Origin of the sequence: Candidatus Propionivibrio aalborgensis (assembly GCF_900089945.1) — a bacterium.
Lineage (GTDB): Bacteria > Pseudomonadota > Gammaproteobacteria > Burkholderiales > Rhodocyclaceae > Propionivibrio > Propionivibrio aalborgensis.
Map to the genome: position 1 here is coordinate 1 of NZ_FLQY01000246.1, position 57,671 is coordinate 57,671.

The following is a 57,671-nucleotide window of genomic DNA, read 5'->3' on the forward strand; positions in this document are numbered from 1 at the left end:
TCTGAAAGAGAAAAATCTGATGCAGGCGGTGCCGATGCTGCTTGGCCAGGCGGATATCCGAGGTGGGCCGAACGCCGACAACCTCTCGATTGTCGTCGTGCGCTGGGAAGACAGTTATGTCGAAGAAGGAGCCAGCACCTCCAGTGTCGTTTCTACGCAAACGATGTCACGAGACACGGTGACGACCAAGCTTGACCAATTCGGACGCAATCCGAAGTACAAGACTGAATTGACCGAGGATGAAATCGAGCGCGCAATCGATGAGATCCGCTCAACCATCCAGAAGTACTCAAAATAGGAATTTCCATGCGCCCCAGCCAACGTCTGTCTTCGCAGCTTCGCACTGTCCGCATCACACGCAATTTCACCCGCTACGCCGAAGGCTCGGTGCTCATCGAAATGGGCCATACGCAGGTTCTATGCACCGCCAGTGTCGAGGAGTCGTTGCCGGGCTTCCTGCGGGGCAAGGGACAGGGCTGGGTTACTGCCGAATACGGCATGCTGCCGCGTTCGACGCACACGCGCACTGCGCGTGAAGCGGCCAAAGGCAAGCAGAGCGGTCGCACCCAGGAAATCCAGCGCCTGATTGGCCGTTCGCTGCGCGCTGTGACTGACCTCAAAGCGCTGGGCGAGCGCCAGATCACGCTCGATTGCGACGTTCTGCAAGCCGATGGTGGCACCCGCTGCGCCTCAATCACCGGTGCCTGGATAGCGCTCCGTGCCGCTTGTGCGCAGCTCGTGGCCCAGGGCAAGTTGCCTGAAAACCCGATTCGCGACCACGTAGCCGCAATTTCGGTGGGGATCTACAAAGGGGTGCCGGTACTCGACCTCGACTACCCTGAGGATTCCGATTGCGATACCGACATGAATGTCGTGATGACCGGCGATAAGGGAATCGTCGAGATTCAGGGGACAGCCGAGGGTGAGCCGTTCACCCGCACACAGATGGGACAGTTGATCGATCTTGCCGAAGCCGGCATTGATGAACTGGTTGCCCGACAGAAAGCGGCACTCGTCGCATGAAGCTTGTACTTGCGTCGAACAACACCAAGAAGCTCAAGGAACTCGGCGAGATCCTCACGCCGCTCGGCTGGGAGCTTATTCCGCAAGCGCAGCTCGGTGTACCGGAAACGGACGAACCGCACTGCACTTTCGTCGAAAATGCCTTGGAGAAAGCCCGCCATGCCTCACGGCTGACCGGCCTGCCGGCACTCGCTGACGATTCAGGTTTGTGCGTCGAAGCTTTCGGTGGTGCGCCGGGCGTGCAATCGGCCCGCTACGCGCAGACGACGGCCGACGACCCAAAATCGGATGCGCGTAACAACGCGAAGCTGTTGGCTGAGTTGGGCGAGCGCACGGATAGAAGGGCCCATTTTGTCGCGGTAATCGTCTTTGTGCGGCACGCTGATGATCCGCAGCCGATCATTGCCGAAGGTGAATGGCACGGTGAGATTCTCGCCGCAGAGCGCGGCATGGACGGCTTTGGCTACGATCCGCTGTTCTACATCCGCGAGCTCGACCAAACCTCCGCAGAACTCAGCGCCGAGGAGAAGAATCGCCGCTCGCACCGTGGGCAAGCCTTGGCGCGACTCGTCGAACGTCTGCAAACCCGACGTTGATGTCAGCCAGGAACGCTGCACGCGTCATCCCGATTGTTCCGCTGAGCAAGGCGCAGAGCCAGGCTGGAGGAAAACTCGAATTTCGCAGCCCGCCTCCGCTTTCGCTCTACGTTCATATTCCGTGGTGCGTCCGAAAGTGCCCTTACTGCGACTTTAATTCGCATGAAGTGCGCGGCCAGAAGGCAGGCGAGGTCATCCCCGAGGCAGCCTATATCGGCGCATTGATTGCCGATCTCGAATCCGCCTTGCCGCTGGTCTGGGGGCGCAAGGTGTCGAGCATCTTCTTCGGCGGTGGTACGCCCAGCCTGCTGTCCGGGCAGGCGCTCGATGAATTGCTCACGGCCATCCGCACGCTCCTGCCGGTAGTGCCCGATGCCGAAGTCACGCTGGAAGCCAACCCCGGCACGGTTGAGGCTGAAAAATTCGCTGCTTTCCGCGAGGCCGGCATCAACCGTTTGTCGTTGGGTATTCAGAGCTTCAACCCGAGCCATCTCAAGGCGCTCGGGCGAATCCACAGTGATAGCGATGCCCGGCGCGCCATCGAGATTGCGGCCAGCCACTTTGACAATTTCAATCTCGATCTGATGTACGGGTTGCCTGGCCAAACGCTCGAGCAGGCTTTGGCCGATGTGGACAATGCGCTCGCCTTTTCCCCGCCGCACCTTTCATGCTATCAACTGACGATTGAACCAAACACAGCCTTCGCTGCAGCGCCACCGATATTGCCCGATTCCGATCGTTGTGCCGACATGCAGGACGCCATCGAGGCAAAGCTGGCTGGAGCGGTGGGCTCGGCCGGCTTCACGCATTATGAAACTTCAGCCTTTGCGAGGCCGGGGCGGCAATGCCGACACAACCTCAACTACTGGCATTTTGGCGACTACCTGGGAATAGGTGCGGGAGCGCATGGCAAACTGACCTTGCACGACCGTGTGTTGCGGCAGATGCGTTGGAAACAACCGAAACAATACATGGCGAAAGTTGCAGAAGGCGCTCCCGTGCAGGAGGAATTCTCGGTCGAAACTACCGGTCTTACTTTCGAATTCATGATGAACGCGCTGCGTCTGAATCGAGGATTTGACGCGCGGCTTTTCGAATTGCGCACCTCGCTGCCACTGATTACCATCGAGAGCGAATTGCGCCGGGCTGTAGATGAAGGTTTGATCGAGCGCAAACCAGGGCATATCGCGCCAACGGATCGCGGACGACGCTATCTCAATCGTTTGCTGGAGATGTTCCTCGTCGAGCGCCCGACGTAGGCACTACTCGCTACTGCTTAAGCGATTCGACAGCTTCGTAAAGCCGGTTTTTGAGATCGTTTGCCGTCCCGCCCTGCGCCTCCTCCAGGCGTATCTGGCGCATCAGCTCGGCAATCTGGGCTTGCGTTGCGCGCTTGTTGACCGGGGTAATGGAGATCGAAGCAGCTCCGGTGGCTGGTTTTGGCGCGCCCAGCGTATTGACGGGCCGGCCATCGACCATTACTTGCGCCCGCTCAACGCCCGGCCGGCCACGTTTGCCGGTAATCACGAGCGTTCTACTGGGTTGATAGGACCTGGGCATCTGTTGGCGCGCTGCAGCCTTCCGTGCCATTGCATTGCGTCTGAAGGCATTGACCGCCTCCAGCAGTTGCTTGTGCAAGGCTTCGCTCGGCCGCCCTTCGGCCTCCGCCTCGCGGATTTGTGCCAGCAGCATCTCGATTTCGGTCGGCGCTGAGCCCGATCTGCTGGCCTCGCCAAAGCTCTCCTTCGGCGCCTTGACGGCAATCGAGAATTCTTCGGGCGTCGAAATCATTTTACCCAGTCGATAATGATCGTAACGCATGGCCATCGTCAGCGCGGTGTCACCCCAATCGTTCCTTGATCGTGGATCGGCACCTGATTCAAGCAAAGTTTTGGTCAGGTCTTCACGACCTTCACGCGCGGCCAGGATGAGCGGGGTCGATTTATTGGGCGAACGCGCGTTGACCTCTGCGCCCTGTTCGATCAAGTACCTGGCGAGTTCCTCGTGTCCATTGAACACGGCGTAATGGAGCGCTCCCCAGTGGTTTCCCTCGCGGTTAAGCACCGCGCCATGAGCGAGCAGCCATTTCACCGCTTCCAGATGTCCATTCCATGCGGCCAGTTGCAACGGCTGTTCACCATTCCGATTGGCGCGCCTGACATTGGCGCCACGCTCAAGAAACAGGGTCATCATCGGGATGTTTCCGTGCCAGGCGGCAATCATCAGCCCCGAACCGAGCTGATTGGTCTGGAATTCAGGATTCAGGCCTTCATCCAGCCAAGCGGTGACCTTGCCGATATCATTCCGCTCGATCGCCCAGCTAAAGGTAATGGGATCAGGCAGAGCTGCCCACGTCGCTCCGCCAAACAAAAACAGCACAACAAACAAAGTCCGACTGCCTCTGGTGATCAACTGCATCGAAAACATCCTCCATCATCTTGACGCCCCACAAAATGTTACGCCGGGTTTTGTTGCACAATAGCAAGTCGATGTCACTCCGTCTGATAACCGCTTTCGCGCTTTCGCTCGTCCTGCACGGCGGCCTGCTCCTTCCGGATATCCTGAAGCGCCTGTCTGTTGCCCCGCCCCGCCCGGCGCTTCAGGCCACTTTGCGGCTGCCACCAAAACGGGAAGAGCCGCCTGCCGAGCCATTGCTCAAAGATACAATCGCTACTAAAGACACGCCAGAAGTTGCCAAGACGCCTCCCCCAGCCCCTGCACCGCCAACAAAGAACGCTCTAGTCAAACGCGAGGTTCAGGAAGCGCAGAGAAAAATGTCGCAGTACGTATATTATCCACCCGAGGCCGTCACGCGTGGCATTGAAGGTGAAGTGCGACTAATCCTCAAACTTTCTGCCGATGGAAGCGTTGAAGACGTCGTCATCGCCGCAAGTAGCGGCCACCCCATTCTTGACAACGCCGCCATCAAAGCGGCCTACGCCATGGGCAAACTCACCGGCGTTACGTCGCGCGAACTCATCCTGCCAGTCAGCTTCCGGCTAGAGTAATTCATGCCTTCGACGGAATACAACATCCCAAACGTCATGACCCAGGCGCAAACCGCGCTGTTCGAACTTGGTGAGTGGGCGATGGTCGGGACGAGGCGCAAAATCCTTCGCCGTATTTTCCAGCACAGGTTCGGCTGACAGGACTTCAAGCATCTGGTGGGCGTAATCCTCCCAGTCGGTCGCGCAATGAATGTAAGCGCCGGGTGCGAGCCGGCTGGCGATCAGCGCAACCAGCGGTGGCTGGATCAGACGCCGCTTGTGATGGCGAGCCTTCGGCCATGGGTCGGGGAAGAAGATATGCACACCGGACAGGGTGCCGGGTTGAATCATGTCGCGCAGGACCTCTACGGCATCGTGCTGGATAATGCGCTGGTTGCTGAGTCCGGCTTCGGCGACCAGCTTGCACAGATTTCCCACGCCTGGCGTATGCACCTCAATTCCGAGATAGTCGTTTTGCGGATTGGCTGCCGCAATTGCTGCCGATGTTTCACCCATCCCGAATCCGATTTCGAAGATGCAGGGCGAAGCGCGTCCGAATATGGCTGTCAGATCGATCTGCACAGGTGCATACGGCACACCAATCCTGGCCATCAACTCCTTGTGGTAGCGATGCTGGGCATTGGAAACACGTCCCTGGCGAAGCACGTAGCTGCGAATGTGACGAGGCGCCTTGTCGGCCTCATTTGCCGCATGCAAGTTCTCACACAGCGCGTTCACGGTCAGGAGCCAATCAGTCCGACGGTCGGTGATGATGGGTCGGCCGAGTAGTATTTGCGCGCCATGCGCCCGGCGCAGAAAGCCTCTCGTCCGGCCTCAACGGCTTTCTTCATGGCGCTGCCCATCAGTACGGGATTCCTGGCGTGCGCGATGGCGGTATTCATCAGCACGCCGTCACAACCGAGCTCCATGGCAATGGTTGCATCCGATGCAGTCCCCACGCCAGCGTCGACAAGTACCGGCACCTTGGCATTGTCGATGATCAAGCGCAGGTTCCAGGGATTGACAATGCCCATGCCGGAGCCGATCAGCGATGCCAAAGGCATGACTGCGACACAGCCGATTTCCTCAAGCATCTTGGCCTGTATGGGGTCATCGGCGCAGTACACCATCACATCGAAACCATCCTTGACTAGCGTTTCCGCGGCCTTCAGTGTCTCCGGCATATTCGGGAAAAGGTTGGTCGGATCCCCCAGCACTTCCAGCTTGCAGAGCGAATGACCGTCGAGCAGTTCCCGTCCCAGGCGCAGCGTGCGCACGGCGTCCTCGGCCGTAAAACAGCCCGCCGTATTGGGCAGAATGGTAAATTCAGAAACAGGCAGCGCATCGAGCAGATTCGGCTCACTGGAATTCTGGCCGATGTTCACGCGTCGGATGGCAACCGTAATGATTTCGGCACCCGATGCGTCGATCGCCGCGCGCGTTTGGTCGAAATCCCTGTATTTTCCAGTCCCGACAAGAAGTCGCGAGCGGTACGTTTTTCCAGCGATCGTCAGGCTGTGCTCTGGGGTATTCATGGTTCTTTCGTCACTCATCAGCAAATAAACTAGCCGCCGCCAACAGCGACCACAATCTCAATGCAGTCACCGGAAACCAACTCAACGTCGGCATGGCGGCTACGCGGCACAATCTCTCCGTTACATTCAACAGCGATGCGCTTGCCGGTATAGCCTAGCGCCTCGACCAGTGCAGCCACCGTTAGGGGGGCGGGGAATTGGCGGGTCTCGCCATTGATTGTGATTTCCATGGGGGTAAGATTCTATCACCCTGCCTGATCGGTCGCCTCGTCGAGCCGTCTTCGACCCGGACTGCGAAGGAGCGAGGATTGCAATTGCTGAACGGTGCCAGGTGACTGGAGCGGGCGATGGGAATCGAACCCACGGCTCTAGCTTGGGAAGCTAGGGTATTACCATTATACGACGCCCGCAAAAGCAGTCGGGCATTCTACGATGCTTCGGCCTGCTTCCACAACTCCGAGCGCTGTGCGGGATTCGTTCGAGAGTGGACGATAATAGGCAAGGGCCATTAGAGTCCAGGCGGCGAACGACGCAAGCGGCGCCGTCTGACGAGCGGGATACAGCGGGATACAATGTCGATCCTAGTTATGGAGCAAGGTATTGCCTTCACTGCCCACTGAGCCCAGCACTGATCTTGGGATTCATCAGAACGCGCAGCCCCGTTCCTATGTGCGCCAACTGGCATTACAGGGCGCTGCTGCATTGGCCGTGCTTTCACTGGCGTGGCCTTACTTTGGCATCAGGGACGAAGTTCTGCCTTGGCCGGCAACCGCTGCAGCCATCGGCGGGGCCGCCCTGCTGATCGCAATACTCACGCACCAACCCTGGTGGTGGCGGTTGATCCACGCATCTTTCGCCCCGCTGGGATGGGGTGTAGCCACGCTGGCGATTGATCCGGGTTGGTTCTTGCTGGCTTTCATTCTGATGCTGCTTGTATATCGCGGTGCAGTCACTGGTCAGATACCCCTCTTCCTTTCGAACAACGAGACTGCATCCGCTCTTGCCGCACTGGTCCCAGAGCGTCCGGGCACGCGCTTCATCGATCTGGGTGCCGGCGTCGGTAGCGTACTGCGGCCGCTAGCCAGATTCCATCGGGATGCACAGTTCACCGGGATCGAGAATGCGCCGGCGACCTGGCTTGCCGGCTATTTGTTGACGGCCGGTCTGACAAACTGCGACTGGCGATGGGGTGATTTTTGGCGCGTAAATCTTGCTGAATACGATGTGGTTTACGCTTTTCTTTCTCCTGCCCCCATGCCTGCACTCTGGGAAAAGGTTTTGCGCGAGATGCATCCGGGGAGTCTTTTCATTAGCAACAGCTTTCCCGTGCCGGGAGTTGAAGCCAAGCACGTGATCGAGATTGACGATGCCAGGGGAACCCGGCTGTATTGCTACAGGCGCTGACTGCGCCAACTCTGGAGCACAACGCCCGTAGACTGGGTTCAGCCTAAATGAGGTTATGATAGCCACACGCCCCGCTATCGACTTGGGGCTTGGCAAGTCCGGTAGCGAAGTATTTCGCTTAGGAGTTCCTCATACAACGATTGGAGCGACAACATGACGACAAACAGTCCCCCGAACAATCCGCTGGAATTCGCTCAGAACCTGTGGGGGAAAATGGGTTTTTCCCTGCCAGGGATGGTCACTCCGACCTTCGACGTGAATGAGCTGGAAAAACGGCTGGTTGATCTGAAAGCGGTTGAAGGTTGGTTGAAGATGAATCTGTCGATGTTGCAGATGACCATCCAAACGCTGGAAATGCAGTGCACCACGCTCAATGCCGTCAAACAAATGAGCAACATCAAGCCTGATTTGGGATCTATGCCAACGCTCCCATTCACCAAGCCCACCGCTACCAAACCAACTGCCACCAAGCCCTCCGTTTCCGAGCCGCCGGCTAAACCCGGCGAAAAAGATGGCGTGGGAGATGCGCTTCAGGCGACCATGTGGCCATGGGCGTTGATGCAACAAATCCAAACGCAAATGCAGGAGGCGATGGAAAAGCAAGTCGCTTCAGCGACAGAACCAGAAAAGTCCTCCGACAAGCCGAGCAAGAATTCGTCCTGAAGGCGACTGCGCAATTCGCTGGTTCTCCTCAAGCTAATCACAGTGCACTACCCTGCGCCGCTGGTTCAGACGCGCAAGAATGCTTGATTCTCGGGGTTTCGTGCGCGTCACTGATATTGAATCCCGTGGGGATTACGTGTAGTGTGTTCAATTGTTGAACGCACTTGGGCAGACTTCGTGCTAAGCGATGACCTTCGTTACAGATTTCTGAAACTTCTTGCGGAAGAGCCGCAGATCAGCCAGCGCGATGTGGCGAGACACTTGGGCATCAGCGTCGGCAAAGCGAATTATTGTTTGAGCGCTCTGGTTGAAACAGGGCTGGTGAAGATAGACAATGTTCGCAAGGCTAGTAACAAGCTCGCCTATGCTTACTTGCTGACCCCCCGCGGAATCGAAGAAAAGACGCGGATCACCGTAGGCTTTCTCCAGCGCAAGATGCGTGAATATGGCGATTTGCAGCGAGAGATTGAAGTCTTGAGACGGGAAGTGATGGCTACGGGTAGCGGCGAGTGTTATGTAAATGTTGACGCCGCGCTGCAACAGATTGGTGCCGGAGACTGATTTCCGCCTACCAGCTCCTGCTGGCGACGGGGCTACCCAAACCGAGCGCTTCAGCTTCCTGCTCCAGATAGACCCAGTCCACGATCTTGTCGCTGGGGGTGTAGCCAGAAACCAGGCGTTTAGTCCCACGGTGTGCTGATGTAATGAATAGCCAGCTACGGGTGAGTGAGTTGTGGGACAGCTACTACATGGAAGCGCCCGAACGACAGAGGCAGTGCGTCGAGCACTGGTGGTCGTAAGTACTCAATCATCTTGAAGTCAGTGGGATACGCCATCGCGGCGGAGGACTCTGACCAACGTTAGCCAAAGAATTCGCAGGTCGAACCAGAACGATTGGCGGTGCAGGTACTCCACGTCGAGTATCACCTTCTCGGGAATTGGCAACTCATCGCGACCATTTACTTGCGCCCAGCCTGTCAGACCGGGGACCAACTCATGAACACCCTTCTCGGTACGTAGCGCAATCAAGTCGTTTTGGTTAAACAACGCCGGTCGCGGGCCGACAAAGCTCATGTCACCTTTCAGAATGCTCCACAGCTGCGGCAACTCGTCCAGACTAGTCTCGCGGAGGAAGGAGCCAATCGGTGTCAGATAAGCCTCTGGAGTGGTCAATAGGTGAGTGGCCACTGCCGGCGTATCGACGCGCATGCTGCGAAATTTTGGCATCCGGAAAACTCTGTTGCTTTTGCCGACCCGGTTGGACCAGTACAGAGCCGGTCCTCTGGAGGTCAGGCGAACCAGTAGGGCAATCAAGCAGAACGGCAAGGCAAGCAGCATTGCGGTACAGGCGACCAGAACGAGATCAAACGACCGCTTCATGGTGGTGTCATAGTAGAAAGTACTCACACAGCTTCATAGGATACTTCGACAAAACCTTCATCAGGTTGGTGGGTATCCCATTTTCGCGGCATGCCCGCAATACTTCCCTATTCAGGAGCAAGGTACTGCGCCAGCCCGCCGTGCTGACGCCGCCCAAACGCATCATGACCAGGATCTCCGGCAGGTGCCGGTAGCGAAGGGTGCCGTCCTTGAATGCGCGCGCGACGAATTCGAAATCGCCGGCGATCCGGTAATCCGTGTGGAAAAGGCCGACGCGCTGGAAGATCTTGCGGCGCATGAACAAAGCGGGATGTGCGGGCATCCAGCCCCAGGCGAGACGTCGCGGACTGAATCTATCGGAGCGATAGCGACGCACGACGGAATGCCGGTCTGGTACCCGGAAGAAGGCCGCATCTCCGAAGATCGCATCGAGTCCCTCATCGTGGACAGCCCGCGCAACGCGCTCGAGCACACCGGCGTCGGCATAGCGATCATCGGCATTGAGAAAGGCAACGAGGTCGCCGGTCGCTAGGCACAGGCCCTTGTTCATCGCGTCGTAGATGCCATGATCCGGCTCCGAGACGAACTTCGCGACATGATCGCCGTGCCGCCTGACCACCTCGGCCGTGGCGTCGGTGGATGCGCCATCGACGACGATGTGCTCGACCCCGGGCAGGCTCTGCTCGGCCACCGAGCGCAAGGTATCCGGCAGCGTCTCCTCGCTGTTGCGGCACACGGTGATGACCGTCACCTTCATGCGCCACCTGCTGCGCAACAAGCTCTTGCGACGGCGACGAATTCCTCGGCGAAGGCTTGAACGCGTCGATCCGCGTCCGCCGCTGCCGCTTGTCGGCGAAGCTCGCGTTCCTCTGCCGACAAGGGGCGGAAACTGGCGAGTGCCTCGGCCAGGGCCGATGCGGACGACCGCGCAAAGATGGCAGCCTCACCCATGGCCTGCTCCTGGTGGACGGACAGGTCCGACAGAATCAAGGGCACGCCCTGTGATCGCGCCTCCTCGACGGTCGTGCTCCAGCCCTCGAACAGCGAAGGGTTGAGCAGGGCAGCGCTCGCCTGCATCAACGCCCGCAGATGCGCGTAGGGAATCAGCCCCAGCAGGCGGAAATCCTCCTCCAGAGCGAGCGCACGGACTCGTTCGCCAAGCCGCAAGTAGTGGTCCGGAGCGCGCGGGTCCCGAGTGTTGCCGGATGCCGCCACCACCACGCGGCGGCCTTGCTCGCGCAGCAGAGCGAGAGCGTCCACCACCAGCAGGTGGTTCTTGTGTACCCAGAACTGGTTCGGCAGGTAGAAGAAGTCCCGCGGCAGGCCGTAGCTGTCGGCTACTTCTCTTGCCTCTTCGGGGCCCATCGGCGACGGCGGCGGAACGGCGAAATGCACGGCATGCGTGCGCTGCCTGGTTGCAGGATAGAAATGCTCGCAGTCCCGGCAAGCATCGTTGCTGCTCAGCATCACCGCGCGGCCAGCGGCGATCTGGGCGCGGAAGCCCAACTCGCGCTTCAGTCGTGCGACCCGCGAAAAGAGATGCGGCAGATGACGATGCTGAAAATCCGGCAGCCAGGCGATCGCCGGAATACCCAGTCGAGCGCCGAAAAACTGCGCGACCTCGAACACCACCTCGATGCGATGCAGCACGAACAGTCGCCGGATCGGTCCGTCGGCGCCACTGACAAGGGCGAGCGCCAGCGACCGCAACCGCCGCTGCCGGTCAAACTCGGGTGCGCTGACCAGTTCGACCCCAGGCAGTCCGGCGAAGGGCGCCGTTTCGTCGGCGGACACATCGGAACCGACGAAGAGCACCGGGGTAACAGCGCCGGAGCAGCGAAGCGCCAGTGCGCGCACGAGGTTGAACAGGTAATTGCGTCCTCCCGTCCAGTCCTCACCGCCGATCAGCGGAAAAGCCACTCTCATCCGCTACGCCCCACATGCGCCGGTGCGAGAAAGTCGTGCACGTAGTCGGCGATCCCTTGCTGCGACGAAACGTGGCACTCGAAACCGAGGGCCTGCAGGCGGCTCGGATCGGCCACCAGGCTGAACGGATCGCCAGCGCGAACCTGGCCGTTGAAGCTCAGTTCACTGCGGACGCCAGCCTCGCCGAAGGCAGCGATCACCGTCTGCGCCACCTCGCGCACCGAAGTCGCGCGACCACTGCCGACGTTGAAGACTGGCATCTCGGGCGAGGCCAGTTCTGACGTCACCTCGATCGCCCGCAGCACATCTTGAACGTGCGTCCAGTCACGCAGTTCGCCGCCCGTACCGCTCAACTCGATGCTGGCCGGCTTGCCCTGCAGGCGCTGGCACAAATCCCACAGCAATTGCTTGCGCAGACCCGGCCCATAGACCGAAAAAAGCCGCAGCACCAAACACGGCAAGCCATAAGAGCTGGCGTAGGAGCGGCACAGCTGCTCCATCATCAGCTTGTGGTAACCGTAGGGCGACAGCGGCCGCGTCGGCGCCGATTCGGCGATGCGCCCCGCGTGTCCGGTACCATGGACGGCCGCGCTGGACACCGCCACCAGCCGCGTCCGCGGCGCCTCCTGCCGCAGCCATTCGAGCAGTTCGGCGGTCGTCGCGACGGTGCGCAAAAAGTCCTCACGCGGATTGGCCATGGCCACGCCGACCGAAGATCCGCCCGCAAGGTGAACGACGAGGTCAGGCAGGCCACGCGCGATGCGCAGGCTGTTTAGGTTGCTGCCGGAAACCTCGCCGTTGAGCCAGTACGCCAGACCCGTCTCGACCGAGGCCTCGGGCCACAGGCCATGGCCAAGGCCGAGTACCGTGTCACCCCGTGCCACCAGATAGCGGGCAAGGTGCTGCCCGATGAATCCCTTCGCTCCCGAGATCCAGACGATCATGGTGCAGCCTTTGCCGCGACGAAGGAATACAGTCGCCCAGGGCGATGGTCGAATGCCGAGAGGATGCGCCGCGCCACGGGCCACACGGCAGGCAGTGCGAGCAGTTTCGACAGGCCCCCCCCCGCACCAGGCAGGACGAGGCCTGCACGCCGCGCAATCTCGGCGTGCAGGCTGGTCAGCGTGTAGGGCGCGAAGTTGATCGGGCTCTCGAACGGATCCAGCACCTGCTGCAAGCGCAGACCCGACTGTTCCAGCGCCCCGACGTACTCGGACAACAGGAAGGCGTTCTCGCCGCCATACAACCGATGCAGCGGATGGGCGTCGAGGAAGGCCTGCTTGTCGGCGTGCCGTGAAATCACGTGCTCGCGAACCGCCAGGATCCGCCCGCCAGGTCGCAGCACTCTCGCAAACTCGCGGCAGGCCGCCGCCAGGTCGCGCGAATGGTGAAGGACGGCACGGGCGAAGACGACATCGAAAGTCCCGTCCGGAAAGGGCAGCCGTTCGGAAAAGTCCTGGGCCACGGTGATCGGTAATCCGGACTCCTGTGCGAGAGAGCGAATCGCGCCTGCGCCGACCAGATCGCTGTCGTCTGGCTCGAGTGCGCTCACCACGAAACCTTCGTGGGCCAGCGCATAACTCGCGATGCCGCGGCCTGCGCCGACGTCGAGCGCCATTCCCGGTGGCGGCAGCAGTTCGCATACCGCTCGCCACTCGTCGCTCTGCCGGTAGCGCTCGGCGGCGCCGATCAGGGGATCGTCATAGTAGGCGTCATGCACGAGCGCCTGCCGGTCCGGCTGCGTCCGCAGCCAGCGTACTGCCTCATCCCAGGTCGCGAAGGGTCGAGATTCCATGGCCATCGGCTCCGATGCCACCTACGGCAGATCGCCGACGCGAAGCGCGGCACGACTGACGACATCCAGTAGCGGCATGTCGGCGATGACCGCACGACGCGCGGCGCCACGGACGAAAGTCAGCTGTCCGCCGGCGTCGCGGCTGTCGGAGAAACTGGCGGGACGCCGGCAGCTTTCCATCATCACCTCCGCTACCTCCTCGTTCAGCAGCTCGCGGCGAACGAAGAAGGCGTTGCTGCCAGCAGCATTCACACCCACCAGGGCCATCCCCATTTCGTTCGCCAGGTGGGCAAAGGCGGGAAGGCTGGCGCCCCAGTAGAGATTGGAAAAATGCGCACCGGCGCGAACGAATGCCGGATCGTAGGGAACGGAAACTGCACGATCGAAACCGAAGACGTCGTTGTATTCGACCACCAGTACGCTCGGTCGCCAGTCTCGCAAAGCGTCGAGGACGTGCCAATCGACCCCATCGAGATCGACGGACAGCAGCCCCGGCCGCGGTGCGAAGCCACTCTCCTGCAACAGGGCGTCGATGTTGTCGCGGGTGATGAAAGCGGCCTTCGCGGTCAGCGGATAGCGCCAGTAGTAGGAAGAGGAGCGCAGACGACGGATGTTCGCCTCGCTACCATCGATGACATAGCCCTGCCAGTGGTCCTTCATCATCAGGAAGCGGCAGTTCGACTCGGAGAAATCCTCGATGCCGAACTCGATGAAGGTTCGGTCGGGAATCTCCAGATGAGTTACCAGATGCTGGATGATCCCGTCCTCTCCCCATTGGGAGAAGACCTTGAACTCGTAGTCGCTGATCCGCTCGTAACAACGGTCGCGATTGAGCCCGGCCAGGATCCGCCCCTGGTTGATCTTGATGTCGTCCACCTGACGGTCGAGCCGCGCCAGGCGTGCCATCCAGTCCACAACCCTCTTGAAGCTGCTGTTCATCGCTTTCACTGTCCTAGAGCCGCAAGGCCATTGTCAATCGGGTCAAGATGCCGAACGATGCGAGCCGGATTGCCGGCAACGACGCTCATCGGCGGCACGTCCCGGGTAACTACCGCTGCGGCGCCGACGATCGCGCCGCGCCCGATCCGCACGCCACGCAGAATCGTCGCCGACGCCGCGATCCACGCGTCGTCCTCGATAACGACAGGCCGATCACCCAGATCGATGTCCTGCGGATGGCCCTGCTCGATGATATGGCGGAAGTGCAGGTGCCGCCGCGCGGGGTCGAGCGGGTGAGTAAGGTTGTCGAAGATGTTGACGTTGTGGGAAATCATTACGCGATCGCCGATTTTAATCGACGCACCTGACCATATGCACGTCCCCGGGCCGACAAAGCACCAGTCGCCAACCGAGATTGTGCCACCGTGCGCGAACACCAGCAGCTGTCCTTCGATGCGCGATTGGCAACCGATGCGGATGCGAACACCACCACGCCGGCCGGTGTCGATGATCCGCGCCGATCGCGCCAGCACCGTGCCATGCCCGGCCTCGAAACCTCCGCGACCAAGGAGGCGCCGCAAGAGAAGTCGCAGATTCATCCTTGCGACCCCGCTCGCCGCGAGGCCTGCTTCAACAGGCGGCGCAAGTGGTTCCTCGCCTGACCGAGCCAGCCACCGTTCTGGCGCCAGATCGCCGCGCGAACCTGTGCGAATTGCGCCGGGTCCACCGCCACGTCCACCGGCATCCCGATCGGGCCCGATTGGGCGGGAGTGCGCTGCTCGCCCCCGAAGCTGGTCATCCGGCCACGGCCGTGCGTACCCGACCCGTCCATGCCGGCGTTGTCGACCAGGCTGCGCGGCGGAAACAGCACCAGGCCATCGCCGCGGAAAACCGTCCAGTACCAACGCACCGCCCAGGAGTTGGCACGACCCGTCATCTGGTTCTCCAGCATGGCTGCATAATCGTAGGCCCCCGCGAGATTGAAACGCAGCAGCAGCTCCCTGTCGCTGAGCAGCCGCTCCCAACCCGAGGCCTCGGGGTCGAAGGCAACCCACGCGTGTCGCCACGTCGCCCAGCCCCAGGACACGGTGAGCGGCAGAAACAGCGCGTCGCGTTGACCGGCGAACTCTGGTACATCGAACATGTAACCCGAAACCTGATGAACCTCCGGGTCGTCGGCATACCGGTCGAGAGCCGAATTCATGTAGACCAGGAAGCCCGTCGCCAGCAACAGGTCGTCCTCGATGACGATCGCCCGCCCGAAGCGTTGCGTCACTTCGCTGACGCCCCGGATGACCGAGCGCGACAGGCCCCGGTTGGCCTCGCTGAAATGGTATTCGGCGCCACTGCCTAGCATGTCCTGAGCCACCTGCCGGGTGGCCTCGATGCTTGGCCGCTCTTCGGCGCTCTTCGGTCCGTCGCAATAGACGATGACGGGGCTGTCGGCGAAGCCCTCGCACTCCATCAGGCTGAGCAGTGTGCGCCGCAGGTGTTCGGGGCGACGATAGGCAAATACGACGATGGGCGCTGCCATCAATTCCCTCCCCCCTCGATACACGTGGCGAGCCACATCTGAGTGGAAACCAGCTTGTACAGATGATGCTCGGCGCCCATCGCACCGTGGCGGTTGCGCTCGATGAGGTCCTTGATGGCGAACGGATCGCACCATTCGTGCAGCAAGCTGTGGCGATCGAGAAGCAGGGCCTCGATTTCGCGCCCCTGCTCCGACGCCAGCCAGTCGCCAACCGGCGTCGGATAGCCCTTCTTGTCGCGACGGTTGCCGATCGCCACCTGGTCATGGCTGCGCAGGTACTCGCGCAGAACCCACTTGGTCTCGCCGTCGTGCAGCTTCCACCGCGTTGGCAAACGGAAGATCCACTCGACCAGGCGGAAATCCATGAAGGGATGACGGGACTCGATCGAGTGGGCCATGCTGATGGCGTCGCCGTAATGCAGCAAGCCGGGCAGGATCGCCCGCGCGTGGTCATCAAGGAGACGGGCGCGGACAGGGTCGCCGCGGTCGCCTCGCTCCATGCCGCATGCCGGCGGCGCCACGATGCCCGGGCGTAGCAGCGACTGGAAGCCGACGCGCCGCCGCCGCCAGCTCACCAGCCCCGGCCACGATTCGCGCAGCATCCACGCGGCTGCCCAGCGCAGCGAGAAGGTGGCGCGCATCGCGCGCACGCGGCCGAGCAGGCCGGCCAGCGTCCTGCCTTCGGGATGAGCACCGCGCGCGTAAGCGAGCAGTTCGAGAGCCGCGTACTGCGGATATCCAGCCAGGCTCTCGTCGGCACCCTGTCCTTCGAGCAGCACCGGAACACCTTCACTGCGGGCACGCTGCATCAGGCACCACAGGGGATAGACGGCCGGAGAGTAGCCCGGCCCGTCCATGTGCCAGATCACGTCGCGCATGACGTTCAGCCACGACGTCTGCGGTGCCGACACCGGGATGAGACCGGCGCCGACCGGTTGGCAGGCACGCTGCGCCCACTCGAGCTCACCATGATTGTCGGCGCTGTATACGGATGTGAAGCAAGTCATCGCTTGCGCGCCGCCACCGCTGGCTGCCGCCAGGATGGCGGTCGAATCGAGGCCACCACTCAGCGTCAGGCCGACTGGCACATCGCTGCGCAGGCGCAGCCGTACCGCGTCATCGAACAGTGCTTCGAACTGGGCGACCGCCTCGTCGGCTGCCAGATCCTCACTCTCGCCAGGCGGGTAGGTCCAGTAGGCTTGCAGGCGCAGCGACCCCCCCCCTTCGAGCACGCCAAAGTGGGCTGGCGGCAGGATGCGGATACCCTCGTAGAACGACTGATCGCCGGCATAGAGTGCATTATTGGCGAGAAAATCGAGTAGGGCCGTACGGCAGACTTGGCGATGCTGGGGGAACAACTGCAGAAGTGCCTTGGGTTCCGACGCGAAGGCCAGCCCTTCGGGCCCTAGGCGATAGTAGAGCGGCTTGACGCCGAAGCGGTCGCGCGCCAGCAACAAGCGCCGCCTTTGCGGATGCCAGAAGGCGAAAGCCCACATGCCGTTCAGCTTGGCCAACGCATCGTCGCCCCAGTGCAGCAGCGCATGCAGCAGAACCTCTGTATCGGACGTGCCAAGGAAGCAATGCCCTAGGCTCGCCAGTTCGCTGCGCAACTCAACGTGATTGTAGATTTCGCCGTTGAAGACGATGGCAGCCCCGGATTCCGGTTCCAACATCGGCTGATGGCCGGTGAGCGACAGGTCGAGGATGGATAGACGCCGGTGGCCCAGGAGCACACCGGGCATTTCGACAATGCCGCGATCATCCGGTCCGCGATGGGCGAGCAGATCCAAGGCCTCGCCGAATCGCTCCTTGTCCAGCGGAGCGGCCGTACCGATCCAGCCGAGGATGCCGCACATTCAGGCGCCCTTTCCGTCGGCGCCGCCAGCACGACGCACCATACCGCGGAGCACGTAGCCCAGCTCGCCGCGGCCGAGCATCTGGCCAAGGCGGCGCAGCATGTAGAGTCGGCGCCTCCAGCCAGGCACCTCGCGCCCAGCCAGGATGCGACGGTTCTCCTCGGTGAAACGAGTTGCCTGATTCGCGGTCTTCGTCGCCCCGTGCAGACGCAGTCCGCCCCAGGTTCGATTGACATGCCGGCCTGGACAGGCCGCGGTAAGCCGCAGGAACCAGTCGTAATCGAAGGAACAATGATAGCTTTCGTCGAGCAGTCCGATACGCTGCTGCACATCGCGCCGCCAGAATGCCGCCTGGTTGGCCAGCAACATGCCCTCGGCGAGCATCGCGCCGTGATCGGGCGTGACGTAGTGCAGGTCGCGCAAGGGCCGGTCCATCTCGTCGATCAGCATCATGTTGCCGATGATCAGGCCGTCCGCCGGGTGTTCGGCCGCCGCTTCGGCCAACTGTTCGAACGCCCCCGGAAAGAAGATGTCGTCGGAATTCTGCCAGCACAGCCATTCACCGGTTGCCCGGCGCAGACCCCTGTTGATGGCGTCCACCTGGCCTCGGTCCGGCTCGCTCACCCAGTAGGCAAGACGATCGGCGTACTTGCGAATGAGCTCCACGCTGCCGTCCGCCGAGCCGCCATCAATCACGATGTACTCGAGGTTCGGGTAGCCCTGGTCGAGAACCGAACGGATCGTGCGTTCGAGGAACTCCGCCTGGTTGAAGCTCGGCGTGATCACCGATATGCGCGGGTGACTAGTCGCCATGACCGCTCGCAAACGATAGCGCGGATGCTGGCATGGACATCAGACCGGTTCCCTGCTATCCGCAGATTGCGGGTGGTAAAAGACGAAATTATGCGGCGCGAAGCCGGCCGGCTGTTCGACCTGGTAGGCGAACGGGGCAAGCAAGTCGCGCAGGATTTCCAGCTGCTCGGCTGAATTCGCCTCGATCAGCATCGTCGGGTGGCAGGTGCCCAGCAGGCCAGTGGCGCCGCGAATGACGGCCGCCTCGGCCCCCTCGACATCCATTTTCACGAAACCGATTCGCGGCCTGCCGGCTTCTTCCCAGACGGCGTCCAGACGACGCACAGGAACGGATACGCTGGTACCGTCGGCCAAGCCCGATTGCACCTCCAGCAGCGAGGGGTAGGCCGGATCCGTCGCCAGATGAAGCGTCATCTGGCCATCCGCTTCCCCCAGGGCACAAGGGAACAACTGCGCGTGATCGAGACCGTTGCGCTCCAGATTTTTCTTGAGGCGAACGATGTTTCCCGGCGCCGGTTCGAACGCGAATACGCGGCCCGACCGGCCCACGGCGGCGCCCATGACAACGGAGAAGATGCCGACATTGGCACCAATGTCCATCGCGTCGTCGCCCGGACGCAGGCGACTCCGGGCGAATTCGAGTTCCGCCAGCTCGAACGTGCCATAGAGCAGACTCGACAAGCCCAAGGTCTCGCGATAGCGGAGCGCGATTCTCACCTCACCGGGGAGCCGCAATTCAAACTCCGCGCCCGGCGGTGGCAGCAAAGGCGTGACGACATGCCGCAGCAGAATGCCTTTTCCCCTTTGCACAGGAAAGGAACTCAGATAGAGACGGATGGGCAGCAGCAAGCTCCAGATCAAGGGGAACAGGCGTTCCCGCCTGTTGCTGTGGGTGTTGTCCAATTGGTTAATCGCTGAATTCATCTTGTCTGACTCGTCACGCTGCTTTCGCTAGTTTCAAGTGCGTCCCGGAATGAACTGATCGATCATTCTGCTGACCAACGGCTCGCCTGCCATCATCACACCCAGGCCGGCAAGGATGGCGAGGAGCACTAGCGGCTGGCCACCGCCGGTTGTCGCCCAGGCAATCGACGCCACCAACAGGCCTATCGCCAGGACCACGCGACGTTTCGTCCGCAGCAGCGGGACTTCCGGATTGTTGAACACCTCGGCCTCGATCCGGCAGCGAAGATAGATGGCGACGACATTGAGCCCCGTCGCCACCAACAGGCCGATGGCTGCGCCGACCAGGCCGAACAGCGGTATGGCCACACACGACGCCAGCACATTGACAACCGCCAGCAGGGCCTGGACGCGGAAGATGAAAATCAGGTCGTGGCGTCCGATCAGGCTCAGATAGAGAGGCGTGACGAAGATCATCCCGAGGTTGGAAATCGTCGCGACGCCGAATAGTATCATCAGCTGCGTGCCATCGATCGCCATCCAGTAGCGCGCCACCCCGAACAGAAAAAGCGTGCCGGCGGTGTGCATGGTCACCACCGGAACGCCCAGCAGGGCGATCGCCTTGACGAAGGTTCTGCCGACGGCTGAACTGTCCTGGCTGCCGATGTGCAGGAAGACCCTCATCGCGGCGCCGACCAGATGCTGAATGCCCCAGATCACCTTCATCGCCAGGTCGTAGATGGCCACCGAGGCCGATCCGGTGAAGTGGTTGAGCAGAAACTTGTTCACTGGTTCGAGGAAGACGTTGAGCAGCGAAGTGGCCTGGAGGAGCCCGCCCGAACGCAGCAACTGCAGCACACCACTGGAGTTTCCGGCAAGCGACGCCGATAACGACAAGCTCAATCCAAGTGCGCCCCTGGCGTTCCAGAGCAGGGTCATGTCGATGGCCCCACCAACACAGAGCAGGGTCAGGTAGGCATCGGCCCTGAAGGCGATTCCGGTGACGAAGCTGGTCGCGAGTACTGCCACGACAGCCAGCGGACCCACCAGTTGCCACTTAGTGGCAAGGTCGAGCCGTCCGGCTCCTTCGATGATCGCTGCCTGCAAGGCGACGCCGATCTGGATTGCAGTCAGCAGCCCCATCAATAGGATGACCGTGCCGAATCCCGCAGGCGGCTCGCCGCCCGCCAGCGACAGTCGGACGACCAATGCGCTCAGCAATACGGTTGCTGCGGCAAGGAAGGCCAGCGAACAAATGCTGAACTTCACGGCGGCCGCCGTCGCAGCTTCTCGATCGATCGGAACCGCGTCGCTTCCGGCCGCCATCAACCTCACGACGAGCATGGTAAACGCGCTCGAATTCAGCGATAGGTAGAGCACGAACAGCGACAGCCAGGTGGCCACGTGGCCATAGTCGCCGGCACCGAGCAGGCGAATGGCGAGCAACGCACTCAATAGGCCGGCCGCCGCCTTTATGCTGGCAGCCAGACCGCTCCAACTCGCGTTTCGAAAATGCAAGCCCGCCACGGCGCAGCCTCTGGCGCCGCGGCTAGGCCGCCGCCGCTGCGGCGCCAGTGCGCCGCTCGTCCCTCACGAAGATCGCATCGGCCCATAGCAATTCGGCCCGACTGCCGTAGTGAATACCGGACAGCGTAAAGAGCCTGAAGCCGTACTCGGCCATCAGGCCGAGTACGTCCGGAAAGAGATGACAGCCCCGGTAGATCTCTGTAAACAGGACTTCCACCAGCACCACTCGCGCCGCCTGCATGGTGTTCTTCGCGCCGACCAATGCGCGGTAGTCGTAACCCTGGAGGTCGAGCTTGACGATGTCTATGCGGCTCAAGCCTTGCTGTGCGCAATAGGCATCAATCGACGTCACCGCCACCTCGACCTTCTCGACGGTCTGGCAGAGCCCCTGCAGATCGGACTGCAGACCCTCGGCGGCAGGCAGCAACGAGTTGGTTGGCCGGGATACGTTGATGTTGAACACGGCCGTGCCAGGCTCCTCGCCAAGTGCGGCGGCGATCACATGAACATGGCGGTCGCCGGCAAACCTGGCCAGCAAATCGGCGGCAAGGGTGGCGTCAGGCTCGAAGCAATGGAACTCGGCACTCGGTGCGATGGCGCGGAAAGCGTCCACCGTACCGCCCTTGTGCGCCCCGCCGTCTATAATCACAGGGGCGTCACCAGCGCACTGTTCGAGGGCAACGCGATAGGAGTCGTCCTCGGGTAGATAGACGCGGGAGGATTGCCTCATCGCGATGAAACCGGCTTTTCGGATGAGTGCCTTGACAATGGCTTTCACTGGTTACCCCATGTATTTCCGTGACAGCAAGTGCGCAGTCGGTCTTGCCCGGAAGGTCGTCACTTGCCATCCTCGAGCTTTGCGCGGAGCAATCCGCGAATGATCTCCACCTGCCGCTCGATCACCCGACGCTCATCATACAGGTTCAGCGCCCGCCGACGCCCGGCCCGGCCCATTTGACGACTTGTCTCCGGGTCGGAAACGAGCGCCTCCAGGGCTCGGGTCAGGGCGGTAGCATCCCTCGTCGGCACCAGCAACCCTGTCTTGCCAGGAATTACCTCTTCCCGCGCACCTCGAATGTTCGTCGCCACAACCGGAAGCTCCATTGTCATAGCCTCGATAATGGATCGTGGCATACCCTCGCGATAGGATGGGAGGCAGAACAAGTCCATCGCTCCGAGCAATCCGGCCACATCAGCACGATATCCGGGGGCGATAAGGCGAGCGCCGAGTAGTTCTCGCGCATCCCGCAGTTCCCGTTCTATCGACGTATTGTGATCGCTCGGAAGGCGCTCTCCCACGAGAAGAAAGTGGACGTGTGGAAAGCGGCTGCCCAATGCAACGGCGGCCTCAAGAAACTCCACCAGACCTTTCTCTCGCACCAGTCGCGCCACAACTCCAATGACGAATGCGTCAGCCGGGAGCCCCAAGGCGGCGCGCACGTTTCCCCGATTTACCGGATCGGGTACAAAAGCGTCAACGCACACTCCGTTACCGATGGCCGTTACCTTGGCGGGGAGGGCGATCCGCTCGATGATCGCGGTCTTTGCGTCTTCACTGCTTTGAGTAAAGAGGTAGTCGGCCAACCACCCGCTCCAACGTTCCAGACAAACGAAGACCCGGTACTTCCACCATGGCATCTCGTCATGGAAATAGAAGCCGTGCGCGGTATAGATGATGAGCGGAACTCCGGCCATTTTGCCGGCAATTCGCCCCAGCAGAGCGGCTATCGGCGTATGGACGTGCAATACGTCGAAACACTCGCCACTGCATAGCTTGTAGATGCGCCAGATCGCCTTCAGATGCGAGCGAACACTGAACAGGTTGCGCGAAATGGAAACTGTATGCAGCTGGTAGCCACGACGGCGCATGTCCTGAGCATAGTTTCCGTCAGCGCAGACTGATGTTACCGCCCAGCCACTATCCCGCATGCCGTCGATCAATGGCCGCAACAGGTGCTGCAGCGTGAAGTCAACTGCGCAGAGTTGACACACCGACACTTGGTCATTGTGCCTACCCCGCCGACGGGCGGTGCTCTTCGATGTAGGGGAGCTCCGTAGGTACCAGTCCACCGTGTCCTGTATGCCCCGCTCGAACGAAAAGTCCGGCGACCATCCGAGCACGCGCTGGATTCTCGTGCTGTCCACCTCGAGATCATTGATCAAGCGTTCGATCTGCTGGCGCTTTCCGATCGCGATACCGGCGACCTTCAGAAGCCACGTGGGGCAGGGGAATAGTCTCGGTTGCTTTCCCATCGCCCGCGACAGTCCGCCTACCAGTTCAGGGAGCCTCACCGAATCGTAGTCGGAGATGTGGAAGGTCTGCCCTGCTGCCCGAGGATCCGTCGCGCAAGCGGTTAATGCAGCCGCAAGATTTCCGAGATAGATTAGGCTGCGCTTGCTTTTGAGCCGGGAAAAAGGCAGCGGCAGACCAGTGCGCACCACGGACAAAAGGGCAAGAAAATTGGCCCTGACGCCAGGGCCGTAAACCAGGGGTGGCCGCAAAATAACCACTTCCAGATCCGAATTCCCCTCTATACGTCGCAGTTCCTGCTCTGCAGTCCACTTAGACAAAGCATAGGCATCCGTCGGATGGCCAGCATCCTCCTCTCGCAAGGAGCCGCCGCTGGACGTTTCGCCGCATACTTTGATGCTGCTGACAAAAACGAAACGCCGGACACCGGCGTCACACGCCGCTTGAGCCAATCGCCGTGTCCAGTTTACGTTCGTTTCCTGGTAGACGCTGCCAAGCTCGGCATCGACTTTCCCCATGGCATGCACAGCGGCCGCAAGATGGATCACGCAGTCGATGCCGGCCAAGGCGCTTGCCAAGGCACCAATCGATGCCGACTCATCGAGTTCAAGGGTATCCGGCAAGCCGTCATGCGCTCTAACCGTGCGCCTTACCCGAAACCCTTCCTCGACGAGGTAGGCGCACAGCCGGTCGCCGACAAATCCATTGGCTCCGGTTACCAGGATGTGCATGGTCGGCTTCCTCTCACAGCACCCGCATCTTGATCAAGCGCATTTGCGGCGATGCCAAAGAAATAATACATCCCTGCACTGAGGAAATAGTTTCCGCTCAGCTGCGCAAACAGAAATTGCATGAGGAAGAAAGAAGCGAACCAAGCCCAAAGAGATTCTGCGGCGAGTTCAGAAATACGCTCGCGAGACCGCAGCAAAACGCGAAACGTCTTCCACACCAAGATGCAGTAGACCAAACCAACCGAGGCGCCGAGTTCAGCAAAGACCTGAAGCACGGTCGAATGAGGAAACGACCCAGGGCCCGTACACGCATAGGCACCATACTGATTGGCCCCGGCCCCGAAGATCGGTTTGGAGAGAAATAGGGCCAAAGCCTGCCTGTAGTGCACCCAGCGGTCGGATACTGAATCAACAATGGTCTCGCACGCTTCGTTACCTAAAATGGACATCATCTGTTTCGTTCCGGTCGACGAAACCAAGGCTTTGCCGGTCGTGTTCTCGTCAAGCACAGGCGGGTTGAGTATCGCCGAGTAGAACTCAGTGCTCTCTTTTCTCAGTAGTGTATGGGCAGTAGCTATCGCCAACGCGAGAGCAATAACCAGCAGAATCTGTCTCTTTTGCTTGCTCGCTGATTTTGGGGACAGCATAAACAAGCTCGCCACGGCTGGAATCGCCGCGACCACCGACCCTCGTGGGGCTATCCAGCCCATAGTTACGATGATCACAGCCAGCGTCACATAAGAAATCAATCGACCGCTGGGGGAAGACATCCCTAAAGGAGATCGCGTGTCATCGGGTGAAAGTAATGCCGAGGTCAAACTGAGAAACGTCGCTGAGAGCAGGACTCCCGACAGCATAACGCCATGGCCTAGCCCAAAAAGCGTAGGATTCGGCGAATTCGAATACGGCAAACCGTACTGCAATACCCGCAGATACTCGGTGAATATTAGAGGTAAGAGAAGAATTCCCATCCCGATCAAAATGTTCCGTAGCAGGTACCCATCCTTGCCAAGCATCACCCGCCCGAGGGCATACGGCACCAAAATAAAGACCGGCATCATCTTGAAGTACTCTGCAGTACCGTCCCACCAGTTTATTGCAGACGAAAGCAAAATGGCCAGCAGGAAAATGGAGAAAAGTAAATCGATTCGATTGAAAGAACTGCGATGCCGACCGAACCTTTGGAACACCACAGTCGCCGACCAAACCGACACGCTCAGGTAAAGTGCGACCGTATAGGCTCGCTGCCAAGGCACCTTTGAAAAATAGGTGCCAGCAAATAGAAAGATGATTCCGTAAAGGAGCACCGCTGATGGCACCGCCGGTGATCTCATGATATTTCTAGCGTTCAGCATATTGAACAATATTGATTGGGCATTACAACAGGCCGAAGATGGCTGATATTCGGGATGCAGCGAACCTTGCTTCAGAACTCACAACAGATATCATCTTGTCAGGCCAATCGACGTCTCAGGAAACAAGAGGCCGCTCGCCCGGGATGTGCGCTGACAATCGCGCTTCGTACTACGCACAACACCATCCGCGAATTGCTCCCAGTTGAATCTCAACGAAATACATCCTCATGCCACGCCTGGAACATAAGCACGTTCCACAACCAGTGCTGCCAGTTCCGCCTTCCCGAAAGGTGCTCCTGCCACTTGCGGCGTACCAGTTCCGGCTGCAGGAAGCCTTCCTTACGCAAGCGGCTTTCGGCAAGCAGGCTCTCAGCCCATTCGCGAAGGGGGCCGCGCAGCCATGCATCCAGTGGGATGCCGAAGCCCTGCTTCGGACGATCCATCAGGCTCCTCGGAACATATCGATAAAGAACCTGGCGAAGCAGCCACTTGCCCTGCCCGTCGCGGATCTTCATAGCCAGCGGCAGCCGCCAGGCGAACTCGATCAGTTCATGATCCAGCATGGGCACGCGGGTCTCCAAACTTACCGCCATGGCAGCACGGTCCACCTTGGTCAGGATATCGTCCGTAAGATAGCCGACGATGTCGTGGAACATCATTTGCTCGCTGAAATCTGTTCTGGTGCAACGAGCAGCTTCGGCATCCGCCCAGATCGCCGTCTCGCCCCCGCCAATTATGAGGGAGCCTGAGTCGCGGTGCTGTGAAACCAGTCGCCGATACAGTTCGGCTGGGGAATCGACGTCTATCACGCCGGCCAATTTGTGAATTTTGTCGCCCAGAGCGGGCAGGCGCATGTGCCGCCCCAGCACCGCGCGTAGCGGGGCCGCCAACCCATCCCACGCTTCAGGGGGCAGCGCTGTCAAGGCACGTCCAATCATCCGCCGCAAACCCACCGGCAGTGGGCCGATGTGCCGCCATATCGATCGTCCCCAAGAGTAGCGATTGTAGCCACCGAACAGCTCGTCGCCGCCATCCCCGGAAAGCGAGACCGCGACATGGCGCCGCGCCAGCTGCGCCACGAGGTAGGTAGGAATGCCGGAAGAGTCCCCAAACGGCTCATCGAAGATGTGGGGTAGGCGGGGGATGACGGCAAGCGCATCGGCCGGCGTCACATAGAGCTCGGTATGCTCCGTGCCAAGATGTGCCGCCACGGCCTTGGCATGCTTAGCCTCGTCATAGTCTCCTTCGGCGAAGCCGATCGAGAATGTCTTGACCGGCTTCGCCGACAGCGCCTGCATCAGGGCCACCACGGTCGAGGAGTCGATCCCGCCCGAGAGGAATGCACCAAGCGGCACATCCGAGATCATTTGGCGACCAACCGATTGCCTCAACAGGGACTCCAATTGATCAACTCCCTCAGCATCCGTTAGGTCGGCCAGTTCACTCACATTGGCAACGCTCCGTGCCGACCAGTAGGCCGCTGGTTCGGGCCAAGTACCTGGCGCAGTCTCAGCTGAAATCGTCACAAACGTTCCGGGAATCAGCTTTCGAATCCCGCGATAAATCGAGTGAGGCAGAGGGACGTAGCCGTAGCGCATGTAGTTCGCCGCCGCATCGCGGTCGATTTCACCTTGCCAGCCCGGAAACGCGCACAGTGTCTTGAGTTCCGATCCGAAGGCAAAGGTGCCAGCCAACCATCCATAGTAGAGAGGCTTCTCGCCGAGACGATCGCGGGCGAGGACGAGGCGGTGCTCGAGGCGGTCCCACAGCGCCAGTGAGAACATGCCCGTGATACTACGGAGTGTCGTATCAATACCCCAGACTTCAAATGCTGCGAGCAGCGTCTCGGTGTCGGAGTGCCCCCTCCATGACTGCCGATCGGCGAGCCGCGCCCGCAGTTCCATGTGGTTGTAGATTTCGCCGTTGAAGACGAGTACGTAACGGCCGCCAGACGAGTGCATCGGCTGATGACCAGCCGAAGACAAATCGAGGATCGAAAGGCGACGATGCGCCAGCGCTATACCGCTAAGAGCATCTTCCCAAATGCCACTATCATCCGGCCCTCGGTGAACAATGGCATCGGCCATGGCGCGAGCATGGCGCGCCAGGGATTCGACACAGCCCGGTCGATCACTGGGAAAAAGGCCGGCTATTCCGCACATGCCGACAAACCCCCTCGCTGACATCTGTGATTTGCATGATTACTACGCCTGACCATTCCGAACCCAAATCTCCTTGTACAGAGCCTCGTATGCCTGGACACAAGAGGCGATCGAGAAAGATGAAATGACGCGCGCTCGTGCGGCATCACCCATGGTGGATCTACTTCCTGCATCCAGGATCAAGATAGCCAACACCTCAGCCAGCCGGGATGGTTCCGATGCAGATACAACATAACCGCATTTCCCGTCAGTCACCGCGTCAGCGTTACCACCAACATCCGTCACTACCATCGGTAGTCCTGCAGCCATGCTCTCCAAAACAGCATTGGAAAATCCCTCTTCATGCGATGGAAGCACCCCTATATCACTAGCAGCGAGCAGGTCCTGAACGTCCTGTCGCTCCCCGAGGAACTGAACTTTGTCGGAAATACCTAGTTGCACTGCCTGCCTCCGCAAAGAGGGCAACTCCCCCGCATCGCGCCCTGCAAGCAGCATTACACAACTCTCGGTGAAGACAGGCCCCAGCATGGCCAGCGCCTCAAACAAATCTGCATGACCCTTGTAACGAAAGAGGTTAGCAACGCAGATCAATACAACGACATCATCTGATAGCCCAAGTCGGGTTCGCACTTCCTGGCGTTTGACCTGTCGCTGATACCCTGACGAAAATCGATCGGCGTCTACGCCGTTATAGATCAATCGAATACGATCAGGAGGCGCCCCTTCGGCAAGGAGATCGTCAACGACGGGGCTCGAGTTACCCACCAACGCCGCCATGTGCGAGTGCAAACGACGTTCGAACCATGCGGCGACAGGGTGTTGTCGCTGGTAACCATTTCGACTGCGGCGACTCATCAATACCAACGAACCTGTTGCAAGTCCGACCGGCGCAGCAAGAAGATACGGCTCCGGCAAGAAGCAATGAATCAACGCACGACATCCGACGAGACTTGTTGCGAGTCCAACTAGCGCGCCGAGACGCGATTCTGAAGCGGGCCAGACATTCAGCCCACTTTGCGAGAATGCCTCACGAAGCGTTCCTCCGGGATACAGTGCCAACACGCTAACCGCAAACTCCTCACGATTCAGGCGAGGGAGCGTTTGCAGCAAATGCTGTTCCGTACCGCCACAATCGAAACTACGAGTTACTGCGACTATCGGAATGGGGCGCATAGATTCGACGGTAGTTCTCTGTGAAATTGCTGCGGCCAAGCGAGGCGGCGAAACGACCGGCTACCGACAGGCGGTCAAGTGACGGCAGTCGGAGACAGCCACCCTCGACGGTCACAAGGTTGCCCACGGCCGTAGCGATGCGCATAGCATACGGCACGGCTTCACTGGTCACAACTGCAAGGCCCGCCAAGCCATATTCGGCAAACTTTGTTGGCGCGGCTACCCGATTGGTGCGCAGAGGCTGGCGTAGCAGAAAGCCGACATCTGCAGCATTCAGGTAGGCGTTAACCTCGCCGAGAGCACAAGCGTGGACTTGAAAGCTGCCCTGCGGAAGACGGGCGAGTTCGCGCTGAGCAGCCACCAGTGCCGGCGTAAGCACCAGCAGGCGACTGCGAGAATCCTTGTCATAGGCTTCCGCGAAGAACGCAACCGTGTCGCCAAAGCCTTGGTACTCGGTAAGGCTGCCACTATAGACATATACGGTTTCTCCAGCTGCATAACCGAGGTGCCCGCGGGTTGCCGCACGCAGCTTGGGGTCAAAAAAGAACAGCTCCTCATGGGCCGCGCAAGGCACGATTTCAACAGGTTTGTCTCCGACCAGTTCGCGGTACCGGTCATGCAACTCCTCGGTGACGAACAGTGCACCGCTACAGCATCGAGCCGCCACTCGCGTATAGCCACGGAGCTCACGCACGCGCAATTGCACCAGCAGGCCGAACCATCCGCGGCGACCGGCAATGCGCTCCTCAACCTCGGCCGTCGAGTCGCCGCGACAGTCCCAAATCAACTCGATACCAAACAGGCGTGCCACCGGCCCCGCCACAGCAGCAGAATAATCGGTGCGCGCATGGATGTGGGTGAAGTCCCGGCGGCGCGGAAACAATCGCCACGCAAACAACAGCACATTGATGGCATAGGCCAGCGGCGAAAGTGGCCGCACCGCACGGTACAACAAGACGGGTGCCTGTGCCAGCCGTTCCGCAGCCCCGAGGCGAGAGCGGGAACTTTGCATGAGGGCGGCAAGACAGGCGAAAGCCCATACCTCGAATTCCGCCACGCGCCTTGCCTGGAGCATGCGCACGGTGGCCAATACCTGCGATTCCACCACCGTGGCCGCCAACCCCTCGAAAAGGAGAAAGAGGACCTTAGGCTTTGCGGCCATAGCCAATACATGGTGGTGGCGCATCACCGAGGGGCGCGAGTTGGCCTTCGGAAACGGCGTCCCATATCTCCAAGACATCATCCCGAAAGCGCACCAAGCGATGTAGCGCGCCCTCGTCGGCCACGATCCGCCCGGCAACTGCGTCAGGCTGCCAGCAGGTGCATTCGGCAGCGGCTTTCGGTGTCAGGGAGAAGAGCGCCGCACCTGGGGTAGCCACCGCCCAGTCGCGCGCCCGTGGCACATCATGTGCTGACGCAGATCGGTACAGATTGCGCGCCTGCGGATCGGGCGAGTAAACATAGGTGCCCGGATCTTGTATCAACGGCCTCCCCCTCAATACGATGTCAATGCCGAGGTTATCGTCGTGAAGGTGTCCGTCCGGCGTGCCGGGTGCCGACGGACCGGAGCAGCGAAAGGCCACAAAGTCATCGTCGCGGCGAAAAATGTAGAGTCCGAAGACGGGGTAGGCGACACGGCGCCAGGGATTCGCCGATCGCGCCAAGGGAAATCGCCTGACCCGCCGACATGCATCAGGTCGTTGATTGATTTCCGCCTCGATCGCTGTTGTATCGCCGCGGTCGCCCGGCATCGATACCGGCTCAGGAACCTGCCCCATCCACTCCCCGGCCAGCGCACGCACCACCAAGCTGTCTAACCAGTGGGTGGCAACGGGCGGTGAAAACAGCGCGTCGATAGATTCGATCAGCGCGCGATGATCCAGATCGTCGCGTCCGGGCGGGTGGCCACCGATTGCCACCGGATGCAGCCAGAAGAGCCGGCCGGAGTCAGTGTCACCGATCTGGCTGATGCGTCCGTCTGAACGGCTTACGGCTTCGCTGAAACGGGCCGCCCGCCAGAGTCGTTGAGCGACCATGGGGGAAACAGGCACTGACTGTCCAGTCGCGTCGGAAAAACCCGGTACGGGTGGCGGTGGAAAGCGCGGGCGCACCCGGATCGCACCCGGCTGATAAGATGTCAATGCGGGTCGTCTCGACTCCGCTAACCCGACGGCCAAAGCCACGCCAAAAAGAACCAGCTCGGCTGCAAGGCGATGGTAGCTCGTCGAACCCTCGTAAGAGCTGCCCTCGGCGTGGAACTGGGTCAGTGCTTCGCCCGTCAACTCCCGCACCGCGAAGGCAAGCCAAGCGTCGCTGCGCGGCGAGGAATCAAGCCGTGCGGCCGCATAAAGCAGGCCAACCAGGTTGGCCAGATAATGGTTAGTGCGATTGACTTCGGACCACTCCAGGTGACCTGCAACGAAAACGGCATGATCGGTGACGCTGCGCGAGACAAGCGCATACTCCGATTGGCCCAATCCGAACCCACCGGATGCCAGGATATCAAGGGTAAGCAGCCAGTTCGCCGCACGAATTGCCACATCCATCGCGCAGGCCCAGTTGACCCCGAAGCGCGGCGGATTGGTAGCAATGAAATCGAGTAACTCGGCACGGATTTCGTCGACATAGAGGCCGGCATCCGCAAACCGAGTATCGCCCGATGCTGCCCGCAGCGCGCAAAGCGCGAGCTGGGGCAGGTGCTGCATTCGGGCAAGTTCCCGCGGCACTTTGATGTCGACGCCCGCGACGGAAGCGATACGGATATCAAGATGGTAGGTCGACTCAGACCAACGAAAGCCCGACTTGAAATCGAGCTGCCAATCAATCGGGATGTAGTTGGCGCGGCCAATCAACCGCCACGCACGCTGCGCAGTTGCCAAATTGGCGCGGTTGATTCGACCCCTTAGCCAGTACCCGGCCAGGTCTGCATTCACCGACGGGGCGATCGGATAACGATATCCGTCGAAGCCTCCGCATACCGTTCCGTGGGCGACCCGCACCCAGCCCGAGCCAAGCAAATTGAACCGGTGTTCCATGTAGGCCGGTGCAACCGCCGCGAGATAGGCGCAAAGAGCCTCAGGCATGTCCTCGCTGCGCAGCCGCAGCGCCACCGGATGCACGTTCTCCCGCCCGTCGCCGTGGCTCTTCAGAAACGTGTCGCACAGGCGCTGCAGCTCACCTCCCGCAGTCCTCCGCAAACGGCCGACCGCCTTCACCAGCAGCAGCCGCAGCGGATAATCGCGAAACTGGCTCGGGATGGCGAAGGACACCGAGCTAGGCTTCCTTGGCGCGGTGAAGCGTGAAGTGCCAAGTAGCGGCCGCCCATGCCGGCAAGTAGTCGGCCAGCTTCGTGTTGAACTCGATCAGCACGTGCGGCCGGAGAAACGTGGCGCCGCTCAGATCCGCTCCCATCACGCTTCCATTGCGCAGTTCGGCCACTTCCAGCCCCGCACTGCACACAGCACGCTCGAAGCTGCGCCGCGTGAAAAACTGGACATGGCCGCAGGCATGATTGTACGGCAGCCCCTCTTCCTGCCTTGCCAGACCTCCGCCGCGCAGACGACGCCAGACCCATCGTAATGCCTCATAGAGGTGCAGTTTCCGATCCACGTACTTCTCGATCTCGGTCAGTCCGTATCCATTGGGAATCGAGCCGAGGACCATGCCGCCGGGTGCCAGCAGCGGCAGGTGCGAACGCAGTATCGCCGAAGGGTCATCCAGATGCTCGAGCACTTCAGAGTAGATAAGGATGTCAAAGCGCTCCCCGGCCGGAACGTGGGGCAGAAACCTCGCATTCCGCTCGCCGAAATGGGCGCGGGCGTAGTCGAGTGATGGGGCATGAAAGTCGACGCCGAGGTAATCCACACCCTCACCGATCACATAGTGACCAAGTGCCGCCCCGTTGCCACAACCAAAGTCGAGAATACGCGGCGTCGAATTGACTTGCTGCCGATATCGCCTGATTCGCTCGAGAACGAAACAGATCTTCTTGGCCGTGGCGTAGACGTCCTCTGCTGGCAGTTCTGGGCGACCTAGCTCCCTCATCCCGCCTCCCCTAGCCGAGCGGTGAGCAGCAGCAGAGGGCCTGCGCAGGGGCCTGTCGGCTCCAAATTGAACCCGTGAGCGGCAATCATCTGAGCCCAGTTGCTAGGGCAATGTCTGTTTCGTGACAGGCGCAGATACGCGGCGCCTTCCGCCCAACGCCCCCGCTCAAGCCACGCGCCGACGAACGGCAGGCGTAGAAGAAGACGCTTCAAAGCCTCGCGCTGCCGGTGCGGATGACGGCTGTCGGGAACAGTAGCCAATAGCCAGCCCCCAGGCACGAGAAGCCTGTGAAGCTCTGCCAAGGTTGCATCCAGATCAACCACGTATTCCAGCACGCTGGAGCTGATAATTGCGGCGAATGATTTGTCTGCATAAGGCAGCGGGCCATCGCCACAAGTGTTCCAGTTGATCTCACTCGCCGCATCATCACGCCGCGCGGCCTTGATCATCTCCAGCGAAACGTCGCAGCCGCTCATGACGTAACCACGGGTCGCCAACCAGCGGGCGATCACGCCGGCACCGCACCCGAAATCGAGTACGGCAGCGTCCGGCGCCACACGTTCGGCCAGCACATCTGAAAAGCGTGCCAGACGCGCCGTCATCGATGGGTCGTTCTTGTAACGGTCCGCCCAATCACCCGCCAAGCCATCAAAAAAAACGCGCGCGTCAGTGGCCGTGGCATGCTTGTCAGTCATCGTCGCCACCCGGCAATCCTGTACGCGAGCATAGATCGGTATGGGAGCGTGCCCGCTTACGAAAGGATTCGCCGGACGTCACAGGGCTACCCCTCGAAAGTGGTCGCGCAGCCCGTCGGTCAAGGCATCGGTAAGGCGGATCAAAAATGCAGCGCAAACGATGATTATCACGTTGAAGAGGATAAATGCCACACTTCTGACCATCCACGAAAGATTGGGAATGTCGAGACCAGCAATGTAAATGGCATTGATAATCGCCAAGGCAAGAGCGTAATGATTTATGTAGATGGGATAAGATAGGTTGCCGACGGTTCGGTCGTGACGTCGCGTCAGACGAAACCGGCCCACTGAATACTCCTGCCGGCCACCAAGAATTACCAAGAAGCCGGCGAGCAAAGTCAGCACATACAGCCCCACCACCAGCGATGCCCCGCTCATGTTGGGTCCAGCATAAACGCCAAGTTGCACGCACGCCATTGCGCCAGCGGCGAACAGTATCGCCAGGAGTAACGGGCGCCGCGAGCCCTCGCAACCGTAGTAAGAGATCATGACGCCAAGCAGAAAATGAGGTGCCCACTGCATATGGAACACCAACGGAATCCTCGCCGCCAAGTCGCCCCATTGAGACCCGCGCAGAAAGCCGCCGTAGTTCAGCGTGCCAACGGCGAACATTCCGAAGGCGGCAAGCAAAAAAACTGTACCAGCACTTCTTGTCCCGACGAATCGTGCGCAAAGTGAATGCAGAAACAGAGCCCAGTAGAAAATCATCTCGGTAAAGATCGCCCAAGAGTACCTGACGAACTGGTAATAGGGCTCCGGTGTGATGCCAAAAAGCTTCGCGATGCGGCTGTCCAACGGGAACAGAGGCGCCAACAGCGACAGAACCGCGTTTTCGTAGGATATGGCGCCCTCTGGAATCGACTCAAGCCGGACACCGGCAGTACCGATGTGCAAAATGGCAAAATGCACTACGATCGATACGACCGCAGCAACCAAGAGTGGAGGGCCAATACGCAGGTAGCGATTGATGATAAAACTGAAACTCCTGAGCGAGTACCAGTTAGCCACGGCTTCCGCCATCAAGTAACCCGAGAGCACGAAGAAGACGCTCACCGCGACGTTTCCGAGTTGTAGTTGGGGCAACCACCCTGAGAGTTCCGGAATGAAAACAAGAGTGCTGTGACTCCATAACACCATGAGGGCCAAGACGAAGCGAAAGACACCTTGCATCTTGTAGCCGTCAGCGAGAACCTCCGGAGGCCGGGCTGCTTCAGCCACCAGCATTGGTTTCCTGTACAACCGATAGCTTCGCCTGGATATCAAGCGCCACTTGGGTCGCCTGCAGTTGTTGCCAAAGGGGAATCGGCCAGTCGCCGCCATTACGGACGGCTGAAGAAAAGGCCGCAACTTCCTCGCGATGCCCCTTCTCCATCCGCGTGGTCTCGAAATTCCTGATGCCTTTCGCCCCGACCGCATCGAACCGCCGGTAGTCGTCTACGCTCAACACTTTGCCGTCCACATAGACATCGACACGCTCCTTGGAATGTCCGGCTGCGCCAAGCGCCGTATAGGTCAAGGTGGCGACCGATCCATCGTCGAAACTCAGGGTAGCAACGAAGTTGTCGCTCGGTCCATAGTGGGCAGTGCCGGAGCTTATGGCAGCAACGTCGACACGCCGTACGCGGGCACCCGTCAACCGGGTAAAGAAGTCATAGAAATGGCAGGCCTCGCCCAGGTTGCGACCACCTCCTTCCGCACTCTGGACCCAGTGGTCACGTGCGATGAAACCAGCATTGACTCGGTAGTTGATAATCATCGGCGCGACACGATTCGCCGTGGCGCGAGCCAGCGCTTCGGCGTAGGGTGAGAAACGCCGGTTAAAGCCCACCATCAACACGGGCGCGCCATCACCTGCAGCTTCGTAGAAGTCGCGGATGGCGTCGAGTTCCGCCTGGGCCAGGCACAGCGGCTTTTCCACGAAGACGTGTTTTCCCGCCTGCAGCGCCTCCAGCACCAGCGGCCCGTGCGTGTTGTGACGGGTGGCGATCATTACCGCATCGACTGCGCGATCGGAGAGTACCGCATGGTAGTCCGTCGAGGCGAACTCGGCGCCGAACTGGCGGGCAACATTCGTTGCATTGTGGCCTTGACGCGTGACCACCCCGGCCAGACTGAACGCCTCCGGCATCGCGGCGACGATCGGCATCAGTGTGCCACGAGCGAAGCCGCCGGCACCGAGCACGGCAAGGCGTATGGCACCGGGCCGGCCGCTCCTGGCGCCCGGATTGGGAACACGTCGTACCGGCTGCTTCTCATCGTTGACAGGATACGAGAGCAGAAGTGCGAGCGGCCGGGCATCGCCTGTCTGCAACGCCTGATAGGCATCGCCTGCACGTTCGACCGGATGGACGCCCTCGATCAGCGGCGCGATTCTGAGCCGTCCGTCAGACATCAGGCGCAGGCATTCCTGCATATTGCGGTTTTCCGTCCAGCGTACATAGGCGAGCGGGTAATCGAGCCCCGCCTCCTCGTAGGTGCGGTCGTAACGGCCTGGTCCATAGGAAGTAGACACAAAGAAATCCAGCTCCTTGGCGTAGAAGTCGCCGCGTTGAAGATCGAGACCGACGTCGCCTACCAGCACCACCCGTCCCTTGCGCCGGCAACAGTGGAAGGCGGTGGCAACGATGTCGCTTGAAGCCGCAGCAGCAGTGACAATGACGCCATCCGCGCCATAGCCGTCAGTCATGCGGGCGACGTCGTCAGCCACCTTGCCGTCGTCGGGGTGAAGAGCCACCGCCATACCGTGAGCGACGGCCAGACTGAGACGCCTTCGGTCGAGGTCGAGGCCGATCACTCGCACACCGTTGGCGTGTAGCAACTGCTGGGTGAGCTGGCCGAGGATGCCGAGGCCGATGACCACGAACGTCTCGCCCAAGGTCGGCGCGGCGCGGCGCACGCCCTGCAGAGCGATGGCGCCAAGCGTCACGGTGGATGCGTCGGCAGTCGAGACTCCATCCGGAATCGGCACCACCAGATTGCGTGCCACAGCGACCATCTCGGCGTGATAGGCGCTCTGCGAGCCGCCACAGGCAACATGGTCTCCCACCGCAATGTCGTCGACGCCCGCTCCCACCTCGATCACGACACCGGCCGCCGAGTAACCGAGAGGATGGGCTTCCTCCAGTTTGGCCTTGACGAGATCGCGGGTCTCCGCCAGTCCATGGCTGCGTACCCGGTCGATTACCTGCTTGACATCCTTCGGGCGCTGCAGGGCGCGCTTCCAGAGGGGAAGGTTGCTGGTGCGCACACCGCTCATCTCCGTGCCGACCGAAATGCAGGAGTACTCGAGACGCACCAGCACATGACCCGCCTCTGCGACTGGCGCCGGGACCTCTTCGACTGCAACCCCGCCGTGGCGGATTAGCACCTGTTTCACTGTCTGCTCACTCCTTTTTGCACTGCTTTTGCCGCGCCGGCGCGGAGAACATCCCCGAACGCGGCCCGAATGCGCGCCGCGTCGTGGTTGCGCCCCGCCGTGGCGCGGGCGCCGGCCGACAAGCGTACGCGCAACTCTCTATCGATGATCACCCGGCGCAAGCCTTCGACAAGATCCCGCAGATCGCGCCGGTCGACCACTTCGGCCCAACCGGCTTTCAGCGCATAGGCGATTTGCGCAGTAGCTGCCGGACCGTATGCGAGAACTGGAGTGCCAACGGCAAGGTAGGCGGGCACCTTGGTCGGCATGGAATACCGGATGAATCGCATGCTCTCCTGGTCGAAGTTGACCGGCAAGAGCAGCGCATCGGCAGCGGCGATACGACGGAAAAAGGCCTCGTCGTCTTCTATTGGCGGTTCGATTCGAACCGCCGGGTCGATTGCGAGACGGGCCCTGTAGCGCGCACCGTGATCGCTTGGTGTAGCGATAGTGAGGGTCGCTGCGACACCCTCGGCATTGAGCTTGGTCACGGCATGGCAGCAATCGACCAGCGATTCGAGCTGGGCATTGGGGAAGATCGAGCCGACGTAGAGCAGGTCCGCCGGAGAGCCGGTTGCGAGCGTGGCTTTGGAAAAGGAGCTCCACCGGGCCAGATCAACGGTGTTCTGGAACGGTTGGAACGTGCGCCCGTAGCGTTTCCGATAGGCGTCACACATTGCCGGCGAAATGCCTAGGCACTGATCGGCAACCGACATGAAATGTCGCACCCAGCCCTGCATCCGGCGCTGCTGCCACGGTCCCAACAAGCCCCTGCGATGATTGGCAGCCGCCCAGTCGTCCATGACATGCACCGCCAGGGGAAGCTCGAACCGGCGTCTGATCTGCTCGATCAGGCTCATCATGCCGTTGGAGCCGAGAATCGTGTACAGCACTTGGGGGCGGAAGTCGGCGATCCAACGTTCCAATTCCGGAGTCAGACAGGCCCTTTCGGGAAAGCTGTCGCCGAGGATTCGAAGTGCCATGCTCTTCATGCGCGATGCGTCCCCGATCCGGCCTGCGGCAGCCTCTGGGGCTGACGCGGACACAGCGCTCGCAGCCCGATAGCGACGACGCAGGTGGTCGAACGGCGGAGCAAAATCCAGTTCCCCGGCACCGAGGACAAAGTATCGTTCGCACACGTCATCCGTGGTGGACTGCGGGTCGTTGTGCACCGTCGCCAAGGCCTCCTTCGGCCAACCCCGAAACAGACTGGAAAACGTAATTCCCCCGCCGCTGATGCGATTGAAGGCGACGGGGGTGACAAAAAGTACGCGTGGATAATCGTTCATGCGACGAAATGCCCTCGGCCTGGACCTGCAATCAGGAAACTACGGGGCACACACATGCCCGGCGCAGTTCGTCAATTCCGGCTTCGATCGACATTTTCGGCATCCACCCGGTAGCCTTGTTGAGAAGCGTGGCGTCAAGCACGTTGGCAGCCACATCAAAGCCGCGGAGTGGCAAGTAGCGGACCACAGTATGGCTTTGGTCTTGCCCGGTCACGATGCCAGCGAGGCGCAAAATATCATTGTTGGAGTACCCGATGCCGGTACCGATATTGTAGGTAGCGCCGACAACTCCTTCTGTCAGACTGGCGACGATCCCGGCAGCAACGTCGCTTACATGAACGTAGTCACGCACCACACTGCCATCTCCGTAAATCTGCAGCGGCTGCCCGCAAGCTGCGGCCCTTACTGCAGCCGTGACAAAGCCGCCGCCCATTCCGCCGTCGCATCTCGCGCCATAGGCATTGCCCGGCCGCACGATGACCACGGGAAGTCCCTGAAGGGCATGATACATCTGGGCATACCGCTCAATGGTTAACTTGGTGATGCCGTAGGGCGAGATAGGGTTGGTCGGCGCGCCCTCCAGGATCGGCAGACTGGCGGCATTGCCGTAGACAGTGCCGCCAGATGATACGAGAACGAACCGGCCGACGCCTGCGGCAGCAACCTGTTGAAAAAGCGTGACCGTGGGCGACACATTTGCAATCAGATCATGGATCGGGTCGGAAAAGCTGGTGCTCGGGACCGTTGCGTATGCCAGATGAACAATCGCATCAACGCGGGTCAGCACCTCGACCAAGGCATCTCTTGCATCGTAGGCAGTTCTGATGTACTCGACCTCGGCGGGCAGGCCTAGCGGACGCGGCGACCGGCCAATCACGATTGCGGCGTCTTCGCGCGAGAGCAGCTGACGAACCAGCCACTGGCCGATGAAGCCGCCGCCACCGATAACGCAAACCTTCAATTCAGTCTCGCAGGATCAATGCAATGTTCCTGCGGCCTCCCCATAGCGCACGTAGCGATTTGCGGAACCCCGGAAATTTCAGCAGATGCTGCACGCCATGTTGCCCGGCCATGCGACGAGCTTGCCCAAGTGCAGCCAAGTAAGGGCGGTAAACCAGTTTTTTCACAGCCTCAGGCAGCGGATAGGCACCCCTGTACATTAGCGACAGCCGGCATGTGATAGGCTGAAATCCCTGAAAATGAAAGAACAATAATTCCTCGCCATCGACAAGAACTTGCGTCCCCTTTTGGGTAAAGCAGTAGCGTCCAACGTTCCAGGGCGCAACGTTGAGCCCCTTATGTACGACTCCCGGCGCCACATGAAACTGCTCCACCAGTTGCTCAAGGTACTTCTGGTCTCCGTACGCGCCTTCCGTCGGACGAGAGCTGACCGCTCCGGCACAGAGTCCTCGCCAAGTGACCAGGGCCGCCCTCCCGGCCTTACTGTTCCGGAATGCGGCAAAGCCCGCGTTGTATCGTCCGGCCGTTGCTTCGAATTCAGCAAAAGTCGGGGCAAAGTTGTGCGGTGTAAACACGCAGTCAAATCCATTCCGACCCATCAGCGCCGGTGAAATCCGACCGAAGACCAGCGAGTCGGCATCCAGGTAAACGGCCCACTCGGCATCCGGGTAAGCGTCCAGAACATGTGACAGTAGGAACGGCTTGGTCGTCCAGCAAAACTCCGCGACATTGCGCCCATCCTTCAAGGCGAGCAACTCGCCAAAAATAAATGAGTCGGGGCCGAGGACTTTGGCGCCCGGCAGGTCCATCTTTGCCAAAGCTGCGGCGGAAGCTGCATCCATGCACCCGAGAAGCAGCACATCGTCAGCGTTGTGCGAAGCAAAGGATCGTGTCAGGGCTATCGCTCGATCCAAATAGCCGCTGTCGAACAACGTAGTGTATACAATCATGCTATCGAACCGTAAAAACTACCGTGGTCGAGTGCCCGCGAGGGCGCATTTCCGCAGGTAAAATCCCTCTTCGTAGCATCGGCACCAGCATGGCTGCAATCTTACTGTAGACGCGAAGTCGGAACGAATCGTCGACCAGACCGATCTTCTGCTGTCGCGCGTCCAGGCCCCGGATCACCAGCGCATTCAGATAGCCTTCCAAATGCTCCTCTGCCAAGATGTCGTTGAAGATCTTTCGGATTTCCAGCCCATACAGGCGCGCGATTGAGCGCAATGCCTCGTCGCTCCACCATGAAACGTGGTGCGGAGGACAGTTCAAAATGTTATTGATTGCGAATCGAAGGAACGAGTCTGCACTTGGTACCGAAACTATCAGACGACCGCCCGGTTTCAAACACCGAATGCTCGCGTCAAGGAAACTCCTCGGGCCAGCTACGTGCTCCAGGACTTGGAATGCGCAAACGACATCGACAGACGCCGGATGCCGCCTCGAATACTCCTCGACCGTCTGTGAGAAGACAGTCAGGTGGCGCGCGCGGGCCTCGGCTGCCGCTGCGCCGGACAGCTCCAAGCCAACATAATGCTCCGTGCTGATGTAATTTGAAAAATTGCCGTCTCCACAGCCGATATCAAGCACGCTATCCGACTGGCCGATCTCCTGTGCCGCAATCAGGAACTCCTGCTTTTCCTTGATGTAATACCATCCGTGGTCCCGCAGTGCCTGGTAAAAGCACTCTGGTCCGGTGATAGCGGGGTAGAAAAAGCGGAAGTCACAACCCTTGCACCGGTACGACGACAGTTTGGTAACGTCCGAAAAGAGATCGCTCACGTCGATACCGAGTGTTTCGCGGTAAAGCTTCACCAAGACAGGCGGAGCCAGCGTCCGATGAATCTCTGCACTATTTCCATGACATAACGGGCACTGCATGCCTTCAACAGATTCTGTCACCGGAACGTTTTCATGCTTTGAAGCAGATATCATCGATCGTTCTCCGGTAATGCACGCTGCTCATCCTGCAACAAGTCGCTCACTGCATCTTTCGCTATCCAGGCAGCAAGGGTTCGCAGGTCTTCTCCCGGTTGCCATGTTCTGACAGGCACAGTTCGCGTATTCTGTGCCAAGTCTTTCAATCCATAGGTATTGGCGTTGAAGTCGAGGAGAAACGATCGCATTGGAAGCGGACGAAGAGTGAGCGCCCCATAATAGTGCCGACGCGCAAGACTCCTCGTTTCAGAATCCAGCTTGGGCTGCAAGTGCAGCGCAGAAAGTACCTGTGCGTACTCTTCACGGGATCCGGGGTCGATGGTGAAGCCAAGGCCGGTATATCGGCCGGTACCCGCCGTAACTACGGGGATCCCGAGACAGGGTAGTTCCATCCCAATGGTCCCTCTTACCGTCAGACCGACGTCTGCAACGTCGAATAGCGAGGCCGTGTTGATAGGTGTATCCGCAGGCATAATCTTGACGTGATCCGGCAACTTGCCGAAAGCCTGCGTCAGCGCCTGCACTTCAAGTTGCTCCAGCGGCGCATCATCCATTTGCGAACGCCAGACGTTCACCGGATGAACCTTGACGATCCAGTTCACCCGGGGGTTGGCGATTGCCAGCCGAACCGTCTCGACCAGCCATTGCTCATAATCGTCATAGAGACTTTCCCCGTAGAAGAACGTTGCGTCATACAGGATGTGAGCAAAGATCACTGCTGTCTTGCGGGCGGTATCAAGCGAAAGGAGTTGGCGAACCTCATCCGCAGGCAACCGCTTCTTTCCGTCCTGCAGCTTCTGACGGTTGTACCAACCTCCATCCCGGTAATTTGCCTCAATCGTTTCAATTACCGCCTGATCGTTCTTTTCCGTCCAGGGAAGAGACTTGAGCTTCGCCCATGTCGCGGGAGACAAGGCCATCGGATGCATCGCCCTGTTTGCGAGGCGATAGCGGGTGTACATCAGGGAATCGGAGCGTGGAGCACCAAACCACTGAATTGAGTCGCAGCCCGAAAGCAGGCAAGCATCGAATACCTCTCCCGCCGGGGTATAGCCGCGTTCATTGAACAGAGCCCGGGCAGGTTTCACCTCCGATATCAACATGGTTGCTGCATCCGCTGCCTGGATCGAATCCGCAAGAGCCCCCAGTACGAGCGAACGGACGCCCTGGTCGGAAAGATCGAGGCGGCCTTCGCGACGAATGCGAAGCACCTTGGAAAGCGCATTGCGGCCAATTCGCACACCTGCTCGCTCGATTCCAGACAAGTCGGCTGTCGTCACGGCATTCCCCATGAGCCGCTCCGCCTCTACCTCGCCTGGCCGACGATGAACCGCTGCCAGGTACTTGTTGAAATAGGCGAACTCGACGTCAGGGCATGCCGCCCGATAAAGACGCTCCAGGATCGGCTCCCGGCGAGGCAGCAATACGGTCGAACGAAGACCCTCCTGCGACAAACAGCCGGCGATGAGTGACTCGACCTTTGCCGTACCTATCATTGTGAACAGATCGCAAACAAGAACCCGGCCACGAAATGCGGGGCGCGCCTCGGCGCGCAAGCCCGACAGCATTCGCCGCCAGGCCAAGGCGTCGATTTCGAGCAAAGCCCGACGCCACGCGCGGCGGGGAAGCGGCAGAATCCGCTTCAACTAAATGCGATCCCGGAGCCGACGCTCGGCCGCAGCGAGATCTGCCGGGGTATCGATGTCGATGGACGACTCTTCGTCCATCAAATAGGGGATGATTCGCCCGCCGTAGATGAACTCCGGCAATCGTCCCGTGCGAGTGATATAGATTGCCGCTCCGTTACGCGCATAGGCCGGCTCCTTGTCCTGCCGACGAGTTGGCTGTGATGCGTCGAGAAACGACTCGAGGTAACCTTCCGGGGTCTTGCGCATTACCGAGTAGGGATTGAATATGTGCGGCACCGGAATGCAGCTGACAAGGCTGTCTGCAGTCGCATCAGCTTCGAATAACGCTATTGCATCGTCAATGTGCGCAGCAGTGCGCAACGGAGACGTCGGCTGCAGGGTCATTACAGCGTCTGGGACGTAACTTGTCTTCGCCATTTCGCGGACTACATGAAGCAGCACTTCTCGAGTATCTGCCTGGTCATCGGCAAGAGCTGCGGGGCGCATCAGTACCTCCGCGCCCAGGGCACGACTCACCGCTAGAATTTCGTCGTCATCGCTTGACACGACAGTTCGGTCGAGACATTTTGCGGCATGTGCTGCCAGGATAGAGTAGGCGATCAACGGACGCCCGGCGAGCGGACAAATGTTTTTGCGAGGAATCCCCTTGGAACCACCACGCGCGGGAATCACGGCCAATATACGCATCTCCGGTGGCTCTACTAGTAGGTGATTTGCTTCTGGACGTTCACCGGCCCCAGAAACGCCAGCTTTTCAGCGATCCTCTCGCCGGCTTTGCCATCCCCGTAGATATCCTGCATGGAATAACACCCATGGGAAATCTGTGTCGCGAGGGCATCGGCGATATCGGCAGCACTCGAACCCACATCCATGACATTGCTCCCGCGCTCTCTTGCCGTCTGGCGACTGCCGATGTTCACTACAGGCGTCCCGATGAATGCACCTTCACGAATGCCGCTCGACGAGTTTCCGACAAGACAAGCTGCCCGCTTCATCAGTTTGATATACGTCTCCGTCGGCAGATTCTTGAAAAAATGCATATTCTCGGCTTGGGTGTGTTCTCGCCATTTGCGCATGCCGCGTGCGATATCCTCGGAACCTGCATCGGCGTTCGGCCAAAGCACGATTGCCTGGATCCCGCGTTTACGCACCGCTTTCAGGGTCTCCGTGATTTGCTGCTCACCTTCGCCATATTCGGTCGTAACGGAATGCTGGCTGACGATCACAAAGGGTGTCCTCAGGTCAATCCTGTCGCCAACGCCGAGGTCGAATATATGGCTATCCAGATCATCGCCATCCTGTCGTAGGATTTCTGCCACCAGATCTATTCTCGGACAGCCGACGCGGAAAACCATCTCCGGCCGTTCGCCAAGCTTGATGATGCGCTCTGCCGCATCGCGGCTGGCGGGAAAGTGGATGTGGGCAAACTTGGTCACGGCGTGCCGGATGCTTTCGTCAATTGTTCCCGACACCTCACCGCCCATGGTATGGGCAACCGGAATGTTCATATAGGCGGCGGCCAGAGTCGTTGCCATGGTCTCGAAGCGGTCGCCGACAGTAATCACAACATCCGGTTTTAGCCGCTCGAATACCGACGGCAATTCAATCAGGCCGATGCCGGTCGATTTGGCCATGGTTGCCGGGGTTTCGCCCTCGATCAGGATATGCAATCGCTCATCGATCGCAAAGCCATCCCGCTCGATCAGGTTAACCACCTGGCCATAGCGATCAAGGACCGCCGAGGCCGTGGCGACGATCTGCAGTTCCAGATCGGGGTGACCCTGTATTGCGCGCATTGCGGACTTGATCGAACTGTAGTTCGCTCGCGATCCGATCACGGTACATATTCTTTTCATCTTTGCCGGTCCCTACTTCGATACGGATGCCAAGACACTGAAGTCGTCAGCACTGAACTTGTGGTCAGGGGGCAGATCCTTTGAGACAACACGACCGATGAGCTCGCGGTAATCGGCTGCAGAAATACCGTCGCCCGGCTTCTTGAAGCAAAGATCGGCCATGCATATGGTCTCACCCGCTTTCAGAGGCCGCGAGCTAACAATGCTTTTCTCGAAGATCTGCTTCATGTCGCGGAATGGCTCAATGTCGCCCTTGTCGATAGGCGAAGCCCACATCGCCCAGATTTCCCTCAGACCCGAGCAATAGGCTGTGAAACCATCCGGCTCCATGGCGTTGGCCGCATCGCTGCCATACATCCGGCGCGAAAACGTCAGATGCTTTTCAATGACCGTCGCCCCCATGGCGGCAGCGGCAAAGGCGGCGGCACAGCTCTCAGTATGGTCCGAATATCCGACCGGTAGCCCGTAGCGGGCCTTCATCTCATCAATCACGTTCAAGCCGACTCTTTCCGGCGGGCACGGATAGGCTGAAGTGCATTGCAGCACGGTCACCGGCCCGCCCACTTTCAGCGCCGCGACGGCGCGATCAAGCTCATCCCAGTTACTCATACCTGATGAAAGAAGAGCCGGCTTGCCCGTGGCCGCAATCTTCTCCAACAGCGGCAGATTGGTGACCTCACCGGAGGGTATCTTGTAGGCATCGACACCGACACGTTCCAGCAGGTCGACGGCCTCCAGTGAAAATGGTGAGGAGAGAAAGGTGACGCCCATGTCCGCGCAGACTGCTCTCAGCTCATTCCACTGCGCCTCGGTGAATGCAATGCGGCGAAAATACTCCAGCCGCGGCTCACCTTGAAAGTACGGAGGTGTTGGAGCGTTGGCCAACGTTTCCGCTTCGGCGATGTGAGTTTGAAACTTGACGACGTCTGCACCACAATCTGCGGCGAGCTCCACGAGCTTACGGGCATTCCCGAACGAGCCATCGTGGACCGAACCGATCTCAGCAATTATCTGAGGCACTCTAACTCACTCCCTGGTTGCCAGCCGCTCGGCCGCTTCCGTACACGTTGCAAACGCAAATGCGGTCAGTTTCCCGCTGGGTTCAAAGACGCGGCCAGTATCAAGCACCACGAGCCCCGCCCGATCGAGCAAACGCACCAAGCCAGTGGGACTGTACAAATGGCAGTGCAACGCACCCAGGATATTGTCCGTCGGCGGCCGCCTACCGATTGTCATCACATCCGGAACCTCCACGTAGATGAGTCCCTGAGCGGGATCGATGGCAGCTGCGACTTGTTCAAGAAGCACCTTCGGATCCTGAATGTGCTCCAGCACCTTGTTAAGAGTCAGCAGCTTGAAGCCGTGCAACTCCGGCTGACCAGTAAACAGTTCCTGCTTGACATCAAAAAGCTCCAGCGAGCGCAGATGGTCTGCCGCATGCGGGTCTGGTTCGAGAGCAACGCCAGTCCAATCGCCGGGAACCTGGCCAAGAAATCGTGAAAGGAAGACGCCCGTCCCCGCGCCGATGTCCAATACCGACAAGGCGCCTTTGGACGATCGCAGCGACTCCCACCGCGTCAAGGCCGCAATGATTCTGTCCACCCGCCCGGCGTTATCCGACTTGTGCGGTGGCAGGCTCATCACCAACGAATACTTCGCCCCGATATCCGAACCCGAAAAGTCCACTTCGTAATACTGGGCAGCAATATTCCTCAGCTTGCGCAGATTCTCGGGTTTCTGCCGATTCGTTGCACTGCCGCAGGAGAGGCAACCGACCCACGCACGACGATATTTTTCTTCGGATACCCCTGCGGCACGCTCGAAACGATCCGGCCGGTCGTGCGCCAAAACCGTGTCGCCAAGCTCCCCGCCGCAGATGGCGCAAGTATCGAGGTTATTGTTCAAGGCCATCATTTGCCAACGCTTTCATCGCTTGGTCAGTCTTTCGAGCAATCCGGTTTGTACCCGCTGCAAGCTGCTTCCTTGGGTAAGAAAACCATAATCAAGCGCTCTCGACGCTCTTGGGGGTCGCATGCACACCATCCAGCCACAAACTTACGTTCAACACTTGCCACAGAAACATCATGTGGTTTTCCTGATTCGTCCCGCTTCCGACAATGCGGACATGATCGTCGATCAAAGCCAGTACCCGGGCAGGATCAAACACGCCGTGATTCCTGAATCGCTGGGATGCAACCATGTCCCTCAACGCCGACAGCACCGGTCCACCGAACCAACGATGTGCCGGCGCATTCCACCCGGTCTTCTTTATCCGTGCTCGAGTGGGCTCCGGCAATACGCCGCGCATCGCCGTGCGGAGGAGCTGTTTCGTAACGCCGTCTCGAATCTGCAGCGAGCCAGGCACCCTGAACATGAACTCCACCAGCTCATGATCGAGAAACGGGTCGAAGTGCTCAAGCCCCACTGCTGTGCATTGACGATCTTCGGCGCGCAGGCAGCAAGGCAGGGTCTCGCGCAGCATGTCCTGATAGGTTCGGTTCTTGAGGTAGCTGGAAAACGGAGTATCCATAACCGGAGCGAATTTGCCCAGGTCGAAATAGTCTTCTCGAACTGCATCGGCGTAGCGCAGCATACGTTCCAGGTTCGGCAGGCACCGGCCAGGCTTCTGAAGATCGACCATGCCGGCCATCATTTGCTCGGCCACCTGGCGATTCTTGCGATGAATCGGGTGGTCGTGATGGCGCGCCCATGCATCGACTTCCCGTGCCAGGAGTTCCTCCTGCCCGCGCACCCTGAGGTCCGCGAAATACATCGGAAAATATTCGTACTCGCCGGCATTGAGTTCATCGCCACCGAGCCCACCGAACAACGCCGTATACCCGCGTTCCGCAACGACCCTGCTCAGGAGATGGTGGGACAACCACGTCGCCGTTGCCACCGGTTCGTCATGCACCCTGACCATATCGGACACGATTGCAAAGATGTCTATTTCATCGTCGAGTTCGACAGGCACCCATTCGGACACCCGTTCGACTACCACATCCTTGATCTCTTCACGCTCATCGTAAGTAGGATCCACATACACACTGGAGAACGCCACCTGCCTTCGGTTCTGAACCACGCTGCTGCAGCACAGGACCGAGGAAGAATCCAGGCCGCCGGACAAAGTAAACGCCGGTCGCTCGACCGCATTCACTCGGCGGGAAACCGACTTCATGAGCAATTCCCGGTAGCGCTCGGCCAGGGATTCTTCGCCGTCAGTCCAGTCCGGCTGCGGTGTCAGCATCCAATATGGCCGGCACCGCCAAGCGCCTCCAGGCGCCAAGCGACCCCAATGCGCTGCAGGCAACTGCCGGATGTTTGCGTACGGAGACTCCTCCGGGGCATTGTCGAAGGTTCGATAGTGCAGGCCAACGAAACGGGCAGCGAAACCGCGGTTGATGTCAGTCCGAAGACCGAGTGCCAATAGCGCGCGCGGCTGAGATGAGAATGCAAAACCACCGCCCGAAAGCTCTGAGTAATAGAGCGGTTTGACGCCGAAGCGGTCGCGTCCCAGCGACACGACACCATCGTTGGGCTCGTAAACGGCCACGGCGAAATCCCCGATGAGCCGCTCGAGCATCCCCTCGAATCCATGGCGACGGTAGAGCGCTGCGAGCAAGGCAAGATCGCCATCCGGCACGTCACCGATGTCCGTGCGGAGCTCGCGAGCATTCAGAATTCGTCCATCGATCGCAACTTGCAGGCCCTCGTGCGTTCCTGCCCCGCCCGTACCCGTCCGGTACCCCTTCCAGCCGAGCGCGCCCTTGCCGCCATTCGTGCAGCTGACCATGGATCCTGGAACAACCTCCAGCATGGATTTGACCTTGGCCGGCACGGTGGCCACGTCAAAGGGAGAAACAAGACCTGATATTCGGGACATTTTGGCAATATCTACAAAGAGGGTGCGGCGCGGACAGCCCGCAGAAAAGTCCAGGCATGAGGATAGCCGATCACCATCTCGGTCGTCCCCATCGCGCGACGGTCGACGACTTCCTCTACCTCGAAGCCATAGCTTTCTATGAAAGGCATGATCTCCCGTCGTGCATAGGTATTCACGTGAACCTTTAGCCGCACCCCGGGATCAAGGTATTCATCGACCACGTAGCGGCAATTCCCAACATCGGCGATGGACTCGCGCAATATGAGGGTCTTGCGCGCCGCCAGCAGCAGGCGTTCCAGCGGTCGGTGGAAATTGTCGATATTCGACAAGACATTCATGCACAGAACATGGTCTGCTGCGCCCTGAAAGTCCTCGAGCCGGCAAACACGCAGCCGGTCGACTGGAAGACCGAAAGCCGGCAACTCGTTCTGCCCGACTTCGATCAATTCGGCTGTCGCGTCGAAACCGTGATATTCGGCGTCAAGACCCCTCGCCGCGAGTGAGTGAAAAAAATAGCCACTACCACATCCCGCATCGAGAACACTGTCGCCCGGACGGAAAAACGGCGTCAGAAGCTCGGCGGCTTGGGCGGCGCACGTCATCTCCTCGGCCTCGCATCTCGCGCGCTTCCGGTAAAGCTCGCGAACGATGACGCTGTGCCGCCAGATGTTGTGGCCTTCGAAACCGCGGTTGTTGAGCTCCGCCTTCATGCGGCCGCCCCGACAAAACGAGTCATCACTGTACCCGACCTACCAGGATGAAAGCCGATGCAAGGAAATGGCCGCGCCAGTCCTCGGGATCCTCCATGGCAATGCTGGCTCGGCGGAACAGCTTCGGAACCGCGCTTTCGAACATGGGCGGCAGGGCATGAAAATGATAGAACAGGACCCGGACATCGACCAGCCCCAGAGACTCGGCAAGTGCGCGCATCTCGAAGGGATTGTGGGTCCGCGACAGAACTTCGTCGTAGCCGGGTTCCTCGGCATAGCCTTTGCGTACCGGTGGCAGATCCATCCTGAATCGCTTGTCGAGATCGTCAAGCGCCCGTTCGAGCGCGTCCCGCTCATCACCGGCAGCAGCAAGCAGTCCATCGGAATCGATCAGACGGTTCTTGAACAGGCCGCTGCTATAGCGATTGAGGGTAAACAGGGAGAACAGCTCGTTTCGTGCCTCGATCGCAACGAGCCCGCCGGGGCGCACGACAGTCATGAAGTTGCCGATAACCGTGGCATCGCTGCCATCCCGCACATGGGGCAAGACGCCGAAGCAAATGCCGGCGTCGTAGTCCTTCTGCCCGTCAGGCGCGCCGAGAAAGGAGCTCCGTTCCAACACACTACCCGTCCAGATCCGATCCGAAGCAATGCCATGGACAGACAGAACCCGCCGCGCCTCGGTAATCATTTCGGGCGTGAGATCGAAACCGTAAAGATTCAGTCCGAGGTCGACCAGGTCACGCAGCATCGACGCCGGCCCGCATCCCGCATCGAGCAGGGTACGTGCGCCGGCGTTCTGCAGCAGTGTGCGCACGATATCGGTGTGGACAGGCGGATAGGCCGCATCTGACTTGTAGTACTCGTCGTAGTAACGTTCGCCCCACGTCGAATAGCAGTTGCGCACGGCCTGCTCCACGCGCTCGCGATCAGACGATGTCGGTTTCACGTTCATGTCCGGAGTCGATCCTGTCATTGGCGTCAGGACGGCAACCTGGCCACCAGCCACATGTGTGAGGACAGTCCCTGTTGAGCAAGGAACTGCTGAAAAGGCCAGCCGTGCTCATCCCATTGGTCAACAAGCACACGGTGCAGGAACGGATCGAGATCGATCTTCCCCTGCAATGCCGCCTCGCGCACGAATTCCGCGTCCAACCGGCCCGGCGTCAGTACCTTGAGAACCTCGAAACCACTGTCGGTCAACAGGCGAGCAAGCGACCCGGGATTGAACAGATTGACGTGCTCTGCATCAACGGCCAAGGCGCCGGCTCCGAGCATGGCAATGTCAAAACCCTGGCCATTCGGACAGGACAATACCAGAAGTCCGCCGGGGGCCATTATCGGCTTGATGCCCTCCAGGAAACAACGCGGCTCGAACAGATGCTCGACCACCTCGAAGGCGACCACCACATCCGCATCCTTGCAATCACCCCCAAGATCCTCGATCCGTTTCTCGATTACCTCAACGCCACGATCCCGGCATGCCTGAACCAATTCGGGCGTGGGTTCGACGGCCACCACACGGGCAAAGGCCCGTGATTCCGTGGCCACCGAGGCGAAAGTCCCAAAGCCGGGGCCCACCTCCAGGAGCATGCCGCGCGGAATATGGAATTCCTCGCAGTAGTCGAGCACTCTCTTGAGCCAGGGCTTGTGGATCTTCTCGCGCCGGCTCTGTTCGGACGCCGGAAAAATATGCTTTGCCCAATAGGCGTAATTCTCCGAATTGGCATAGTAATCGCCCATGACCGCCTCAGACGGGCGTGGCGACATGTAGATCGTCCGGCAGGACTGGCAGAGGCAGAAGGTGAAGCCGTATTTCTCGAACGCCGGAGCGTACGTGGTCCCGCTACAGGCCGGACAGGGCACTGCCACGAACTCTACGGCACGCGCATGCATTCTGGCGATGTCCCGCTCGAATGCAGCCTCCTGCTCCTTCAGCAGATCATCCGGACAGAGCTCAGACTCACTCAGCGGCTGGCCGAGCGCAGCCTCGGACACGGTAACGGAAACTTGATCGGTCATTGTTCAAGGATAGTATTCAAAGATGGCAGAATAGCTGTGCCCTCGGGGAGTTGGATGTCATTGCACGGCGACCGCGTCACCACACCGGAGATGCTCAACCATCTTGCGAAATGCAGGCAGATCGCTTGTCAGTTCGTTGAAGCTGCCCTGCCCGGCAACTTTTCCATCCTCAAAGAAATATATTGTATCGCAGTGAAAGATCGAACTTAGCCGGTGCGCAATGACGACAATCGTCTTGCTGCCGCGAAGTTTCTGGATTGCCTCGGTAACCTCGTGTTCCGTCGTTGCGTCCAGAGAGGCTGTCGGCTCGTCGAGAATTATCACTGGAGCATCGAGATAGAGTGCGCGGGCGATGCCCAGGCGCTGGCGTTCCCCGCCCGAAAATGCATTACCCCGTTCTCCCATGGTTGAATTCAGCCGCCCGGGCAAGCCAATCACCTTGTCGTAGAGCGCTGCGCCTTTCAGTGCGTCATACACCTTGTCGTCATCTATTGACTCCGGCTTCATCCCGAAAGCGACGTTGCTGCGGATGGTGTCGTCGAGAATCAATGGCTCCTGGGGAACGTAAGCGAAGAAGCCCGCTTGCCCGGGCTTGCCGGCGGGCATGCGGGGCTCCCCGTCAATCAGGACGCGGCCACCCGCGGGTTCCAGCAAGCCCAGGAGAACGTCGACCGTTGTCGACTTCCCTGATCCGGAAGAGCCCGCAAAGCCAACGAGATGCCCGCTGGAAATCTCGATATCGACCCCATTGAGGGCGGGCGAGTCGGTGCCCGCGTACCGGAAAACCACATTCTCGAGCGTGATTGACCGCTCAAGCGCAAGCCGTCTCGTCGGAGGCGGCTTGCCGTCATCCAGGCTCTTCCGGTGTTCAGTTTCGAATTCACGATAATCCGGCAGTATCGCCTCAAGGCACGGAGTGGAGTTTCGATACAACTGCAGCGCGGCGATGATGCGGACAAAAGCCGGCGCCATGCGCAACGCGGCAATGCCGAATAAGGCCATCGTCGGGATGATCGACTGAACTGTTTCTCCGACGACAAAGACGCTGAACATGGTCCCGAATACGCCGACAACGATCACCGACTCCAAGATCAGGCGCGGAGTCTGTTGCGCAAGGCCGTTCTTGATTGTCAGGCTCATCTGCTCCTCGACAAGCGCACCAAATCTTTCTTCGAATGCCTTTTCGACCCCGTTGACTTTGATCGTCTTGATTGCGGCAGCCGTTTCGCCGACGGCGGCATAGACCCCCTCGTTCGCACGCATCATGCGCCGGCCCCAGAGGACCAATCGCTCGTGCATCACGTGCCAGTAAATGATCGCCAGGGCCGCAATAACGATCACCGCAACCAGTGTTTCAATGGGTTTTACCGCCAGAAGCGTGACGACGAACACAGCGGCCAGAATCACCGAACTCCCGATCTCCACCAGGCCCATCGTGCATTGTGCAACGGCGGCGCCGGCATTGGCCGTCACGTTGTTCATCAATTGCGAGGACTTCGATGAAAGGTGGCGAACGTAGGGCACACGCATGTAGCCGGAAAAAAGCACACCGGCCACTCGCGTCTGGAGCTTCTTGCGCATCCAGAGCGTCATCCAGGTGCCGACGAACTGAATGGCGATCCGTACCAAAAAAACCGCCATGACGAACAAGGTCATGACAGCGAAGAACACGTGGCGCTCCTCGATCGCCATCCAGCCGTGGAGTTTTTGAAACAGTTCCAGGCCACCCAAGGTTTCCGGCTCCAATACCGCCTTGAGGAACACATAGACGAGGCCGACACCGCCGGCCTCGAGGATCGCACCGGCCAGATTGACGACGAACAACACCAGCAGCAAGAACTTTTCGCGTTCGTTCGCAAGCGCCAGGGAACCCTTGATGTGATTCAGCATTCAATTTGCATCCAGCACATCCCGCTTCCAGGTACCGTTCTCCATGCGCCACACTCGCGGATCCCTGAAGGTGTCCGCGATCCGGTCGAACTCGTCTTCCGTCATTCCGACGTACTCGAGCCATCGCTTCAGGTCGCGTGGCTTGATGGGATCGTAGTGGTTGACGACTTCAACGGCTTTTCCGCGGGTCATGAGTTCGGCGCGAATGTCCTTGCATGCATGGTCGGTGGCGCGTCCGTACCCGAATTTCACGTACTTCAGGTAGTCATGCACTCCGTTCTCGTGCATGTCGTCCAAGTTGGACATTGTCCGATAGGTGCGATCGAACGGCTCGTTATTCACCTCAAAGCCGTAGCGGTCGATCACCATCTTCGTGTGTTCATTGCCTTCCCAGTAAACATAGTTTCCGAGAAAGATTCCGCGCAATCCCAGGTCGAACAGTGCCTCGTCGCCGGGATACTTCCAGGGAATCATGTCGGCACTCGTCAGTCCTTCGCGGCCGACAAAATAGTTCCACTCGTAGCCGCGGGCAAAGTGTTCGAGCCGATCGCGGTAACTGATCTCGGGGAAGTCGTCCATCGAGAACTGGCCGCACAGGTCCAGGTAACCGTGCTCGCCATAGAAGACCAATGGAATGCCATACTGTGCGGCCACGCGAACCGGTGCAGTCATGATCCCCACATGGGCATGCCAATTCATGTCCCCCATGATTTCGAAGGCCAGCCGGTTGAGCTTTACCAGATTCTTTACTGCAGGTTGCACGATCAGATGGTCACAATCGAAGACTTCCTTCATGCGCAGCATGTTGCGCCATCCGACCGGCGTCCAGTTGTTGCCGTTGTAGGTCACCAGCAGCGGGTTCAGGCCGAGCTCATGCTTGAGGACATGGGTCTGAAAATAGCTGTCCTTGCCGCCGGACACGGCGATGACGCAATCGTGGCGCGCACCATCCCGGCTGCGGTAGCGATCGACGATCTCCCGCAGCAGCTCCCTGCGCCGGTCCCATTCGGAGCTGGGGATCGTCGCCTTCACCTTGGCCATCTGGCAACCGGTACATTCGCCCGCGTCGTTGAATTCCATCGGCGCAGCGCTGATGGACGGGTAGACGCAACTGGTGCACCAGCGGATGTGGTGACGACGTCCCGCGCTCTCGGGCCTTGCCGCGACGTAGTCGCCATCGCGTGCCTGGCGAAGCCGCTCGCTATGGCGGGCGATCTCGCGCTCGATGTCGTACTCCGGCACGCGCACGAGGTAGCGGCTGCCGAGGCCGACCGGACGGAGGGCCACCCCCGCGTCGATGCAGGCCTGCTTTGCGTGCGGGTAGCTGAGCTCGAAGAAGTGGAAGATATTCGCCGCCGAAATCGCACTCGCGCCGCCGTCGAGAACCCCCGGGGCAAAGTGCTCGTATTGCCCGACCCCACCGCAGACGATGACCGGTATGGTCACCGCGCCAGTCACCGAGCGGACGAGGTCGAGGTCGTACCCCATTCCCGAGCCATCGCGGTCGATGGAATTGAGAAAGATCTCGCCGGCACCGAGCTCTTCGACGCGGCGGGCCCAGTCGGCCGGCGTCATGCCCGTCGGGCGCTTGCCGCCGTCGGCCATAACCTCGTAAGCGCCGCTACCATCCTCGCGGGCATCAATGGAAACGACAATGCACTGACTGCCGAAACGCTCCGCCGCGCGCGAAACGAATGACGGATCGTCGATGACCGCGGTATTGATCGTAACCTTGTCGGCGCCTGCCGCGAGCCGGGCGCCGATGTCATCGATGCTGCGAATGCCGCCGCCGAAGGTCAGGGGCATGAAGCAGACCTTCGCCACCTCGCGCAAGACGTCGAGCACGGTATCACCCTCGTAGCGCTGCTGAATGTCGTCGCGACGAAGGTCATGCCCCGCATCGCCGGCCCTGATATCAAGTATGACAAGCTCGTCCACATTCCAGTGCGAGTAACGCTCCACGGTGCTCATCGGGTTGCCGATCACCTGATGCACTTTGAACAACTGGCTGCGCACGATGACCCCGTTCTTCAGCAGGAGGCAGGGTATGAGGCGTGGCCGGTTCATGATGCGGTGTGTTCCGTTGCGATGGATACAAAGGCGTCGAGTATGCCCAGCCCGGCGTCCTGGCTTTTTTCCGGATGACACTGGATGCCGAACACATTACCGTGTTCCACCGCAACCGTCGCTTGTCCGCCGCCGAACGACATGGTCGCGGCAACGTGGCCGGGATTCGCGCAGATCATGTGGTAGCCATGGACAAAATAGAGCGGCGTGCTCGCGGCAAAATCGCGGAACAGGCGCGTGCCGTCGTGGGGCACGACATCGCACCAGCCGATGTTCGGAACCCGCTCGCCGACACCCGGCTTGAGCCTAACCACCGCGCCCGGAATGATCCCCAGCCCCTTGTGGCTGCCATATTCCTCGCTTGAGTCGGCCAGCAATTGCATACCAAGGCAAAGGCCAAGAATCGGCTTGCCGGCCCGCGCCGCTTCGCGCAGCGGTTCCACCAGTCCTTTGTCCCTGAGTGCAGCCATGCCGTCACCGAATGCGCCGACGCCCGGCAGGACGATCGCCCGTGCACCTTCCACCGCAGCCGCATCGGCAACGAGGTCCGGTTGAACCCCAAGATGCTGGAAAGCCCGGACCACGGACCCGATGTTGCTGATTCCGATGTCGATGATGCTCAGTATGGGCCGCGGTTTGTTCATCACACGCGTACGGCTTCGGTTCGGGTGCACTCGGAGAACGTCAGGCGCACCAAGCCCTTCTCTTCGTAGCGGCGCAGGTAGCGCAGCAGTCTTTCGAAAGGCAGGTCATGACGTTCGGCGATGTCGAGAATGGTCATTTTTCCGTCCATGTACCGGAACAGGCAGTCTAGCAAGTGACCCCATTTCTCCGCATCGGCGTCGAGATCCTTGGTCACCGTCGGATCGGGGCGTTCCATGTACAGGTCATAAGCCGGATTGGAAAGGCAGATCAGGCCGTTGAAGGTTCGCTGCACGGTGGCATCGCCTTCCAGCGTCAAGACCACCTGCCGCAAGACCTCCAGCATCTCATCCAACTGCCCGGGAATCATCAGTTCCGGCTTGTCGAGGCTGGAATGGTACTCGGGATAGGGAGCGAACTGATCCTCGCAACGCGTCACTTCGACAAATGGAACTTCGTAGCCTGGAGCCTCCCACACGGTCTCATCGTTGCCAGCCCCCATGCGCCAAGGTACCAGGGCGTGTTCCCGCGCATGGTGCTTCAGGGCATTGGCGAAAGCGAAGTCCAGCTTGTGCCCGCCGTTGAACGTACTGGTTGCCTTCACGGCCCCGCCGGTGCCAGGCATTTCCTCGAAGACGCCGCAGACCATGCGCGCAACCTCACCCGCCGGCAGATCGCGAAGATAGAACACGCTTCCCAAGTGCTCGGGCCCGAGCACAAGGCGGTAGGTGTAATGGTTGTCGCGCGTTGCCAGCCACTGCATCAACCGGATCAACACGGCCGTGCCGGCGAAACCGTCGTTGGCCATGTGCGGATGGCAAGTGTTGGAATTGAACACGACAATCTTGTCGCTGCGCCCCTTGATCTCCGCATGGGCAACCAGCATTTCGCCCGGCTCGTATTCCGTTTCCAGATCGACGCGGTAGCGGCCGGGCCCGAGATCCATGAAGACCCGGTATGGCATCGAGAACACCCAATCGGCGTCCCACGGCCGGTACTGCCAGACGCAGTGGAACATGTAGGCCTCGGGCTGGTTGGGGTTGGTCACCAAACGCGGGCGTAGTTCATCCCAGGAGAGTTCGCCGGAGAACGATTTCGAGTAGTAACCAACGCCCAGCGTGTTGGCCATGCCGTCGAAAACCTCTACGCCATCCCTATAAAGCTTGGCGCGCCTGACCCGCCAGTTGTCCGGTACTTGCCAGCCGTTATAGGCATCGCCCGAGGCAAAGCGGAACATCTGCAAGGGCAGTTCCCGGCCGATGCGCTCGAAAAGCGGCGCGTTTCCATCGGCAACCACGCCTGTGGCAAATTCGCACAACTCCTCAACTAGCTGGATCATTCTCGCCTCACATCGGCACCTGAACATCGGACTGAATAGATGAAACTATTATTTCCGTCGCTCGGCGGCCTATCGAACCCCCTTGCATCCGAACGCCTGACGCTGTCAACGTCTTGCGCAGCTCCCTGACGTACCCAGGAATTTCGGATGCAGACTGAGCGAGAAGTGCTCTCGGAATGCTGTTGAGAATCTTGCTCTCCTCATCCCGACTCAATATTCTAAAATGATCATAGATGATGAGAGGTTTCTTGAAGGTCAGTGCGAGCAGATTTGTTGAACACGGAAATGAAATGCTGATTGAGCAGTAAGGATACAGATCGTGGATGCGAAAATCTGTACAGATAACTACCCCGTATTGCTCTTCCGCGAATCGGTAGTCTTCCAGGCGACATAACGGATGCAGCGACAAAACTACCGGCAAACCAGATTCCACGTACTCAACGAGTGACGCCATAAGTTCATGGAACTGTCGCCAGTGCCGATTCCAATCGCAATATTTGTGTTCGGCCGATGGTTCAACATTGAACAGAATGAATGGTGATCCGACCGGAAGATTGACATGCGAGAACAATAGTTTCTCTTTCGCTGGATCGCCAATCTTGGCCACTACGGCATCAAGGAGCGGCGGACCACTAACCACAATCCGATCCGCTGGATAGCCG

52 protein-coding genes, 1 tRNA gene and 1 pseudogene (1 of these 54 running past the window's edge) are annotated in these 57,671 nt (G+C 59.8%); 8 read left to right on the forward strand and 46 right to left on the reverse strand.

Annotated elements, in window-relative coordinates:
* From PROAA_RS11825 to hemW, 4 genes and pseudogenes are all read left to right on the forward strand, one after another.
* Positions 1-298 (forward strand): annotated as a pseudogene (locus tag PROAA_RS11825) (serine/threonine-protein phosphatase); the annotation flags it as partial.
* Positions 299-306: 8 nt separating this feature from the next.
* Positions 307-1,023 (forward strand): ribonuclease PH, encoded by a 717-nt coding sequence (gene rph, locus PROAA_RS11830; protein ID WP_186411536.1) that lies wholly within the window; start codon positions 307-309, stop codon positions 1,021-1,023.
* Positions 1,020-1,619, forward strand: coding sequence for an RdgB/HAM1 family non-canonical purine NTP pyrophosphatase (gene rdgB, locus PROAA_RS11835; RefSeq protein WP_186411537.1), 600 nt, complete (start codon positions 1,020-1,022; stop codon positions 1,617-1,619). Before rph ends, rdgB begins: the two co-directional genes overlap by 4 nt.
* On the forward strand, positions 1,619-2,878 hold the full coding sequence (hemW, locus tag PROAA_RS11840) for a radical SAM family heme chaperone HemW (protein ID WP_186411538.1): 1,260 nt from the start codon (positions 1,619-1,621) through the stop codon (positions 2,876-2,878). Before rdgB ends, hemW begins: the two co-directional genes overlap by 1 nt.
* Positions 2,879-2,888: 10 nt before the next feature.
* Here hemW and PROAA_RS11845 read toward each other — a convergent pair whose 3' ends face one another.
* Positions 2,889-4,037, reverse strand: coding sequence for an ankyrin repeat domain-containing protein (locus PROAA_RS11845; protein WP_186411539.1), 1,149 nt, complete (start codon positions 4,035-4,037; stop codon positions 2,889-2,891).
* Positions 4,038-4,108: 71 nt separating this feature from the next.
* Between PROAA_RS11845 and PROAA_RS11850 the strand changes: the two genes are divergently transcribed.
* Positions 4,109-4,627, forward strand: coding sequence for an energy transducer TonB (locus tag PROAA_RS11850; RefSeq protein WP_186411540.1), 519 nt, complete (start codon positions 4,109-4,111; stop codon positions 4,625-4,627).
* Here PROAA_RS11850 and trmB read toward each other — a convergent pair.
* From trmB to PROAA_RS11870, 4 genes are all read right to left on the reverse strand, one after another.
* On the reverse strand, positions 4,619-5,344 hold the full coding sequence (gene trmB, locus PROAA_RS11855) for a tRNA (guanosine(46)-N7)-methyltransferase TrmB (protein WP_245664258.1): 726 nt from the start codon (positions 5,342-5,344) through the stop codon (positions 4,619-4,621). The two genes, PROAA_RS11850 and trmB, sit on opposite strands and share 9 nt — an antisense overlap.
* Positions 5,345-5,346: 2 nt before the next feature.
* Positions 5,347-6,141 (reverse strand): thiazole synthase, encoded by a 795-nt coding sequence (locus PROAA_RS11860; protein WP_186411541.1) that lies wholly within the window; start codon positions 6,139-6,141, stop codon positions 5,347-5,349.
* A 29-nt stretch (positions 6,142-6,170) separates the two neighbouring features.
* Complete coding sequence (gene thiS / locus PROAA_RS11865; RefSeq protein ID WP_186411542.1) at positions 6,171-6,371, reverse strand: sulfur carrier protein ThiS; 201 nt, start codon at positions 6,369-6,371, stop codon at positions 6,171-6,173.
* 106 nt (positions 6,372-6,477) lie between these two features.
* Positions 6,478-6,551 (reverse strand) — tRNA-Gly (locus PROAA_RS11870).
* Between the two features lie 190 nt (positions 6,552-6,741).
* On the opposite strand from PROAA_RS11870, the gene PROAA_RS11875 reads away from it, so the two are divergent.
* From PROAA_RS11875 to PROAA_RS11885, 3 genes are all read left to right on the forward strand, one after another.
* On the forward strand, positions 6,742-7,545 hold the full coding sequence (locus PROAA_RS11875) for a class I SAM-dependent methyltransferase (protein ID WP_245664259.1): 804 nt from the start codon (positions 6,742-6,744) through the stop codon (positions 7,543-7,545).
* A gap of 153 nt (positions 7,546-7,698) precedes the next feature.
* Positions 7,699-8,208 carry a PhaM family polyhydroxyalkanoate granule multifunctional regulatory protein gene (locus PROAA_RS19145; protein WP_245664260.1) on the forward strand — a complete coding sequence of 170 codons (510 nt, stop codon included), beginning with the start codon at positions 7,699-7,701 and terminating at the stop codon, positions 8,206-8,208.
* Positions 8,209-8,385: 177 nt separating this feature from the next.
* Positions 8,386-8,769: a MarR family EPS-associated transcriptional regulator gene (locus tag PROAA_RS11885; RefSeq protein ID WP_186411611.1), complete on the forward strand. Its 384-nt coding sequence runs from the start codon at positions 8,386-8,388 to the stop codon at positions 8,767-8,769.
* 258 nt (positions 8,770-9,027) lie between these two features.
* On the opposite strand, the gene PROAA_RS11890 is transcribed toward PROAA_RS11885, so the two are convergent.
* The 41 genes from PROAA_RS11890 to PROAA_RS12090 all read right to left on the reverse strand — a co-directional run.
* On the reverse strand, positions 9,028-9,588 hold the full coding sequence (locus PROAA_RS11890; RefSeq protein ID WP_186411543.1) for a sugar transferase: 561 nt from the start codon (positions 9,586-9,588) through the stop codon (positions 9,028-9,030).
* Positions 9,589-9,595: 7 nt separating this feature from the next.
* A complete protein-coding gene (locus PROAA_RS11895) occupies positions 9,596-10,345 on the reverse strand; it encodes a glycosyltransferase family 2 protein (RefSeq protein WP_186411544.1) in 750 nt (249 codons plus the stop codon).
* Positions 10,342-11,514: a glycosyltransferase gene (locus PROAA_RS11900; protein ID WP_186411545.1), complete on the reverse strand. Its 1,173-nt coding sequence runs from the start codon at positions 11,512-11,514 to the stop codon at positions 10,342-10,344. The genes PROAA_RS11895 and PROAA_RS11900 overlap by 4 nt, the downstream gene beginning before the upstream one ends.
* The gene (locus PROAA_RS11905) at positions 11,511-12,458 is read right to left on the reverse strand and encodes an NAD-dependent epimerase/dehydratase family protein (protein WP_186411546.1); all 948 of its coding nucleotides are present in this window, start codon (positions 12,456-12,458) and stop codon (positions 11,511-11,513) included. The genes PROAA_RS11900 and PROAA_RS11905 overlap by 4 nt, the downstream gene beginning before the upstream one ends.
* Positions 12,455-13,309 (reverse strand): class I SAM-dependent methyltransferase, encoded by an 855-nt coding sequence (locus PROAA_RS11910; RefSeq protein ID WP_222102240.1) that lies wholly within the window; start codon positions 13,307-13,309, stop codon positions 12,455-12,457. The genes PROAA_RS11905 and PROAA_RS11910 overlap by 4 nt, the downstream gene beginning before the upstream one ends.
* Before the next feature lie 21 nt (positions 13,310-13,330).
* The gene (locus tag PROAA_RS11915) at positions 13,331-14,248 is read right to left on the reverse strand and encodes a hypothetical protein (RefSeq protein ID WP_186411548.1); all 918 of its coding nucleotides are present in this window, start codon (positions 14,246-14,248) and stop codon (positions 13,331-13,333) included.
* 5 nt (positions 14,249-14,253) lie between these two features.
* A complete protein-coding gene (locus PROAA_RS19300; protein WP_186411549.1) occupies positions 14,254-14,847 on the reverse strand; it encodes an acyltransferase in 594 nt (197 codons plus the stop codon).
* A complete protein-coding gene (locus tag PROAA_RS11925; RefSeq protein ID WP_186411550.1) occupies positions 14,844-15,782 on the reverse strand; it encodes a glycosyltransferase family protein in 939 nt (312 codons plus the stop codon). Before PROAA_RS11925 ends, PROAA_RS19300 begins: the two co-directional genes overlap by 4 nt.
* Complete coding sequence (asnB, locus tag PROAA_RS11930) at positions 15,782-17,638, reverse strand: asparagine synthase (glutamine-hydrolyzing) (RefSeq protein ID WP_186411551.1); 1,857 nt, start codon at positions 17,636-17,638, stop codon at positions 15,782-15,784. Before asnB (PROAA_RS11930) ends, PROAA_RS11925 begins: the two co-directional genes overlap by 1 nt.
* On the reverse strand, positions 17,639-18,451 hold the full coding sequence (locus tag PROAA_RS11935; RefSeq protein ID WP_186411552.1) for a glycosyltransferase family 2 protein: 813 nt from the start codon (positions 18,449-18,451) through the stop codon (positions 17,639-17,641).
* A gap of 39 nt (positions 18,452-18,490) precedes the next feature.
* Entirely contained in the window at positions 18,491-19,375 is an 885-nt protein-coding gene (locus PROAA_RS11940) for an FkbM family methyltransferase (RefSeq protein WP_186411553.1), read from the reverse strand.
* Positions 19,376-19,408: 33 nt separating this feature from the next.
* Positions 19,409-20,800: a lipopolysaccharide biosynthesis protein gene (locus tag PROAA_RS11945; RefSeq protein ID WP_186411554.1), complete on the reverse strand. Its 1,392-nt coding sequence runs from the start codon at positions 20,798-20,800 to the stop codon at positions 19,409-19,411.
* A 103-nt stretch (positions 20,801-20,903) separates the two neighbouring features.
* Positions 20,904-21,611 (reverse strand): FkbM family methyltransferase, encoded by a 708-nt coding sequence (locus PROAA_RS11950; RefSeq protein WP_186411555.1) that lies wholly within the window; start codon positions 21,609-21,611, stop codon positions 20,904-20,906.
* Positions 21,612-21,718: 107 nt separating this feature from the next.
* Entirely contained in the window at positions 21,719-23,863 is a 2,145-nt protein-coding gene (locus tag PROAA_RS11955) for an NAD-dependent epimerase/dehydratase family protein (RefSeq protein WP_186411556.1), read from the reverse strand.
* Complete coding sequence (locus PROAA_RS11960) at positions 23,848-25,197, reverse strand: O-antigen ligase family protein (protein WP_186411557.1); 1,350 nt, start codon at positions 25,195-25,197, stop codon at positions 23,848-23,850. The genes PROAA_RS11955 and PROAA_RS11960 overlap by 16 nt, the downstream gene beginning before the upstream one ends.
* 230 nt (positions 25,198-25,427) lie before the next feature.
* The gene (asnB, locus tag PROAA_RS11965; protein WP_222102241.1) at positions 25,428-27,404 is read right to left on the reverse strand and encodes an asparagine synthase (glutamine-hydrolyzing); all 1,977 of its coding nucleotides are present in this window, start codon (positions 27,402-27,404) and stop codon (positions 25,428-25,430) included.
* An 18-nt stretch (positions 27,405-27,422) separates the two neighbouring features.
* Entirely contained in the window at positions 27,423-28,553 is a 1,131-nt protein-coding gene (locus PROAA_RS11970) for a glycosyltransferase (RefSeq protein ID WP_281182267.1), read from the reverse strand.
* Positions 28,519-29,715, reverse strand: a complete 1,197-nt coding sequence (locus PROAA_RS11975; RefSeq protein ID WP_186411559.1) for a glycosyltransferase family protein — start codon at positions 29,713-29,715, stop codon at positions 28,519-28,521. Before PROAA_RS11975 ends, PROAA_RS11970 begins: the two co-directional genes overlap by 35 nt.
* Entirely contained in the window at positions 29,699-31,822 is a 2,124-nt protein-coding gene (locus tag PROAA_RS11980; RefSeq protein ID WP_186411560.1) for a heparinase II/III domain-containing protein, read from the reverse strand. The genes PROAA_RS11975 and PROAA_RS11980 overlap by 17 nt, the downstream gene beginning before the upstream one ends.
* A gap of 4 nt (positions 31,823-31,826) precedes the next feature.
* Positions 31,827-32,597, reverse strand: coding sequence for a class I SAM-dependent methyltransferase (locus PROAA_RS11985; protein WP_186411561.1), 771 nt, complete (start codon positions 32,595-32,597; stop codon positions 31,827-31,829).
* The gene (locus PROAA_RS11990; protein WP_186411562.1) at positions 32,594-33,292 is read right to left on the reverse strand and encodes a class I SAM-dependent methyltransferase; all 699 of its coding nucleotides are present in this window, start codon (positions 33,290-33,292) and stop codon (positions 32,594-32,596) included. Before PROAA_RS11990 ends, PROAA_RS11985 begins: the two co-directional genes overlap by 4 nt.
* A 78-nt stretch (positions 33,293-33,370) precedes the next feature.
* Positions 33,371-34,570 carry an acyltransferase family protein gene (locus PROAA_RS11995; RefSeq protein ID WP_186411563.1) on the reverse strand — a complete coding sequence of 400 codons (1,200 nt, stop codon included), beginning with the start codon at positions 34,568-34,570 and terminating at the stop codon, positions 33,371-33,373.
* Complete coding sequence (locus PROAA_RS12000) at positions 34,563-36,728, reverse strand: bi-domain-containing oxidoreductase (protein ID WP_186411564.1); 2,166 nt, start codon at positions 36,726-36,728, stop codon at positions 34,563-34,565. The genes PROAA_RS11995 and PROAA_RS12000 overlap by 8 nt, the downstream gene beginning before the upstream one ends.
* Positions 36,725-38,056 carry a glycosyltransferase family protein gene (locus tag PROAA_RS12005; RefSeq protein WP_186411565.1) on the reverse strand — a complete coding sequence of 444 codons (1,332 nt, stop codon included), beginning with the start codon at positions 38,054-38,056 and terminating at the stop codon, positions 36,725-36,727. Before PROAA_RS12005 ends, PROAA_RS12000 begins: the two co-directional genes overlap by 4 nt.
* A 31-nt stretch (positions 38,057-38,087) precedes the next feature.
* A complete protein-coding gene (locus PROAA_RS12010; RefSeq protein WP_186411566.1) occupies positions 38,088-39,017 on the reverse strand; it encodes an NAD-dependent epimerase/dehydratase family protein in 930 nt (309 codons plus the stop codon).
* A gap of 1 nt (position 39,018) precedes the next feature.
* Entirely contained in the window at positions 39,019-39,966 is a 948-nt protein-coding gene (locus PROAA_RS12015) for a hypothetical protein (RefSeq protein ID WP_186411567.1), read from the reverse strand.
* Position 39,967: 1 nt separating this feature from the next.
* The gene (locus PROAA_RS12020) at positions 39,968-40,948 is read right to left on the reverse strand and encodes a class I SAM-dependent methyltransferase (protein ID WP_222102242.1); all 981 of its coding nucleotides are present in this window, start codon (positions 40,946-40,948) and stop codon (positions 39,968-39,970) included.
* Entirely contained in the window at positions 40,945-42,597 is a 1,653-nt protein-coding gene (locus PROAA_RS12025) for a hypothetical protein (RefSeq protein WP_186411569.1), read from the reverse strand. The genes PROAA_RS12020 and PROAA_RS12025 overlap by 4 nt, the downstream gene beginning before the upstream one ends.
* Positions 42,598-43,287 carry an acylneuraminate cytidylyltransferase family protein gene (locus PROAA_RS12030; protein WP_186411570.1) on the reverse strand — a complete coding sequence of 230 codons (690 nt, stop codon included), beginning with the start codon at positions 43,285-43,287 and terminating at the stop codon, positions 42,598-42,600.
* A gap of 14 nt (positions 43,288-43,301) precedes the next feature.
* Positions 43,302-44,456: a UDP-N-acetylglucosamine 2-epimerase gene (gene neuC, locus PROAA_RS12035; RefSeq protein WP_186411571.1), complete on the reverse strand. Its 1,155-nt coding sequence runs from the start codon at positions 44,454-44,456 to the stop codon at positions 43,302-43,304.
* A gap of 12 nt (positions 44,457-44,468) precedes the next feature.
* Complete coding sequence (locus tag PROAA_RS12040) at positions 44,469-45,476, reverse strand: N-acetylneuraminate synthase family protein (protein WP_186411572.1); 1,008 nt, start codon at positions 45,474-45,476, stop codon at positions 44,469-44,471.
* Positions 45,477-45,482: 6 nt separating this feature from the next.
* Positions 45,483-46,370, reverse strand: coding sequence for a class I SAM-dependent methyltransferase (locus PROAA_RS12045; RefSeq protein WP_186411573.1), 888 nt, complete (start codon positions 46,368-46,370; stop codon positions 45,483-45,485).
* Between the two features lie 88 nt (positions 46,371-46,458).
* Positions 46,459-48,339, reverse strand: coding sequence for an asparagine synthetase B family protein (locus PROAA_RS12050; protein ID WP_186411574.1), 1,881 nt, complete (start codon positions 48,337-48,339; stop codon positions 46,459-46,461).
* 11 nt (positions 48,340-48,350) lie between these two features.
* Positions 48,351-49,049 carry a class I SAM-dependent methyltransferase gene (locus tag PROAA_RS12055; RefSeq protein WP_186411575.1) on the reverse strand — a complete coding sequence of 233 codons (699 nt, stop codon included), beginning with the start codon at positions 49,047-49,049 and terminating at the stop codon, positions 48,351-48,353.
* A 25-nt stretch (positions 49,050-49,074) separates the two neighbouring features.
* Positions 49,075-50,004 carry a class I SAM-dependent methyltransferase gene (locus PROAA_RS12060; RefSeq protein ID WP_186411576.1) on the reverse strand — a complete coding sequence of 310 codons (930 nt, stop codon included), beginning with the start codon at positions 50,002-50,004 and terminating at the stop codon, positions 49,075-49,077.
* Positions 50,005-50,030: 26 nt separating this feature from the next.
* Complete coding sequence (locus PROAA_RS12065) at positions 50,031-51,071, reverse strand: class I SAM-dependent methyltransferase (RefSeq protein WP_186411577.1); 1,041 nt, start codon at positions 51,069-51,071, stop codon at positions 50,031-50,033.
* A gap of 57 nt (positions 51,072-51,128) precedes the next feature.
* Positions 51,129-52,961, reverse strand: coding sequence for an ABC transporter ATP-binding protein (locus tag PROAA_RS12070; RefSeq protein ID WP_186411578.1), 1,833 nt, complete (start codon positions 52,959-52,961; stop codon positions 51,129-51,131).
* Entirely contained in the window at positions 52,962-55,028 is a 2,067-nt protein-coding gene (locus tag PROAA_RS12075; protein ID WP_186411579.1) for an N-acetyl sugar amidotransferase, read from the reverse strand.
* Positions 55,025-55,672 carry an imidazole glycerol phosphate synthase subunit HisH gene (hisH, locus tag PROAA_RS12080; RefSeq protein ID WP_186411580.1) on the reverse strand — a complete coding sequence of 216 codons (648 nt, stop codon included), beginning with the start codon at positions 55,670-55,672 and terminating at the stop codon, positions 55,025-55,027. The genes PROAA_RS12075 and hisH overlap by 4 nt, the downstream gene beginning before the upstream one ends.
* A complete protein-coding gene (locus PROAA_RS12085; RefSeq protein WP_186411581.1) occupies positions 55,672-57,009 on the reverse strand; it encodes a DUF4910 domain-containing protein in 1,338 nt (445 codons plus the stop codon). The genes hisH and PROAA_RS12085 overlap by 1 nt, the downstream gene beginning before the upstream one ends.
* Positions 57,010-57,016: 7 nt before the next feature.
* Positions 57,017-57,671, reverse strand: partial view of a hypothetical protein gene (locus tag PROAA_RS12090; protein ID WP_186411582.1) — the 3' portion only. It continues 875 nt past the right edge of the window; only the last 655 of its 1,530 coding nucleotides appear in the window; its start codon lies off the right edge, out of view; it ends in the stop codon at positions 57,017-57,019.

Excerpts from the sequence above, each read along its gene's own strand:
- PROAA_RS12055 (WP_186411575.1), bottom strand. The coding sequence starts at position 49,049 with ATGAAGGCGGAGCTCAACAACCGCGGTTTCGAAGGCCACAACATCTGG.
- PROAA_RS12070 (WP_186411578.1), bottom strand. The coding sequence starts at position 52,961 with ATGCTGAATCACATCAAGGGTTCCCTGGCGCTTGCGAACGAACGCGAA.
- PROAA_RS11910 (WP_222102240.1), bottom strand. The coding sequence starts at position 13,309 with ATGGAATCTCGACCCTTCGCGACCTGGGATGAGGCAGTACGCTGGCTG.
- asnB (WP_186411551.1), bottom strand. The coding sequence starts at position 17,638 with ATGTGCGGCATCCTCGGCTGGATCGGTACGGCCGCTCCGCTGGACAAG.
- PROAA_RS12045 (WP_186411573.1), bottom strand. The coding sequence starts at position 46,370 with ATGATGGCCTTGAACAATAACCTCGATACTTGCGCCATCTGCGGCGGG.
- PROAA_RS11900 (WP_186411545.1), bottom strand. The coding sequence starts at position 11,514 with ATGAGAGTGGCTTTTCCGCTGATCGGCGGTGAGGACTGGACGGGAGGA.
- PROAA_RS12015 (WP_186411567.1), bottom strand. The coding sequence starts at position 39,966 with ATGATTGTATACACTACGTTGTTCGACAGCGGCTATTTGGATCGAGCG.
- asnB (WP_222102241.1), bottom strand. The coding sequence starts at position 27,404 with ATGTCAGCGAGGGGGTTTGTCGGCATGTGCGGAATAGCCGGCCTTTTT.
- PROAA_RS12050 (WP_186411574.1), bottom strand. The coding sequence starts at position 48,339 with ATGTCCCGAATATCAGGTCTTGTTTCTCCCTTTGACGTGGCCACCGTG.
- PROAA_RS12060 (WP_186411576.1), bottom strand. The coding sequence starts at position 50,004 with ATGAACGTGAAACCGACATCGTCTGATCGCGAGCGCGTGGAGCAGGCC.
- PROAA_RS19300 (WP_186411549.1), bottom strand. The coding sequence starts at position 14,847 with ATGAATCTGCGACTTCTCTTGCGGCGCCTCCTTGGTCGCGGAGGTTTC.
- thiS (WP_186411542.1), bottom strand. The coding sequence starts at position 6,371 with ATGGAAATCACAATCAATGGCGAGACCCGCCAATTCCCCGCCCCCCTA.
- PROAA_RS11985 (WP_186411561.1), bottom strand. The coding sequence starts at position 32,597 with ATGAGGGAGCTAGGTCGCCCAGAACTGCCAGCAGAGGACGTCTACGCC.
- hemW (WP_186411538.1), top strand. The coding sequence starts at position 1,619 with ATGTCAGCCAGGAACGCTGCACGCGTCATCCCGATTGTTCCGCTGAGC.
- PROAA_RS11935 (WP_186411552.1), bottom strand. The coding sequence starts at position 18,451 with ATGGCGACTAGTCACCCGCGCATATCGGTGATCACGCCGAGCTTCAAC.
- neuC (WP_186411571.1), bottom strand. The coding sequence starts at position 44,456 with ATGAAAAGAATATGTACCGTGATCGGATCGCGAGCGAACTACAGTTCG.
- rdgB (WP_186411537.1), top strand. The coding sequence starts at position 1,020 with ATGAAGCTTGTACTTGCGTCGAACAACACCAAGAAGCTCAAGGAACTC.
- PROAA_RS12005 (WP_186411565.1), bottom strand. The coding sequence starts at position 38,056 with ATGAACGATTATCCACGCGTACTTTTTGTCACCCCCGTCGCCTTCAAT.
- PROAA_RS11925 (WP_186411550.1), bottom strand. The coding sequence starts at position 15,782 with ATGGCAGCGCCCATCGTCGTATTTGCCTATCGTCGCCCCGAACACCTG.
- PROAA_RS11890 (WP_186411543.1), bottom strand. The coding sequence starts at position 9,588 with ATGAAGCGGTCGTTTGATCTCGTTCTGGTCGCCTGTACCGCAATGCTG.
- PROAA_RS11960 (WP_186411557.1), bottom strand. The coding sequence starts at position 25,197 with ATGAGATCACCGGCGGTGCCATCAGCGGTGCTCCTTTACGGAATCATC.
- rph (WP_186411536.1), top strand. The coding sequence starts at position 307 with ATGCGCCCCAGCCAACGTCTGTCTTCGCAGCTTCGCACTGTCCGCATC.
- PROAA_RS11970 (WP_281182267.1), bottom strand. The coding sequence starts at position 28,553 with ATGCGCCCCATTCCGATAGTCGCAGTAACTCGTAGTTTCGATTGTGGC.
- PROAA_RS11990 (WP_186411562.1), bottom strand. The coding sequence starts at position 33,292 with ATGACTGACAAGCATGCCACGGCCACTGACGCGCGCGTTTTTTTTGAT.
- PROAA_RS11845 (WP_186411539.1), bottom strand. The coding sequence starts at position 4,037 with ATGCAGTTGATCACCAGAGGCAGTCGGACTTTGTTTGTTGTGCTGTTT.
- PROAA_RS19145 (WP_245664260.1), top strand. The coding sequence starts at position 7,699 with ATGACGACAAACAGTCCCCCGAACAATCCGCTGGAATTCGCTCAGAAC.
- PROAA_RS11860 (WP_186411541.1), bottom strand. The coding sequence starts at position 6,141 with ATGAATACCCCAGAGCACAGCCTGACGATCGCTGGAAAAACGTACCGC.
- PROAA_RS11905 (WP_186411546.1), bottom strand. The coding sequence starts at position 12,458 with ATGATCGTCTGGATCTCGGGAGCGAAGGGATTCATCGGGCAGCACCTT.
- PROAA_RS11895 (WP_186411544.1), bottom strand. The coding sequence starts at position 10,345 with ATGAAGGTGACGGTCATCACCGTGTGCCGCAACAGCGAGGAGACGCTG.
- PROAA_RS12030 (WP_186411570.1), bottom strand. The coding sequence starts at position 43,287 with ATGCGTATATTGGCCGTGATTCCCGCGCGTGGTGGTTCCAAGGGGATT.
- PROAA_RS12065 (WP_186411577.1), bottom strand. The coding sequence starts at position 51,071 with ATGACCGATCAAGTTTCCGTTACCGTGTCCGAGGCTGCGCTCGGCCAG.
- PROAA_RS12085 (WP_186411581.1), bottom strand. The coding sequence starts at position 57,009 with ATGATCCAGCTAGTTGAGGAGTTGTGCGAATTTGCCACAGGCGTGGTT.
- PROAA_RS11955 (WP_186411556.1), bottom strand. The coding sequence starts at position 23,863 with ATGCACATCCTGGTAACCGGAGCCAATGGATTTGTCGGCGACCGGCTG.
- hisH (WP_186411580.1), bottom strand. The coding sequence starts at position 55,672 with ATGAACAAACCGCGGCCCATACTGAGCATCATCGACATCGGAATCAGC.
- PROAA_RS11915 (WP_186411548.1), bottom strand. The coding sequence starts at position 14,248 with ATGAACAGCAGCTTCAAGAGGGTTGTGGACTGGATGGCACGCCTGGCG.
- PROAA_RS11950 (WP_186411555.1), bottom strand. The coding sequence starts at position 21,611 with ATGAGGCAATCCTCCCGCGTCTATCTACCCGAGGACGACTCCTATCGC.
- PROAA_RS11940 (WP_186411553.1), bottom strand. The coding sequence starts at position 19,375 with ATGAATTCAGCGATTAACCAATTGGACAACACCCACAGCAACAGGCGG.
- PROAA_RS12020 (WP_222102242.1), bottom strand. The coding sequence starts at position 40,948 with ATGATATCTGCTTCAAAGCATGAAAACGTTCCGGTGACAGAATCTGTT.
- PROAA_RS11850 (WP_186411540.1), top strand. The coding sequence starts at position 4,109 with ATGTCACTCCGTCTGATAACCGCTTTCGCGCTTTCGCTCGTCCTGCAC.
- PROAA_RS12075 (WP_186411579.1), bottom strand. The coding sequence starts at position 55,028 with ATGAACCGGCCACGCCTCATACCCTGCCTCCTGCTGAAGAACGGGGTC.
- PROAA_RS11975 (WP_186411559.1), bottom strand. The coding sequence starts at position 29,715 with ATGGCCGCAAAGCCTAAGGTCCTCTTTCTCCTTTTCGAGGGGTTGGCG.